This window comes from Tychonema sp. LEGE 07196 (assembly GCF_963890365.1).
Lineage (GTDB): Bacteria > Cyanobacteriota > Cyanobacteriia > Cyanobacteriales > Microcoleaceae > Microcoleus.
Window position 1 is genome coordinate 1 of the sequence record NZ_CAWPRX010000127.1, and the last position, 57,671, is coordinate 57,671.

The window sequence follows — 57,671 nt, forward strand, 5'->3', positions numbered from 1 at the left end:
CCGCAAGTCCCCCCTCCCGCGGGGAGGGAGCAAGATTATTCTTGTTTCTCCCCGCGGGAGGGGGGACTTGCGGGGGGTAAATTTGACTTTTGCAAGAGGTCTATTATACAACTTGTAAACAGTGGTTGTAAGATTTTTATTGTCTCAAAATTAGCACTAAGTCAAAATCACGATTAATCAGTTCCTATTTTATCTAAAAAGTCATTACAAAGCGTGTCTGTAGCTTCTAAGAATGGTGAATTCATCTCAAAATATACTCACCACTGATGAACAGTGTTCAATAAGATGCGTTCCCCTGGGGATTGGATAGGGGTTAGGAGCTTTCCGACAGTTGTATTTTTGTGGAAAAATGTAAGCTGTACTGCATTTTCATGGTAGATTTATTGAGCCATATCAAAGCTGGTGAAATCCTTTCTCCCTGTAATATCACTTTTTTAGCCTAGCAGATACTTGACTCTTGAGTTTTTTTTGAGCGACTCAATCTAACACAGTCTACAATAGTTTAGGTGAGACAAAACCTAAGTGTTTCCAAGCGGCTGCTGTGGCAATTCTGCCCCTACTTGTTCGCTGCAAAAATCCAATTTGCATTAAGTATGGTTCGTAGACATCCTCAATTGTTTGAGTGTCTTCTCCGGTGGAAGCGGCGAGGGTTTCTAAACCAACCGGGCCGCCGTTAAAGTTTTCGATCATTGCTGTCAAAAGAGACCTATCAGTCCAATCCAAGCCTAGGGGATCGACGTTGAACAATTCTAGGGCGATGGATGCAACTTCGGCATTGATTGGCTTTAAATTTTTGACTTCGCTGTAGTCTCTAACTCGGCGCAGCAAACGGTTAGCAATCCGGGGGGTTCCGCGAGCTCGGCGGGCAATTTCTTCGGCTCCTTCTGGGGTGATTTTAGTGTCGAGAACTTGGGCGGTTCTTTGGACAATTAGACTAAGTTCGTCTATTTCGTAGTAGCGCAATCTTTGGATTAAGCCGAAGCGATCGCGCAACGGAGATGTCAGCGATCCGACTTTGGTGGTTGCTCCTACTAAGGTAAAGGGTTTCAGGGGAATGCTGCGGATTTTGGCGCTTTTTCCTTGACCGATCGTAATATCTAAACGGCAGTCTTCCATCGCTGGATAGAGGATTTCTTCGGTAACTTTAGATAAGCGGTGAATTTCGTCGATAAACAGCACGTCGCCTGCTTTGAGGTTGACGAGCAATCCGACAATATCTCGGGGTTTTTCTAGGGCTGGGGCGGTGGTGATTTTGCATTCAACTTCCATTTCTGCTGCTAGAATTAGCGACATTGTGGTTTTCCCCAACCCTGGCGGCCCGTACAGTAACAGGTGATCCATCGGTTCGCCCCGCGATTTGGCTGCTGCAATTGCGATCGCCAAAACTTCTCTCAAGTCTTTTTGTCCGATGTATTCGGCTAACCGCTGGGGGCGGATTTTATCTTCTTGTTTGTTGTTGATTTCGTCTGGTAATTCTTGCGATTCTAGCAGCGATTCCGTTTGGGGTTTAGCGGCTCTTTTTCGGGGAGCCGGGGCTATGTCTTCAGGTAGATTTTGGTCTGGGGGTTGTTGTTTGGAGGAGATTATAGCCATATTTATTTGCGATCGGACAGCGAAAATTGTTTACAATTATTAGCAGAATCGTGAAAATTATTGAGGTCGTTATGAGTGTTCCATCTTCTTTATTAGCGTCGGAAAGTATAACTTTTGAGGAGGCGATCGCGCTGACTCAATCTTTACTGTCGCTGATTCAGAGCGATCGACTTTTAGAGGGAGATATCGAGCAAGCTGTTAAATCTCTAGTGAAAACTCCCAACGGTGCTAGGGGGTTTTTTGTCACTTATCTGACGGACGACCGACAGGCTGCAGACCGGCCGTCACCAGGAGTTATCGAGGCGCTGCGATCGGCTCCTGAGATCGTAGCAGAACTGCTGGTGAAAAATGTGGCGATGTCGGCGGCAATGGTGTTGCATCATTCGCGCCTTCAAAAGGAGGAAATGGCGGCGGGTTCTGCTAGAGTGCAGGAGCGATCGCGCAATTTAATTCAAATCCTGCAAATGCCCGCCTGTCAAGCTGTAGCGTCGCAAATGCTAGAAAGTTTACAAACTAAACAAGGTGAGTATGAGGAGTTTTTCCAACGCTGGGGCTACGACGACGAGCAAAGAGTCGCCATCGGTTCGGCAGTTGGGGAGGCGATCGGCTAAAATAACCTCCTAAGCCAAAAGCCAGAAGCCAGAAGCCAGAAGTCCAAGCCGGGGAGACAGATCCTTGATCAAAGCGGCCCGGCTGTGGAATAATTGCGGTTTAACAAAAGCTGCACAATTGTAGCTGGAGTTGATTTAGGTGTGAAGGTAGTCAACGAGGGCGAAAAAATTGCACAGATCGGTGAAAGGAGTTGTCCAAAAAGCCCGAAAGGGCCGCGGCCGGCGACCGACAAACAGCCAGCGCAGGGCAAAGCTGAGTCTGCTGGCTACATTGGTGCGTCGGGACTTGGAAGCTCAATACAAAGGCTCGATTCTGGGCAATTTGTGGCCGCTGCTGAATCAGCTATCGCAATTGGTGATTTACACCTACGTATTCTCGATCGTCCTCAAGGTAAAACTCAAACTTGCAGGCTTCCCGGAAAACAGCGACATCACATTTGGAGTCTGGCTATTTGCAGGTTTGTTACCTTGGAGTGCTTTCACCAGCGGTTTGATTAAATCGGGAGTATCCGTAGTAGGGCAGCCAAATTTAGTCAAAAAAGTAGTATTTCCCCTCGGTTTGCTGCCCCTCGTGCCGATTTTTACAGCTTTTATTGAAAGTTCTCTCGGTTTAGCAGCCTTGATTCTGATCGTAGCAGTATCCTCGCAAAAGCTCAACGCTACTTTATGCTTGCTGCCGCTGGTTTGGGTGCCTCAATTGCTGCTCACAGCCGGCTTGGGATATTTGACAGCGGGCTTAACCGTGTTTTTGCGAGACATTCCTCAGACATTAGGTGTTATTCTAAATTTTTGGTTTTATTTGACGCCGATCGTCTATCCAGCATCAATCATCCCCGAACAGTGGCGAGCCTGGATATTTTGGTTGAATCCAATGGCCACCATCTCCGAGGTTTATCGAGACCTCATCCTGCTGGGAGAAGTCAAACACTGGGGCGAATGGGGTGTCGCCACCCTAATCTCTGCTGCTATATTTTGTGGAGGTTTAGCGGTTTACCGGCGTTTGCGTCCCGCTTTTGCTGACGTGCTGTAATATGTTTTACGTTTAAATGCAATCTACCATCCAAAATCGCGATCGAGGTTCGTAGTGAGGAATGCGAGTCCGCATAAATCAGAGGACTCGCATTCCCAACGATCAAACCTATTTTTTGTTCTAAAAGACATAATATCAATCTAAAATCTCAAACTTGTTCGCTCGCGAAGTCGAAGAATCCAAAATCTCAAATCTAAAATCGGATGACTGAAAATGTAATTTCACTAAAAAATGTTTCTAAATGCTTTAAGCGGTACGATCGTCCAGGAGACCGCTTAAAAGAAATTATTTATCCCAATAAAAAATTTGCTGATGAATTTTGGGCACTCTCCGACATCAATCTGGAAATTCCTAAAGGACAAACTCTAGGAGTAGTCGGTCGCAACGGGTCGGGAAAAAGCACGCTTTTGCAAATCATTGTGGGGACGCTGACACCCACCGCAGGAAGCGTCCGAGTACAAGGGCGAATCTCCGCTTTGTTGGAACTCGGAAGCGGGTTTAACCCGGAATTTACCGGAAGACAAAACGTGTTTTTCAACGCTCAAATACTCGGATTCAATCAAAAAGAAACCGAAGAAAAATTTGACGAAATCGCGGCTTTTGCTGATATTGGAGATTTCATCGATCAGCCAGTCAAAACCTATTCTAGCGGTATGTTTGTCAGACTGGCTTTTGCCGTTGCGACTAGCGTAGAGCCAGATATTCTAGTGGTTGACGAGGCACTTTCGGTAGGCGACGAAGCTTTTCAGCGCAAGTGTTTTGCCCGCTTGCAAAGCATTCAGGAAGGTGGCGGAACGATTTTATTTGTTTCTCATGCTGCGAGTTCTGTGGTGCAACTTTGTACTTCGGCGATTTTAATGGATAGCGGAGAATTGCTGCTCGCTCACACGCCAAAGGTGGTAATTTCTAAATATCAAAAGCTGATCTATGCCGATCCAGATAAAGTCTTGGGGTTGAAGCAAGATATTCGAGTTCTGAACCAACTAACCAAGCAAGAAAGTCAAGAAAATCTTCAGAATCCTAATTTAGAAAGTACCAAAACGGAGGCTGTACCGGAGCAATATATCTCCCAACCCAAGGAACACTATGATGAATTTTACGAACCGGGGATGATCCCGTCGAATACGGTGCGCTATCCGTCTCGCGGCGCGGAAATTATTAACCCGCGCATCGAAACGCTGCAGGGAAATGTGGTAAATCACTTGCTCGGCCGTCAAGATTATGTTTACACTTACTCTGTCACTTTCTCGCGGTCAACTTCCAAGGTTAGGTTTGGAATGTTGATTAAAACGATTAGCGGTTTTGAGTTGGCTGGTGCTTCTTTGAAGGCTTCTACTCAGTCAGTTAAATATGTGGAAGCGGGAACGACAATTTTAGTTAAGTTTCAGTTTAAATGTTTGCTGAATCCGGGGGTTTACTTTTTGAATGCGGGGGTGGTGGGAACGGTAGATGAGGATTTAAGTTATCTGGATCGCTGCGTTGATGTGGCGATGTTCAAAGTTCAGTCTTGTACTGAGTCCTGCGGTAACGGCATTGTTGACTTGCTGATAGAACCGTGTTTAACTGTTGTAAATTATGATTGTCTGGTGCAAGAACAGTCAACGGAAGTCATCTAATAATTCTGTGAAAACTTTGTAAAAATAATGAGCAATCTCAATTTAGAATTATCCAAAAATCAAGTAATCCAAGCATTGATTCGAGACCGAGCTAAGTTTCCCGAAGATTTTAAACTAAATATTTGCGAAGACGATGAAATGTATTTGTTTAGCTTGAGCAACGTCAAGGAGGATGGAGACGATGGAGACGATGGAGACGATGACGATCGCGAGCGAGCTTTGGTGCGCTATTATGCGATCGGGCGACGCATCCGGGATGCGGTTCAACAAGTTGTAGATTGGCATTTTGGCGGCTTTGAAAATGTACCGTCTTTTCTAGATTTTGCCTGTGGTTACGGTAGATTTACCCGGTTTTTGATTCAGGAAATGCCGCCGGAGCAAATTTGGGTTTCTGATATTTATGCTAACGCGGTCAAGTTTCAAACTGAATACTTTGGCGTTAACGGTATTGTTTCGACGGGAAAACCGGAAAAATATTTAATTGACCGAAAATTTGACTGCATTCTGGCTAATTCTTTTTTCAGCCATATCCCGGAAAGAACTTTTACGAGTTGGCTCCAAAATTTGTATAATTTGTTGACCGAAAACGGGATTTTGATGTTTAGCGTTCACGGCGATTGTTTGCTACCTTCTCACATAGAAATGCCTGCTAACGGTATTTTGTTTAGTGCCGAAAGCGAAAGTCAGTCTTTGGATAAGGAGGAATACGGCACAACTTATGTAACTGAAAAGTTTGTGAGAGAAATTGTCGGTAAAGTTAGCGGTGGGAAAGCTTTTGTTCACCGGATCAAAAAAGGCATATGCAGGTTTCAGGATTTGTATGTTGTTACAAATAAGTTAACTAGAGATTTTTCGGAGTTAAATTTTTATCACCACCCTGGAGGATATATTGATGTTGCTGCTTTTACCAACAAGCAGAATTTGTATCTGGAGGGTTGGGCTGCTGATGTGAATTTGGGCGGCCGAATAGAGGAAGTTCAGGTTCTGGTAAACGGTGAGGTAGTGCAGAGGTGCGAGCCTTTTTACGATCGCCGGGATGTGGCTGATTATTTTCAAAAAGATGCAATTTTGCAGTCGGGTTGGAACTGTTATTTGCCCAAAAATACTGTGACACCGGAGGATGTGTTAACAGTTAAAGCAATCAATAACTACGGTTGGGAATGGATTCTGGAAATTTGCAGCGTGAAATCGCTGGTGGGCCAACGGCAATCGCAGTCTTTGTTGGGTTCTACTCACGAAAAACTCAAGTTGGTTGAAACTCAGTTAGAGGCGGCTAAAATAGCATGGGAGATCAGTCAAAGTAAGTTAATGATTACTGAACCACAATTAGAAGAATCTCAAATAAAGTTGCAAGAAACTCAAGCTCAATTAATGTCAGCTCACGCGCAGTTGGAACAAACTCAAAGTCAGTTAGTATCCGTGCAAATGCAGTTAGAACAAACAGAATCTCAGTTAATTAATGTCAAGCAAGAATTAGACCGATCGCACAATCGAGTTGAGGCAATGGAAAGCAGCAAGTTCTGGAAGCTGAGAAGCACCTGGTTTCAAGTCAAGCGGTTGCTGGGGGTAGCGGGAGAATAGGGCGGCATCTCCAGCTGTGAAAAAAGCATTTTGATAGCGCGAGCACTTGAAAAGCTCGCGTTAGGAGACTCTTAAATGCTTGGAGGCAGAGGTTTCCGAGAATAATAAGTAAAGTTGGTGTGGGAATTAGGGCGAGGGATAGAAATTGTGAGTACAAATGACAGCAAACCGTCGGTTTTTATTGTTACTGGAATGCACCGTTCCGGTACGTCTTTAACGGCTTCTTTGTTTCAGAAAGTCGGGGTTGATATTGGTAAAAAGTTGGTTGGCCCGGCGGTGGGAAATGTGAAAGGTCATTTCGAGAATGTTGATTTTGTGGAGTTTCACAAGAGTGTTTTACGATCGCACGGCATAGATGAACTCGGCTGTACGTTGGAAAAAACGATTCCGGTAGCAGCGGAATACGTGGAAATGGCCAAAAGGGCGATCGCTCAAAATCAACTTCCTGACAAGCATTGGGGCTGGAAAGACCCGCGAACCGCCCTATTTTGGGATTTTTGGTTAAAATTGCTCCCCGAAGCTAATTTTATCTGCGTTTATCGATCGCCCTGGGAAGTAGTCGATTCGCTGTACCGCCGGGGAACCGATGTCAGCTTGCTGCAACATCCCGAAATGGCAGTAAAAATGTGGCTGCACTACAACCAACAAGTCTTAGAATTGTTTGAAAGTTTTCCCGATCGCTGTCTGCTGGCCAACGTTTACCCGATCGGCAACACTCCCGAATTTTTTATCGATCGAGTCAACGAAAAATTTAACGTTAACTTAAGTGCGATCGCCGCCGACAACTTTGAAGAATCTTTATTAGTCAACGATATTGTTAAAAGTCACAGACCAAGTTTAATAGAACAATATTTTCCCGAAGCATTAGAACTATATCAAGTTTTAGAAACCAAAGCCGGCAATCTCAGCAGCAAATCTAAATTGTCGAATGACCAAATTATTCATTTTCCAGTATCTCCTGTCGGGCCTTTTGAAGATTGGCTCAAAATCCGCTTGCTGGAAAAACAACAAAAAACCAGCAATTTAGAAGTCAAACAGTGGCAAGAACAATTTCAACAAGCTCAAGCAAAAGTGTTGGAATTGGAAAGGAAGTTAGGAGAAACTCAAGTACAGCTTGACGGCAAAGAATCTCAATTTCAAGAAGCCCTAGCAAAACTGCTCGAATTAGAAACAGAATTAGGAGAAACTCAGGTACAGCTTGACGGTCAAGAATCGCAATTTCAAGAAGCCTTAACAAAAGTCTTGAAATTAGAAACAGAATTAGGAGAAACTCAAGTACAGCTTGACGGCAAAGAATCTCAATTTCAAGAAGCCTTAGCAAAACTGCTCGAATTAGAAGCAGAATTAGGGGAAACTCAGGTACAGCTTGCCGGTCAAGAATCGCAATTTAAAATAGCATTAACAAAAATCTTAGAATTAGAAGCAGAATTAGGAAAGACTCAGGTAAAGTTTGAAGAAAAAGAATTTAAATTAGATCAAAAATTAGCTGAATTATTGAGCTTGGAAACAGTCCAAAGTCAAACTCAGCAAGATTTGGAACAATCGCGGCAGGAAAATGCCAAAATTCAGGCTGAACTTTCTGCAATCAAGTCTTCTGACTGGTGGAAACTTAGAGAAAAGTGGTGGGAATTTAAGCACAAAATCCGCGATTTATTCCCAAAATTTATTTTTTCTTTAGACCAACCCACTACTTGGCAAGTTAGCGATTCCCACCTGCTAATTGTGGGCTGGGTGTTTAACACAAAAAAAGATATTAAAGCTGTCCGCGCCCGAATTGAAAATAAGAGTTTTGCCGCTGTTTACGGTCTGGAAAGAAGCGACATAGCTGGCTGGTATTCTAATATTGGGTCTGCAAAAAAATCTGGTTTTACAATTGAATTGCAAGCCCCCGCCGGACGGCACGAGGTGTTGTTGGAAGCGCAAGACGAGGGAGGAAAATGGCATTTTTTGGCAGCTTATCCGCTGTTAGTTTCAACGATTCAAGCGTCGTTAGATGTACCGGTGGTGTGGGAACAGCGTCAGGGTCAAGTTTTGTTTGCGGGTTGGTGTTGCCACCACGATCGCAAAATTGCTAAATTAAGTCTTTTGTGCGGCGATACTTCTGTAGAATGCGCCTACGGTTTGCGCCGAAAAGATGTCGGCCAAGTGTTTCCTGACTGGGTTAACAGTTCGGAAAGCGGCTTTGAGGCGCTTGTCAATTTGCCTCCGGGTGAATGGCACGTTTCTCTGCAAGCCGAGTTAGAAAACGGGGAAATTTTGTATTTTCAAGCACCGAAAATATTGACTGTGCGGCGCTACGATATTTGGCAGCGAAGTGCTGATAAATATGAGGAGTTTTCGAGTTTTGTAGAGGCAATCCGGCAGCGGGCGAGGGAGAGAAAACAGCGTCTCGGCAGAATTGTGCCGATGCCTTGGGAAATTGTGAAGGTGATGCGTCAGTTTGGGAAGATTTACAAGCAGCAAAAACAGTTTACTGCGCCGGGAGATTTGCTGCCACCTGCGGGTTTTGTGCTTGCTTCACCGATTGATAGGTATGATGCTTGGCTGCAGGTGAATCAGTGGAACGATCGCGCGCGCGATTACCTGATTTCTCGGCTAAAATCCTGTGGGGAAGCGCTGCCAAAAATCTCGGTGGTAATGCCAGTTTACAATCCGCAGATAGATTTTCTCGAAAGTGCGATCGACAGCGTAATCAATCAAGTTTATCAAAACTGGGAACTCTGCATCGCCGACGATCGCAGTACCGACGCTACGGTTGCTGAAACTTTGAAAAATTGGGCCGCAAAGGACGATCGTATCCGCATCACATTTCGCACAGAAAACGGCAACATCAGCGCCGCCACCAACAGCGCCGCCGCCCTCGCCACAGGCGACATCATCCTGTTTTTAGATAACGACGACGAACTAACTCCCGACGCATTAGGCGAAGTCGCCTTACATTTTGCCGCGCATCCAACCACCGATTTTCTCTACTCAGACGACGACAAAATCGACACCAAAGGTCGCAGATTCGCCCCGCAATTCAAACCAGAATGGTCGCCAGAACTGCTGCTTTCCTATATGTATCTCGGTCATTTGTGCGCCGTCAAAAAAGAAATTTTTGAACAAATAGGCGGATTGCGGCTAGGCTTTGAAGGCTCGCAGGATTACGATTTTGCCTTAAGAGCAACCGAAATTTCTCGCCGCGTCGCCCACCTGCCCCTAGTGCTGTATCACTGGCGAACTGCACCAGGTTCTACAGCAGTATCAGGCGCCGCGAAACCATCCAGTTTTTCCGCAGGTCAACAAGCCATTCAAGACGCACTAAACCGCAGAAAAATTAAGGGAACTGTCGCTCAGCACGCCTGGGCAATCAAAGAAAATTTGGGCATATTTGCCCAGGATTTCCCTGATGATGGCCCGTCAGTAACTTTGATTATTCCTACTAAAAATCAAGTTAAACTGCTGAAAGCCTGTATCGATTCTCTCGAAATTACAACATACAAAAATTATCAAATTGCTGTCATTGACAACGAAAGCGACGATCCAAAAACCCTGGAATATTTGAATCAGTTAACTTGTCAAGTTTTGCGAATCAAAAATCCTGGAGGAAAGTTTAGTTTTGCGGCAATTAACAACCGCGCTGTCGAACAAGTTGACAGCGAATACGTGTTGTTTTTGAACAACGATACTGAAGTAATCACCCCGCGATGGCTTAGTCAAATGGTCGGATACGCTCAAATTCCTGCGGTGGGTGCAGTCGGTGCGAGGCTGTTATATCCCGACGGCAGAATTCAACACGCGGGCATAATTCACGGCCTCCATCACGGTTTGGCCGGTCACGCTTTTAAGCTGATGAACAGCGACAATCGAGGCTATCTTTCTCAAGCGATGGTAACGCGAAATTACTCGGCGGTAACAGCCGCTTGCACGATTACTCCGCGTCAATTGTTCTTAGAATTGGGAGGCTTTGATGAGGAGAATTTTGCTGTTGCTTACAATGATGCAGATTACGGATACCGATTGTTAGAACTCGGTTATCGGTGCGTTTACTGTCCCGATGCGGAGTTGTTGCACAAGGAGGGAACTTCTAGGGGTTTTACTGACAATCCTCAAGAAGTTGCAGCTTTTAGGCGCAAGTATGCGGGAAAAAATGATGGTTTTTACAGTCCTCATTTGTCTTTGGAAGATGAGTATTTTCATATTCAACCGCGACGGGTTTTTATGAAGGAAGAGGGGAAGAAGGAAGAAGGAAGAGGGAAGAAGGAAGAAGGAAGAGGGAAGAAGGAAGAGAGAAGATTAGCAACGGATTTTGTAGCGGATGTAACGGATGTCATTGATGTCACGGATGTCACGGATGGAAGGGACAAGGGAGAGTTACAATTTGCTGATTCTGGTTTGTTGTCAGTAGCAAACAATTTTATTCATCCTATCAAAGTTTTGATGTGCAGCAATTCGCTGGATTTTACGGGTGCGCCGCTGCACCAGTACGAAATTGCGGTGAAATTGGCGGCTGAGGGTGCGATTTTGCCGATCGTACTTTGCACCACAGACGGCCCCCTGCGTCAAGCTTACGAACAGCAGGGAATTGAAGTCATTGTGCGCGACAATCCCCTCGAACACATTTATCAACGCGATGCTTACGATGAAGCTATCCGCAGTTTTAGCAAGGAAATTGAAAGTTTAAAAGTAGATGCAGTTTATGCCAATACTTTAGAAAATTTCTTTGTAGTTGATGCGGCCCAGGAAATCGGAATTCCGACGGTGTGGAACGTGCACGAAAGCGAACCTTGGCAAACTTATTTTAACAGGTTTGGTTCAGAGATTGCGGCGAGAGCTTTGGAATGTTTTCGCTTTCCTTACAAGGTGATTTTTGTGGCGGATGCAACGCGCGACAGATATTTACCTCTTAACAGCCACCACAATTTTACAGTGATTCATAACGGCTTAGATTTGAGCCAACTGGAAAATTCGGAGAATTCTGAATTGGCTAGAAAAAGTTTAGGTGTTGCGGCGGAAGATGTGGTAATTTTGCTGCTAGGAACGGTATGCGAACGCAAAGGCCAGCAGGATTTAGTTAAGGCACTTTCGCTTTTGCCTGACAAATGGCACAATAAAATTAGGTGTTTCATTGTGGGCGATCGCCCGAGTATTTACAGCAGTAAATTAGCTGATATGGTGGGCGAATTGCCGGAAGAGTTGCGGCAAAGGGTGACAGTAGTTCCAGAAACAGGGAAACCAGGAAAATATTACAAAGCGGCGGATATTTTTGTTTGCACTTCTAGGATAGAAAGTTTTCCGAGAGTGATTTTGGAGGCGATGGCCTGCAATTTACCAATTATTACATCGCCGGTTTTTGGGATTAAGGAACAAGTAAGACCGGGAATTAACGGTTTGTTTTATACACCGGATCGCCCGGAAGAATTAGTGGCAGCTTTGATTAGCTTATTGGAGGATAAATCATTGCGCCAGCAGTTAGCTGGAAATGCTAAATATGTCTTGGATTCACTCAATACTTTTGAGGAAATGACTCAAGCTTATGCAGACATTTTCTGCGAAGCATATTTTGCTAAAGAATAAACGTTTAATAAAATCCAATGGTCAAAAATATGCCGTCAAATTCCTCTAATAATACAGAAGATGAAAATCTCGATAAATCTACAGCTCAAAATTACTGTGAATCTAACCCAACAGGCGTAATCGCAAAAGACGGTTACTGGCTATCTAATCCGATTATTGAAAAAGCTGTAAATCATCGGCTATCAGGTGGGAAAACAGAAAATTACTGGCTATGCTGGTTAGTAAATAAATACTTCAAAAAGCGACGGTTTGATAATCTTTTGTCTATTGGTTGCGGAGTAGGCAATCACGAGATTCTGATGGCTAAATTAGGATTTGCTACTCAAATTGATGCCTTTGATTTTTCCGAAAGTTCTTTAGAAATAGCTAGAAAAGATGCCACAGCAGCGGGAGTAAATATTAATTTTTATCAAGATGACTTTAACTCATTTCTAATTGACAAGAACAAAAAATATGATATAGTTTTTTGCTCTGGTTCGCTGCATCATGTCAAAGAACTCGAACGATGTTTATCAACCATTCAAAAATGTTTAAAGCCCGATGGATATTTTATTGTCAATGAATACATAGGAGATTGCTATAAGGTATACAATGAAAATCAACTCGATTTGCTCGATCGCATTTACAAATGTTTTGACTACACGCTAAGGTTGGGAACAAGTGAAACGTTTTCTCGTCCTAGTATTGAGCAAGTATTTGCGAAATATCCTTCGGAAGCAGTCAGGTCAAAGCTGATACTTCCTTTCTTGAAGTTCTACTTTGATATGGAAGTTTTAAATCCCGCTGGTGGGGGTTTACTTTACGAAATGTACCCTTTGTTAGATCACTGTCAACTTTCTGATGGAGACCCAAAGAGTGAAACAATTGTCAAGTTATTGCTTGAGTTTGAGACAATCTTAATGGATTTGCCGACAGGACTATCAAGTGATTTTTGTTTGTGTATTTTGAGACATAAAAATCCGAAAATCTTAGAAAAATGGTTGCTGGGAATCTGGAGAAAAGCGAATCGTGGTAAACTTATTTTAACAAGTTTGGTTCGCCGATGGCGGCGAGAGCTTTAGAGAGTTTCCACTTTTGCGGGTGATTTGTGTGTTGTGTGCGACGCAGGAAGATATTTGCCGGCCCATAACTAGCAACCACAATTTTATAGCGATTCACTTCCCCTAAAATTTTTACAGAAGCTGATTTTACACATAATAGACTTTAAATCTAATAAGAGTTAAAAAAACTATGTTCTCAAATTCTGAAAACAGACAAAATGAAAATTTCCATAAATTAATAGCTCAAAAATACTGGCAATCTAACCCAACAGCCGGATTTACAAAGGAGGGTTACTGGTTATCCAATCCGATTATCTCTAAAACTGTAAATTATAGGTTGTCAGGGGGACAAACAGAAGGTTATTGGTTAACATGGCTAGTAAATAGCTTCTTCAAAAAAAAACGGTTTGATAATCTTTTGTCTGTTGGTTGCGGAGTGGGAAATCACGAGATTTTGATGGCTAAATTAGGATTGGCTACTCAAATTGATGCCTTTGATTTTTCTGAAACTTCTTTGGAAATTGCTAGGAAAGATGCAGCAGCAGCGGGAGTAAGTATTAATTTTTATCAAGATGATTTTAATTCATTTATAATTGACGAAAACAAAAAGTACGATATCGTTTTTTGCTCTGGTTCGCTGCATCACGTCAAAGAAATAGAACGATGTTTATCAACCATTCAGAAATGTTTAAAACCCGATGGATATTTTATTGTCAACGAATACATCGGAGATTGCTATAATATATACAATGAAAATCAACTCGATTTGATCAATCGCATTTACCGATGTTTTGACTCCCGGTTGAGGTCGGGAACAAGTGAAATATTTTTAAATCCCAGTATTGATAAAATATTTACGAAAGATCCTTCAGAAGCCGTCCGATCGAAGCTAATACTTCCTTTCTTAAAATTCTACTTTGATGTAGAAGTATTGAATCAAGCCGGCGGGGGTTTGCTTCACGAAATTTACCCTTTGTTAGATCACTGTCAACTTTCTGATGGATCTCCAAAGAGTGAAACTATTGTCAAATTATTACTGGAGATTGAGAAAATATTAATGGATTTGCCGGGAGGACTCTCAAGTGATTTTTGTTTGTGTATTCTGAGAAAAAAACCCCAAAAATAATGGAAATAATACCGCCTAAAGTAGATTATGAAACCGCATGGGACAGTTACGCCCAACAGTGGCAAAAAACTAATGCCGAACTTGCCCATATTGGCGACGAATGGATAGGTAAAGCCGCAGGTGCCGCCAACTCCTTAGCCGAATACGAAGCGCTGATCGAACAGCAATTTATTGCACCGTATATCAAAAAAGAACATACTGTTTTAGAAATTGGTATCGGTGGCGGAAAAACTGGTTCGCTGCTGCTGAAATATTGCGATCGCCTAATTTGCGCCGACATTTCCAGTCAAATGCTGCAAGCCGCCCGATCGCGCTTGGGAGACGATCGCGTTTCCTATGTCAAACTCGACGGTTTAACATTAGACGGCATCGCCCCCGGTGCAGCCGATGTCTGCTTTTGCTACGATACAATGGTACACGTAGAACCCGTAGACATATTCAACTACCTAACACGCATTCCCAAACTGCTGCGGGGCGATCGCCTTTGCGTCTTTCACCACGGCAATATTCTCACCGAATTGGGCTGGGAAAAATTCGCCAGCGAGTGGGATAAAAACTTATTGGGACGCAGAGATGGCACTGCATTCTCAATAATGACTGATACAATTATGGAAAAATTTCTCAACCATTTAAACTATGAAATTATCCTGAAAAACACCGAATCTGTCCCGCGAGATTGCGTCTGGATCTGCAAAGCACCAGTCAGTAGTTAGGAGTCAATAGTCATTAGTCATTAGTCATTAGTTAGGAGTCAGTTGGTAGGGGCGGTGGATGGTGCGTGTGGGCCCTCTTGGTAGTCATCAGTTAGGAGTCATTAGTTAGGAGTCATCAGTCATTAGTTAGTTGTTATTGGTAAGAGTTAACTAATCACCAACAGTCAACAGTCAACAGTCAACAGTTAACAGTCAACAGTCAACAGACAACAGTCAACAGACAAATGAAAGCATTATTTCTTCACCCAAACTTCCCCGCCCAGTACCGCCACATAATCACGGCTTTAGGCGCAGATCCCAAAAATCAGATTGTTTTCGGCACTAAAAACGAGCGTCCCGAATGGAACATTCCCGGCGTTCGCAAAGCAGCATTTACACCAAGCCGCGAACCTAACCCGCAGACTCACCAGTACGTCCGCCCTTTAGAAAGTGCCGTCATCTACGGACAAGCCGTATTTAGAATGGCAGAACAACTTAAAGCAGACGGTTTTGTACCCGATATTATTTGCGGACATTCCGGTTGGGGGCCGACACTGTTTGTCAAAGAAGCTTTTCCAAATACGCCGCTTTTGTGTTATTTCGAGTGGTTTTATCACTCGATCGGTTCCGACGCAGATTTCGATCCGGCGGAACCTTTAACAGTTGACGACATGGCGAGAATTAGAATCAAAAATGCGCCGATTTTGATCGATTTATACTCTTGCGATTGGGGTTTGTCGCCGACATACTGGCAGCGATCGCAATTTCCTCCAGAATTGCAGCAAAAATTGTCCGTACTCCACGACGGCGTAGACACCGATTACTTCAAACCAGATCCAGGCGCTAAACTAATTTTGCCCAACTTAGATTTGTCCGGCGTTGATGAAATTGTCACCTATGTATCGCGGGGAATGGAACCTTATCGGGGCTTTCCAGAGTTCATTGAGTCGATCGCCTATTTGCAAGAACGCCGCCCCAACTGTCACGTTGTAATTGTTGGTTCAGACAGAGTTTGTTACGGCCGTTCTTTACCAAACGGCGAGACTTACAAAGATTATATGCTCAAAAAAGTGCCGCTAGATATGTCGCGAGTTCACTTTGTCGGGCCGCTACCCTACGGACTGTATTTAAAAGTAATTCAAGCATCGGACGTACACGTTTATTTAACCAGACCTTTCGTGCTATCTTGGTCGATGATTGAATCTTTATCGACAGGATGTTTAGTAATCGGTTCCGACACCGGGCCAGTGAGAGAAGTTATCCGCGACGGAGAGAACGGTTTAATTGTCGATTACTTCTCGCCGAAACAAGTCGCCGATCGCATTGACGAAGTTTTAGACCATCCTACCCGCATGGCAGAAATTCGCGTCAGGGCCCGTCAAACCGCTCTAGAACGCTACAGTTTAGCTAAAATGTTGCCGCAGCAATTACAATTGATCGAACAGATAGCAAATCGTTCCATGCCGCCGACAGTTGGTATGCAGCCAGAACGGGAATTAGCCGCATCTTTTGGAGTGAGAATTTAGCATTACCCGAAATCAGGAGACGGCAATGCCGTGTCCCTACCTGATTATTTGGGGTAGGGAAACGGCATTGCCGTTTCCTCCAAATCAGGAGACGGCAATGCCGTGTCCCTACCTGATTATTTGGTATTACATAATCTTAGGCACTTTGAAAAACTCCCCATCGCGATCGGGAGCACCAGCCAAAATACTTTCTCCATCAGCAAAAGGTTGCAAATCGTCCGATCGCATAATATTGCTAACATCGATCGCCCGCGTTGTCGGTTTTACCTTACTCGTATCCAGTTCTTTCAACTGCTCAAAATAATCCAAAATACCGTTCAGTTGAACGGTAAACTGTTCTTCTTCTGCAGGCGTTAATTCCAATCGGGCTAAATTCGCTACTTTCCGAACTTCTTCTCTGTCAATCATAATATATTGGGAATTGGGAATTGGGAATTGGGAATTGGAAATTGGGAATTGGAAATTGGGAATTGGAAATTGGTTGTTTGTTGTTTGTTGTTTGTTATTTGTCATTTGTTGCTTGTTATTTGTAGTTTGTTGTTTGTTATTAGAGAAGCTACTAACCAATAACTACTAACCAATAACTACTAACCAATAACTACTAACTATGCCCAATTCCCAATTCCCCATTCCCAATCATAGTTAAAAATACACATCAATTTGCGATCGGCCTGTCGTCTTCAGCCAATTTTGCACCTCAATGTAATTGTTCGGCGCTAAGCGAATAGCCTCTTTCCAATAATCTGCAGCTTTATCAAACAACCCTTCCGCCGCTTCCACATTGCCAGATTCCTTTTCCTTTTCCCCTTGATAGTGGTAAATCACAGCAATGTTATTCAGCGCCTGCGGCATTCTCGGATTCAGTTCCAGCGCTTCGCTGTAATACTCCAAAGCTTGCTCGTGTTCGCCGTTGCTAGTATGGATCAGGCCCATATTGTACAACACGTAACTGCGATCGTAAGGATCTTCTTCCAGCTTCAGCGCTTCATGATAATTGTCCAGCGCTTCAGCATATTCGCCATCAGCTTGAGCCGACATACCATCTCGATAGTAAGCAAAAGCTTCCTTCGCCTGCTTTTTCGCCGGCATAATCTTCAAGATAATATCGGCCATTACCGTGAAACTTTTGTCAATAAAGTTATCGTTGCGTTGAGTTCTGGGCATAATTCGATTCTTTGGTTAACGGCCAATCAAAAATATTAGCCTGTAAAGTTTTCCTATTAAGAGTTTTGCGACTGTTTCGGTTCAGTGTGGCCGCCGACGCTTGCAAACGCTGGTGAGACACAACTGCAAACCTGAAAACACGCGCTTGCGAGGTGCAAAAGAGTGCAAATCCCATCCATTTTAGATAACTCTTGCCAGTATTGACAAAAAAAACCACATTTCTTTAACCTATTGACCGCACTCTACGGGCGATCGGGCAAAAATCTAGCAACATTTCGCCCCAAAGTCAAGAGCATCATCAAAAAAATTCATAAACCAGCGACTCAAAACCAGTTTGAATTCCCGCAATATATAATATAAACAACCGGGTAATTTTCACAGAGAGAAACCTATGGCTCCGAATCCCACCATTATGCAAGCCGTCGAGCAACTTGGCTACCGCGTTACGGTTGGAGACGTGGCGGCAAAAGCTGGATTAGACGTTAATTTTGCCCAGCGAGAACTATTAACCCTCGCCTCCGAAGCAGGCGGCCACCTGCAAGTAGCAGAATCCGGCGACATTGCCTACCTATTTCCCAACAACTTTCGAGATATTTTGCGAAACAAATTCTTTCGCTTGCAGTTGCAGGAATGGTGGCAAAAAATCTGGAAAATTCTATTTTACCTAATTAGAGTATCTTTTGGCATAGTGCTGGTAGCTTCCATCGTCTTAATTTTTGCAGCCATCACGATGTTACTCTCCAGCATGAACAGCGACAATAACGGCGGAGGCGGAGGCGGAGGCGGAAGCGACGGTAACAGAGGCGGCGGATTTTTCTTTTTTCCGTACTTCTGGAACGAGTTACCCTGGATATTTTACTGGAACCATAACGAACCTTACTACCAGCAGCAATCGCGCTTAAGCGGCCAAAAACCCCAGATGAGTTTTCTGGAAGCAGTTTTCTCCTTTCTATTTGGAGATGGCAATCCAAATTACAATTTAGAAGAGCGCAAGTGGAGCGATATTGCCGCCGCAATTCGCAACAACCGAGGTGCCGTCGTCGCCGAACAAATAGCGCCCTATCTCGACAATCTCGGACAAGGATACGCGAGAGAATACGAAGAATATATGCTACCGACTCTCGCGCGTTTTGACGGCCGCCCCGAAGTCAGTCCCGAAGGACAAATAGTCTACCATTTTCCGCAATTGCAAACCACAGCAGTTCAAAAAAATCCTCAACCAGTAGGAGCTTATTTGCGAGAAATGCTGTGGCGTTTCAGCCACGCCAGCTCCGGCCAAGTCATGCTCGCGGCGGGGTTAGGAGCCGTGAATCTTGTCGGTGCGTTAGTTTTGGGGAATTTATTAACTAAAAGTGCGATCGCCAGTGGATTTATCGGTTTCGTCAGCGGTATTTATCCACTACTGCTGATTTACGGCATCGGATTTCTGACAATTCCTTTAATTCGGTACTTCTGGATTCAGTGGAAAAATAGCAAGATAGAATCCCGGAATCAAGAGCGGCAGCAGCGAGCCGCGTTATTAAACCAACCAGATGCCAACTTGCAGCAAAAATTAAGCTACGCCCAGGAATTTGCAGCAGAAAACCTACTGACTGGAGAAGATTTAGCTTATACAACAGAAACCGATTTAACCCAACAAGAACTAGAACAGTCAGCAAAAATAGATGCCGAATGGCAGCGGCGAATCGATGGAGTTTAGATTTTCTATTTGACGATTTGAAATTAATTAATAATTTTGAGTCAACATCTAAAATCCGATGAATATTAGATTGAGCTAGGTCAAGTTTTCTGTGCCAGAGACTGTTTCGTATTCCTAGTTTTCTTAACAATTTTAGGACGTTTAAAAATCAAACAATTTTGGTCGTACTTCGAGTCGTGGCGCACAGCCACAAGTTCCCAACCCTCATCCCCCAACTGATTGATAAATAGATGCAGGGATCCTTGTTTCCAATCTCGCAATTCCTCACCATTTACATATAAACTAATCAGCTTATTGCCAAAAGGATACATATTTGCATCCACAAAAAAGTATTCCCACTTTTGCATAGTTATCCTTAATGTAGTTAGTCATTAGTCATTAGTCATTAGTCATTAGTCATCAGTCATTAGTCATCAGTCATTAGTCATTTACTCGTTACCAGGCTCTGCCTGGTAATGCAGATCCGGAGGCTCTGCCTCCATCTTCGCAGCCGACGACGAGGCTCTGCCTCGCTTACATGGGTTCCCAGGCTCTGCCTGGGAATCAGTGAAAAGAGCTTGGGAACCAGTTCAACCAGTAAAAAAAATGCGGCGTTGCAAAACACAGATTCTCCCCTCCCACTCTCCCTGCTTCCCAGCAGTTACTGAACAGCTATTCTAGCCAAAGCAGCGCCCTGATAATAGTGCAACAAAATCTGCTGGTAGCCGTATCCCTGCCTGGCCAAATTGTAAGCTCCCCACTGGCTCATGCCAACACCGTGACCGAAACCTTTACCAGAAACTTGAAAACTCGTAGGAGCTTGGCCGCTGTTCTTGGCGCTCCCGCCTGCATACTGAGGAATCACGGTAAACCGCGTGCTCCTCAAACTCAGAACCCGACGCAAATCTGCCCCAGTCATCACTCTAGAACCGCCATCTCCCACAACTTTCATCCTCAAAACGCTGCCGTAAGCGGTAGTGCGTTCTGGCTTCATCGAGATGACGTTACCGACACCGGAAATCTTGCTGCTGATTTGAGCGCGGGAAAAATTTTCTTTCCACTGATAAACCGGCGCGCCTTGGTCGAAGTCAGGAACACCGCGCAGGTAAGGCAGGGGTTCCGTCCAAACATCCTCAACATTTTCGGTATGTCCGCCAGATGCTGAGTGGAAAACGGCTAAAATAATCTGACCGTTGTAGGTGAGAACTTGACCTGCGGTGGCATCGACTGCGCTATAAGTACCCGAAGATTCTGTTTGCAGTCCTTTGTAAACCTGCGAAGACTGAGTGTCGTCCACATCGTAAAGGTCGGTTTCGCTTTTGAGGCGCTCGTGGATTGCGTAGGAACGGGCAGCGACTGCTTGGGCTTTCAAGGCCTCCAGAGGCCAATTGCCGCTCATTTCGGCACCGAGAACGCTGTAGAGATACTGTTCGATATCAACGTAGTTGACTGCTGTCAGGCCTCCTTTTTCGGGAATTACAAGGGTGCGTCCGCGATACCACCGATCGCCAATCCAAACATACCCGTTCCCGGTCGGCTCGATCCAAATTTGATTGGCGGCCCAGCGCCCGATCGCCACTTTGCCCGATCGAAATTGAGCCGATCCAGAACTGTTGGCAGACAGTTCGCCCAAATTGCGCCCGCTACCGTCGCGGATTGCAGCCTTAGTAGAACTGCCGACTTTGATCTGACTTGCGCCGTCTTGTACCGCCACTCGCAAGATCAGCGCCGCCTGCGCTGGGGCTACCATTACCAGCCAAAACAACAGAGAAATCCAAAAGTAGCGTTTTGTTAATCTTGAAAGAAGCGAAGCAAATAACACTCCTGGCTGCATTTAAAAAATTTCCTCCTGTGCTGTACGAGTTTGAGAATTTTTAAGGGGAAGGTTTGGTTCGGGAAAAAGGAAGGATAACGGCAGAAAGAAAACGTTAGAATTGGGTTTGGCACTTTGTGCGCCTGTCAAAAAAGATTGGAACGACTCGATGCTCGCAGCAACAGCGATTTATCCCGGTTCCTGCCTGCGACTATTTCATTTAGGTCGGATTTGCCGCACTCTGGATATATGTAACATATTTTTTAAGATTTAATTGAGGTGATTTGACTCTTGCAGATTACATTTCTCGGAACTAGCTCCGGCGTGCCGACGCGATCGCGCAACGTTTCCAGCATCGCCCTGCGTTTGCCTCAGCGAGCGGAACTCTGGCTGTTTGACTGCGGCGAAGGAACTCAGCATCAGTTTCTGCGAAGCGAGCTCAAAGTCAGCCAACTGAGCCGTATTTTCATTACTCACCTGCACGGCGACCACATTTTCGGCTTAATGGGTTTGCTGGCTAGCTGCGGTTTGGCGGGGAATGTCAAGCGCATCGATCTTTACGGGCCACCGGGACTAGAAGAATATTTGCAAGCTGGCGTTCGCTATTCTCAAACTCATTTTTCTTACCCGGTAAAGGTACACAAAAGTCACGAGGGAGTTGTTTATGAAGATGACGAATATATTGTTAGTTGCGCTCCTTTAAAGCACCGAGTAACTGCTTTTGGTTATCGAGTAACTGAGAAAAATCGTCCCGGACATTTTGATGTAGAAAAAGCCAAGGCTGCGGGTATTCCTTCCGGGCCAATTTACGGTCAATTAAAACAAGGAAAGACGGTAAAGTTATCGGACGGGCGACAGTTTCAAGGTAGCGATTTTTGCGGCCCGGATATAATTGGGCGGAAGTTTGTTTATTGTACAGACACGGTTTTTTGTGACGGGGCGGTGGAATTGGCGAAGGATGCCGATTTGTTGGTGCACGAAGCGACTTTTGCCCATCTTGATGCTCAAATGGCCTTCGATCGCCTGCATTCAACCTCAACAATGGCGGCTCAAGTTGCTTTGCTCGCTGGGGCAAAACAATTAATTATGACGCATTTTAGCCCGCGTTACGCTCCAGGAAATGCGATCGTCCTAGATGATTTGCTCAAGGAAGCCCAGGCCATTTTTCCGAATACGAAAATGGCTTATGACTTCCTGACTTACGAAGTGCCCAGGCCTGTTGAAGAGTAGGGTTAATCTCACATCTTACACTATTCTCAAGAACAGGCTCTCCGGCCTGTTCCACAATCAAATTCATTCTTTGTGGAACAGGCCGGAGAGCCTGTTCAGGAATTAGAGATTGATACTACTGTTTTGGAGTGGTTTAAATCTCAAGGTCGTGGTAAAATGAAAAAACCAATTCAATGGCGTTTTATGTCAAATCTTGAATTATTAAGCCAACTTCAGCAATTGTCCCGTACTGAAAAATTTCAAATAATGCTGTTTTTAATAGCAGAATTGGCGAAAGAAGAAGGAATTGTAATGGGCAACCAATCTGCTGAAATCATGTATTCCGTGCATACTTCTAATAGTGCAGCAGAGCAATTAATGCAGTTACTAGAAACCGAACAAAAACAAACTCAAAATGTTTAAGGGTAGGCGATATTCTTTTCAACCTAAACGAGATGAGTCAGGTGTTTTAGCTGATGTTCCGTATCTGCCTTTAACACTAACTTATCAAAATCGTTCTGTTGAGGTTATGGGTTTACTGGATACAGGAGCTAGCGTAAATGTTTTGCCCTATAATGTTGGGGTGCAATTAGGGGCAATTTGGGAAGATCAAAGATTTTCTGTTACTTTAGCGGGAAATTTAGCGAGTGCTGAAACGAAAGGGTTATTAGTCTTAGCAAAAGTAGGAGACTTCGATCCAGTTCAGTTAGTTTTTGCCTGGACTAGGGTGAATAATATTCCGATTCTTTTAGGGCGAACTAATTTTTTAAATGAGTTTGATGTTTGTTTTTATGGATCGCAATTAGCGTTTGAAGTGTGTCCTAAATTTAGAGATACATGAAAGTAAATACACTCCAAAATGTAGTGCAAATAACTTGTATATGTGCTTTGGTTCTTGTGTTTAAGATGAAGGATATGTCGAGAAATTATAGATACTGTAAAATATATAATTTTCTTCAGTAGAACTTGACAAGATACAAAATATGCCGTAGCTTGGGCTTAGTTCAGGTATTTATCCTGCATTTGTGGGTTAACGCTTAGTTATTCCGGTGCGCGTATTTTGTAGAAAGAAACTTGCAATACTTCTGAGATGATTACTTCTATTCGATCTAGCGACGGACAAAAAGTTGTGGCGCGAGATTCACAAAAGCAGGATGGTTCGTTCTTCTGTCCCAAATGCCAGAGTGAAACTATTCTTCGCAAAGGTCGGGTCAAGGTGCATCATTTTGCTCACAAGCCTCCGGTGGTTTGTCAGTATGGGCAAGGTGAATCTGAGTTTCATCGGGTATGCAAGCAGACTATTTTCGACTGCTTGAATCAAGATAAAAGCGTGAGTGCTTGCGAGTTGGAAAAAGATTTAGGCAAGGTTGTTCCTGACATTTACTTTGAGAACTACACGGTCAAGGTTGCTATCGAGGTTCAGGTTAGCAGCTTGACCATGAGCAAAATAATTTATCGGACGAAAGAATATAATCGCTTAGGCATCAATGTTCTTTGGCTGCCAGTTTTCGGCGAGGCTCTCGAAGCTGAAAGGTATGCACCAAAGCAGTGGGAAAAATGGTTACATGCTGCGTATTATGGTCGGGTTTACTACTGGCTTCATGGTCTGAACGTAGCGGCTGTTCACTTTGACGAGTATCAACTCTGGGTGGAGGAATCAAACTGGTATAGTTCAGATGGTGAGGAAATGTCCGCAGGTGGTTACTTCAAAAGGTCAAAAAGGTATCGCACGCCTAATCATGGTCTTACTCTAAATATCTTGCAAGAGTTTCAAGCAGTGAGCCGACAAGGTTGGGAAGGGGGAGATATTTCTGTCCCTAACTGCAAAATCTTGACTGATAAGCACGCTGCTTGGTGGAAATGATGATCCGGCAACTCCATAACACAGGCACATTGTCGCCTAAATGCTTCGCCCTAGGAAAATCTAGGCTCGATCGGGAGGGGGCAAGAGGAATCAATTCTTCAATCCAAAATCTAAAATCCAAAAAGGGCGATCGACCGCAGCGACGGCCCAGGGCGACCAATGGTTGCTACAATCGGGAAAGGTAAATGTTGTGGCTAACACTACAGCCCGTAACCCTGAAAGCTAATAGCTAAATTATTAAAAATCTGCCTCTCCTGCCATGTTTAAAAATCTGTTAGGCGATCCCAACGCGCGCAAACTGAGAAAATTTCAGCCTTGGGTAGCTGATATCAATATCTTGGAAGAAGACTTCCGTACCCTCTCAGACGACGGCCTCAGAGGGAAAACTGCCGAGTTTCAAGAACGTCTGGCAAAAGCTAAATCTCTCAACGAAGAGAAAGAGATCCTAGACGAAATCTTGCCAGAAGCTTTTGCAGTGGTGCGGGAAGCGGGACAGCGGGTTTTGGGAATGCGCCACTTTGATGTCCAACTCCTCGGCGGCATCATCCTCCACAAAGGCCAAATTGCCGAAATGAAAACCGGTGAAGGCAAAACTCTGGTGGCGACGCTGCCGGCTTACCTAAACGCCCTCAACGGTAAAGGCGTACACATCATCACCGTCAACGATTATCTCGCAAGGCGGGACGCGGAATGGATGGGGCAGGTGCACCGCTTCTTGGGATTGACGGTGGGGCTGATCCAGCAGGGCATGGATCAGGCGGAACGCAAGAAAAATTATAACTGCGATATTACCTACGCGACGAACAGCGAGGTTGGTTTTGATTATTTGCGGGACAACATGGCTACTGTGATGGAAGATGTAGTCCAGCGTCCTTTTAATTTCTGCGTGATTGATGAGGTTGACTCGGTGCTGATCGATGAAGCTCGGACACCTCTGATTATTTCGGGCCAGGTGGAACGCCCCAGCGAGAAATACATCCGGGCGGCGGAGGTGGCTGCTGCTCTGAGAAAGGAAAATGAGGAACATTACGAGGTTGACGAAAAGGCGCGGAACGTGCTGTTGACCGATGAAGGGTTTGGGGAAGCTGAGCGGTTGTTGGGCGTTACGGATTTGTACGACCCGGCTGACCCTTGGGCGCATTACATTTTTAATGCGATTAAGGCGAAGGAATTGTTTATTAAGGATATTAACTACATTGTCAATCCCGATCGCGAAGTGGTGATTGTCGATGAGTTTACGGGCAGGGTGATGCCCGGAAGGCGCTGGAGCGACGGTTTGCACCAGGCGATCGAAGCGAAGGAACGGGCGGAAATTCAGCCGGAAACTCAGACGCTGGCGACAATTACCTATCAGAATTTCTTTTTGCTTTATCCGAAACTGTCGGGAATGACTGGGACGGCGAAGACTGAAGAAACCGAGTTTGAGAAGATTTACAATCTGGAAGTGACGCTAATTCCCACAAACCGGGTGACGAGCCGCGCTGACCTTTCGGATATGGTTTACAAGGCGGAGGCCGGGAAGTGGAAGGCGATCGCCCAAGAATGTGCTGAAATGCACGAAATCGGTCGCCCGGTGCTGGTGGGCACTACGAGCGTAGAAAAATCCGAGTTGCTGTCGCGGCTGCTCCAAGAACTCAAGATTCCTCACAATTTGCTCAACGCGAAACCGGAAAACGTGGAACGGGAGTCGGAAATTATCGCTCAAGCCGGACGTAAAGGCGCTGTGACGATCGCCACTAACATGGCCGGACGCGGTACAGACATCATTTTGGGCGGTAATTCTGAGTACATGGGCCGGCTCAAGTTGCGGGAATACTTGATGCCCCGGATCGTCCAGCCGGAGGATGAAGAAGGGTTTTCGCTGGTGCAAGTTCCCGGTATTGGCGGCCGCCCCGCAGCTCAAGGTTTTGGTCAAACTGCCAAAAAGGTCAAGTCTTGGAAAGCTTCGGCGCAGATTTTCCCCACGCAGCTATCGAAAGATGCTGAGCAAATGCTCAAGGCGGCGGTGGAATTGGCGGTGAAGGAGTACGGGGAGCGATCGCTCTCGGAATTGAAAGCCGATGACATTGTGGCTGTAGCCTCGGAAAAAGCCCCTACCAAGGACATCGTAATTCAAAAATTGCGCGAAGCTTACAATTTAACTCGCAGCGAGTACGATGCTTTTACCAGCAGCGAACACGATGAAGTTGTACAGTTGGGAGGCTTGCACGTCATCGGTACTGAACGCCACGAATCGCGCCGGATTGACAATCAGTTGCGGGGCCGGGCGGGACGGCAAGGAGACCCCGGTTCTACGCGGTTTTTCTTGAGTTTGGAAGACAATTTGCTCAGGATTTTCGGCGGCGAACGGGTGGCCGGTTTGATGAAGGCTTTCGGTGTTGAGGAAGATATGCCGATCGAATCTGGAATGCTTACCCGTTCCCTCGAAGGCGCTCAGAAAAAAGTCGAAACCTACTATTACGACATCCGCAAGCAGGTATTTGAATACGACGAAGTGATGAACAATCAGCGTCGAGCAATCTATGCGGAACGCCGCCGAGTATTGGAAGGTTTGGACTCGAAGGAACAGGTAATTAAATATGCGGAACAAACGATGGACGATATCGTGGGAGCATACATCAATCCCGAGTTGCCTTCGGAAGAATGGGAACTAGAAAAACTTGTCAGTAAAGTGAAGGAATTTGTTTATCTCCTAGCTGACATGACTCCGGATCAATTAGAGGATTTGTCGGTTGAGGAGATTAAAACTTTCCTCCACGAACAAGTTCGCAACGCTTACGACATGAAAGAAGCGGAAGTTAATATCATCCGAGCAGAATTGATGCGCGATGCGGAACGGTTCTTTATCTTGCAGCAAATTGATACTTTGTGGCGGGAACACTTGCAGCAAATGGATGCTTTGCGCGAGTCTGTCGGGTTGCGCGGTTACGGACAAAAAGACCCGTTAATCGAGTACAAAACTGAAGGTTACGAGCTGTTTTTGGACATGATGACGGATATCCGCCGCAACGTGGTTTATTCGCTGTTCCAATTCCAGCCGCAGCCTGCAATGCCTGTTTCGGCTGAGATGGTTTAAAAATAGTTAACAGTTGACTGTTAACTGTTGACTGTTGACTGTTTACTGGTTCCCTGGCTCTGGCTGGGAACCAGTTGAAATATAAAACCTGTGTCATAGAATAATAATAAAAAAATACAGAGATTCCCGTTGAAATATTGTATAGCTTGGAAATATGCCAACTATTTTACGAATAGGCTCTTACCAACTTTACTTTTACAGCCATGAACCAAATTAACCACCTCATGTTTATATTGACAGAGACAAATCATCGGTTAAATTTTGGTTGGAGCCAGTCAATCGATTTTAGATTTTAGATTTTAGATTTTAGAGGCGACCCCACGAGTAAATGCGGGGGCTTGAGGATTGAAGAATTTTAGATTTTGGATTGATTCCACGGATAAATCCGGGGGCTTGTACCACCAAGAAATTCTTGGTCAGTTTAGGAAATAACCTTGGTTTTAGTGCCGCATAACTTCGTAAAAGAGAGTCGGTAGTACAAGAAAATAAACAAACGCTACTGGAGGCTTGGTATGGGTATTTTGGCGATTCGAGCGGACGAGAGAGTTAAGCACATTCATTTTACAGAAGAAACCATTAGTGTTGATTTGATGGATGGACGAATCATTACCGTGCCTTTAATTTGGTATCCAAGATTGTTTAATGCAGCGCCCCACCAAAGGGAAAAATGGGAAGTATGTGGAGGAGGCTATGGCATTCACTGGGAAGAAATTGATGAAGACTTGAGTACAGAAGGAATGCTGCGAGGCGCACAGGCTCCGAGGCCTAAAATTACTCATTAATTTCGATCGCTACTTCACTTCTAAGCTTTGGTATTAAGCCCAATCTTCTTGATCGTTTTTTAGTCGGCGATAAACTTCGCCCGTAGCGTGAATTTTACGGGTTTGTTCGTAAAGAGTTTCTTCGGTATGATTCCATTGTTGCAGGACTTGTTTTAAGTCTCTTTGAATGTCTCTAGCGCCGGGAAATCCTCGATACCGAATGATTAATCTTGCTAATTCTGATAAATTGTGTTCGTTTGGTTGTTTTCCTAATAAACTATCGACGGTAGCTCGATCGCGCTTGTATTGCGGGTGCTGTTGGTCTTGATTTTTGGCTTCTAAATCCATATTTTTTTGCGATAAAACGGTTTGTAGTGAAGACTGTATTTCTATGATTTATGCGGACTAAAGTCCTCAACTTAGATTTTAGATTTTAGATTAGAGGATTGGAGGATTCGGGGATTGCGGGATTGGGGAACTATTAAATGAATTGGTGAATACCTCATCTTTCCGAGAACAGCTATAAGTGTGCAAAAAAAGTGTTGTTGTTTTTCACTCAAATTCTAAGCACAGGTGCGTCGCTGTGAGAATTTCGAGCTTGGTTTAGGGAGTTATCGCAGGCGACACACCCTACAACTACTTTGCTAATTCTGGCTCTAATTTTAAAGCTTTTTCTTGATATATTAAGCCTTCATTAATTCGCCCTTGCTGTTCTAATACTTTGCCTAAGTTCCAGTAAGCGGCGGCTAAGTCTGGCTGCTGGGCGATCGCCTTTTGGTAATAAGTTATTGCTTCGTCTAGCAAGCCTTGTTTGTAACACATACTGCCTAGGTTAACATAGGCTGCAACTAATTTTGGGTCAAATTCGATCGCCTTTGAGTAGGCGCGCACCGCCGCTTCTATTTTGCCTTGGGCTTGCAGAATATTCCCTAGGGTTTTGTAGGCTGGGGCAAAATTTGGTTGCTGGCGCAGTGTTTGGTAACAGGATGCGATCGCCTCTACATATTTCTGTTGCGTATAATAAACTTCTGCTATCTTGCTGCACGCAACCGCCGCATCCGGTTTGAGTGCTAATATTTGTTGGTATTGGGCGATCGCCTCCTCAAATTTTCCCAATTTCTGCAGGTTCTCGCCCGCTGACAAATACTGCTGTGTTAACTCGGAATTTGCGGTCATAAATTTTACTTTAACAGGCGACACTACTTTACCATAGAGGGAATATCAACGCTAATTGCGGAGTAACTATCATGACATCACTAGCTGGAAAAGTAGCAATTGTGACTGGTGCATCGCGGGGAATTGGACGCGCGATCGCCCTCCGATTATCTCAAGAAGGCGCATCGGTTGTCATCAACTACGTCCAAGCAGCAGAAGCAGCAAAAGAGGTTGTGTCAGCGATTGAAGCAGCAGGCGGCAAAGCATTAGCCGTCCAAGCCGATGTCAGCAAAACCGCAGAAATTTGCAATTTGTTCGATCGCGCGACCGACACCTATTCACAAGTCGATATTTTAGTCAATAATGCTGGCGTAATTCTTTACAAACCAGTGGCGGAAGTTACCGAAGCCGAGTTTGACAATCTATTTGCAATTAACGTCAAAGGCACGTTTTTTGCTTGTCAAGAAGCTGCTAAACGCATGGCAGATGGAGGCAGAATTGTCAACTTTTCTAGTTCGACAACTGCTATGCTGCTGCCAACCTACGGGGCCTACGTGGCGACAAAAGGTGCGGTGGAACAGCTAACTCGATCGCTAGCGAAGGAATTGGGCGATCGCCAAATTACAGTCAATGCCATTTCTCCGGGTCCAACAGACACAGAGCTTTTCACTGTCGGAAAAACCGCCGAACAAATCCAAAGATTCACTCAAATGACTGCTTTGGGAAGACTCGGAAAAGTTGAAGATATTGCCGATGTGACGGCTTTTTTGTGCAGCGAACAAGCCCGCTGGATTACCGGACAAAATATCCGCGTTAACGGCGGAATTGCCTAACTCGGCGGACATGGACGAAAGCTTGACTCTTAAGCAATTTCAATCGCCGAGTTTTGAACAATCCCCAACCAAATCAAAGATTATGGTTAAAGATTGTTCCAAGAAAGAATAGAAAAATCAAGGAGACAGTCGCCACACCTTAATCGTGTCGTCATAACTGCCGCTGATCAAGGTTTTGTCTTGAGGATTAAAAGCCAGTTCCACCCAAGTCGAATGACCTTTGAGCGTACCCTGTTCCCCGCTATCCATCGCCCACAGCTTGATAGTACCGCTCAAATCGCCGCTCGCTAACGTCTCGCTGTCGGGACTGAAAGCTAAAGACTGAATGCGATCGGCATGACCGGTAAAAGTCACCTCGCCCGAGGGCTGCGGCCCGTGATTCGTGGTGATATCCCAAATCCTCACCGTGTTGTCCCAACCGCCGCTGCCCAAAATATTACCATCCGGGCTGACAACCAAAGCCGAAACAGCATCGACATGACCCCTGAGAGTCGCTTGGAATTCCCCAGTCTTCCAATTCCACATCTCGATCGTACCGTCGCCCTTGCCAGCAAACAAAGTATCTTTGTTGGGACTGAAAGCCACTGAATACACTTCGTCGGTAATCCCCTTGAGGGTTTGCAACTCGGCACCGCCTTCGACTTGCCACAGTTTCAATGTATTGTCTTTACCGACGCTGGCGAGGACTCGGCCGTCGGGACTGAAAACCACTGAGAACACGCCGTCTTTGTCTCCGTCCAACGTCCGAATTAACTTGCCGGAATAGAAATTCCACAATTTAATCGTACCGTCTGCACCACCGCTGGCGATCGTCCTGCCGTCGGGACTGACAGCCACCGACCACACGGGTCCCAAATGTGCTGAGATAACTTTGAGTATTTTGCCGTGACGCTTGTGCAGCAGGCGAATTGTCCCGTCATTGTTGCCGCTGACTATGACGCGGCCGTTGGGACTGACTGCTACAGCCCACACCGGGTTTTTGTCTTGCTCTGCGAGAGTGCGAACTGCAGGGCCTGACTGCAATGGCTCACTGCTGAAATTCTGCATCGGGGGCGGATCGAACCGAATTTCGGGAATGCTGGAAACCGGTTCGGAAGAAGTGAAAGCCTCCGGTACTGTCGATGACAAGCCAGAACCCAGCAGCACTGAAATTAGGGCAACGGCGGCTCCTCCCCACAAAGCCAAAGTCACCCTGGGTTTGTTGACAATCGCGTCTATCGGTGTCGGGCCGTATTTTATGTCTCTGAGAATTGCTTCGGTCGATCGATAGCGTTTTGATGCTTCTCGTTCTACCATTTTATCCAGGATGCGGCCGAGTCTGCTCGAAACAGGTATTTTCAAATAGTGCCTCCAGGCCCAAGTGTCCCCTTTGATATCAAACAAATCAAAGGGCGACATTCCCGTTAACAAATGAATGCAAGTCACGCCCAAACTGTAGATGTCGCTGCTCAAAATAGCTTGACCTTTGATTTGTTCGGGAGCGGCGAATTCGGCAGAACCAGTCACTGTTTCTGTTTTCAGCGGCCCGCTGTTGGCAGGAATTGCCGCGCCGAAATCGACTAAAACCAGTCCCGATTCCTCCTCCCAGGGTATAGTACCTACATCCTCTTTGCCCGCCGTTATTAAGCCATTTTGGCTCGTTTTGCGGTGAATAATATTGGAGGGTTTGATGTCTCGGTGAATTAGTTGATGGTCGTGAACCAGTTGCAGGACAGGCAACAATTCGCTCAGCAAATACCAAATGTGAATTTCTTTCAGTACGCCTTTTTGCGACAGTCGATCGGCCAAATTGCGACCGGGGATGTATTCTTGCACTAAATACTGGCAGCCTTCGACTTCAAAAAATGCCAGCAGTTTCGGTATTTGGGGATGTTTACCCAACTCTTCGAGGACGCTGGCGTCGCTGCGAAATGTCTGGTTTAGCTGTGCGCCATTGTCGGCGACTGAGGGCACTGAGCCACAAAACTGTTGAATGACGCAGCGGGGTTGGGTTGGTTGGTCTTCATCGACTGCTAAGAAGGTGCGGCAACCGAGACTTTGACCGAGGGGGTGAAATACTCGGTAGCGACCTTTTAGCAGCAAGTTTGACTCGCAGCTTTTGCAGGCTGTGGCGCGATCGAGATTTTCTGGATTCTGGCAATTGGGATTGATGCAGTAACTCATTTCTCTTTCCGCTGGAGACCCCCGTCCGACTTAAAGCCAGGAGTGGGGGAGGAAAGCGGGGCGGTGCGTGCCGCTTCCTTTGGACAAATTAAATAATTTGAATCATTGCTTTGCTTCATGATAATTGTTTCCAAGATTTTAGTGACAATTCCTGCGGTCGATCGCGCGTTAATTATTACTGACTTTCCTGCGATGGAGGTTTAATACCATTTTTCTAAAGCTGTGTTATGGATCAAGTCCTAGCCCCCCTTACTAAGCTACCGTTGGGGGGCTAATATCTAGCACTACTTATATGAAATTGGTATAATAGGTCGATCGCCCGCGTGCCGTGACATTGTTCGGCAGAACTCGCTTTCAACGAATTAGGCTATACTGTCATTGCAGATACAATAATTTTGCTCGCAGCGCCAAGTCAAGCCATCGCGAGGCATTGCCAAAACTCCCCTATCCTCCGTTCGCCCTGAGTAAATCTCAAATTTCAAATAAACTAAAAAATTGAAATTTGGGCAAATTTTGCCCGACGAACTACTAACTTTTAACTATTACTTATGCCCTTTATTCGCATTCCTAAATCTTGGGAAATTCTCGATCCCCAAATTACCTCAGAAACAGCCTTTCTCAACCGCCGCCGCTTCATGACAAATTTAATCGGCGCTGGCGTGACTGCTTCGCTGCTGCCGCTGACCGGCTGTCAAAGCAGCGATAGCTCAAAAACCGCTCTGGACAAAAGCTCAACCCAAGCATATTCGGGATTGACCCGGAATTCTAACTTCGCAAAAGTCGATCGAGCAATTACCGACGAAGCCTTAGCTACAAAATATAACAACTTTTACGAATACGGCGGCACAAAATCTATTTGGGAAGCCGCTCAAGCTTTGCCAACAGAAAACTGGAAAGTAGAAGTAGCAGGTTTAGTCAAAAATCCCCGCACTTACGACATTGACGACATCTACAAAAAATTTCCCATCGAAGAACGAGTTTATCGATTTCGCTGTGTAGAAGCATGGGCAATGGTAGTTCCTTGGGTCGGATTTCCCATGAAATTGCTCCTGGCTGATGTCGAACCACAATCAAATGCTAAATTCGTTCGCTTCACCTCGTTTTATGACAAAAAAATTACTCCAGGCCCCGGTTTGATGTCACAATTTTATCCTTGGCCTTACACCGAAGGTCTGCGGATTGAGGAAATGGCAAACGATTTAGCATTTTTTGCTACGGGCTTGTACGGGCGGCAGCTACCAAAACAAAACGGTGCGCCACTGCGAGAAGTGATTCCTTGGAAGTACGGTTTTAAGGGCGCAAAGTCGATCGTCAAAATTGAATTTGTCGAAAAACAACCCGCTACTTTTTGGAATACAGTCGGCCCCACCGAATACGCTTTTGAAGCCAATGTTAACCCCGACCAACCTCACCCCAGATGGTCTCAAGCCAGCGAAAGAGTCGTCGGCCCCGGTAACAGTTGGTCGTGGGAAACTCGCCCGACTTTGCCCTATAACGGTTACGGCGAATATGTGGCGAGTCTTTACAGTTAAAAATAGATTCGGCTCGTTACCAGGCAGAGCCTGGTAACGAGCAACAAGTAACAGTTATTAAAATTTCATTGCTAAAATTCGATCGCGCGTGTGGAATGCGAGTCTGCTCTTTTGCGGACTCGCATTCCGCACGCGCGAACCGCTTTTGGGTACTATCTTATATCAAATCCTCTCTTCATCGGAATGATTCAGATATATATTCTCGGACTCTGTGTACTCTGTGTTCTAGCGCCGGTTAAATCACCTGACGATCCAAGCGGAAACGATATTACCTGAAAACTGCTATAAGTCCCAACGCTTATCGCTTTTGAGCAAAGCCTCAAACTCAGCCGCTGGTAAAGCCTGACTGAAAAAATAGCCTTGAATTTCGTCGCAATCGCGCGCGCACAAAAACGCAAGTTCCCGCTCATTTTCTACCCCCTCAGCAATCACAGTCATATTCAGAGAGTGCGCCATTTGAATAATCGCTACTGTAATCGCTGCATTTTGGCGATCGTCCGCAATATCCCGAATAAAACTCTTGTCAATCTTGAGCGCATCAAATACAAAGCGTTTCGGATAACTCAAAGAAGAATACCCAATCCCAAAATCATCAATCGCTATCCTAATCCCCATATCTCTCCATACCTGAAAAGCTCCCGCCGCAGCCGTTTCATCTTGCAAAATCAGACCTTCCGTCAATTCTAATTCCAGACATTTAGGATCGAGATTAGTTTCTCTCAATATCTGGCTGACTCTCTCCGTCAAATTTTTGCCTTCAAACTGGCGGGCTGACACATTGACTGCTACCCGCAGCGGAGGTAAACCCTCAATTTGCCACGCTTTAGTTTGCCTGCAAGCAGTCTCTAAAACCCATTCGCCCAGCGGTGCAATTAAGCCCATTTCTTCAGCCATTGGAATGAATTCCCCAGGGGAAACTCGACCTCTTTTTGGATGATTCCAGCGCACTAATGCTTCAGCACCAACAATTTTTCCGGTTTCAATTTGTATTTTTGGTTCATAATAAACTTCAAATTCCGAGCGTTTCAAAGCATGGCGCAGACAATTTTCTTGACTAAGTTTATTAATGGAAATAATTGCATTTTTAGCGGTATAAAATTGATAGTTATTTCCTCCTTTCTCCTGAGAATTATACATGGCTGTATAAGCATTTTTCAGTAGTTCGTCTCCATTGCTGCCGTCGTTTGGAGATAAACAAATGCCGATACTCGCCGTGACGTACAGTTCGGAGCCTCTGGCCATTATAGGTTGGGCTACAATATCTAAAATATTTTGAGCAATTTTGACAGCATCCTGTTTTTTGGCAACTGGTTCGATAACAATTGCAAATTCAGCAGCTTCCAAACGAGCCACTATATTAATTTTATCCGTGCAGTTACTCAGCCGTTCGGCAATTTTACAAAGTACAAAGTCGCCAATATCGTGTCCAAATGTACTGTTAATCCTGTTGATTTTATCTAAACTAAGAGTCATAACCGGAATCATTGCTGGCAAGTTTTTGTGTTTGTCTAATATCTGACTTAGCTGCTCTCGCAACAGCGAACGATTTGGCAAGTTTGTCAAGCAGTCGTGCTGATGTCGGTGCAGAGCTATTTGAATAGTTGTGTGCAAGTTTTTTTCTTCAAATGGTTTAACAATATAGCCGAATGGTTTGGTTGAATTGACCCGTCGCAAAGTATTTTCGTCAGCATAGGCTGTTAGATAAATTACCGGAATTGCCAAGCGCGATCGAATTACTTCTGCTGCTGTAATACCGTCGATTTCTCCTTGCAGGTTAACATCCATTAAAACTAAATCTGGTCGAGATTCTGTTGCCGATTGAATTGCTTCTTCTCCTGAATAGACAATATCAGTGATTCTATAACCCAGAGATATTAAGCTGTCGGAAATGTCTTCGGCAATAATGCTTTCGTCTTCAACTATCAGAATTTTTTTATTAGGCATATTTTTTTCTCTCCGAAGATGGCTATTGTTGTTGAGAAAATGTTATTTTAAAAGTCGTGCCTGTTGTTTCTAGTAGCTCTATTTTCCCCCTAATTTGCTTAACTAAAGATCCGACAAGTCGCAAACCCAATGTGCGGGCATTTCGATAATCTAAGTCTTGAGGAAAACCAACACCACTGTCGCTTACAGTTAGCACGCAAACCCTGTCATTTTCTAAACTAAAGTCTATGTTGATTGTACCTGCGATTTCTCCTTCAAAAGCATATTTTAGTGCATTGGTCACAAGTTCGTTGATAATTAATCCGCAAGGAACGGCCTCGTCAATATTCATATAACACGGCGCAATATTTGTTTGCAATTTGACGCTTTCTGCATGAGTTTCATAAGCTTGAAATAAATTGTGGGCAAGATTTTGGATATATTCAGCAAAGTCAATGTTTGAAAAATCTTTGGATTGATACAATTGTTCGTGAACCAGGGCCATTGACATGACTCTGTTTTGACTTTCTTTTAACATTTCAGTAACCCTGCTGTCTTTGATGTAGCGGGACTGAAGTTTGAGCAAACTGGAAATTACTTGCAGGTTATTTTTGACGCGGTGGTGAATTTCTTTGAAGAGGACTTCTTTTTCTGCGAGGGATGCTTTGATCCGATCTTCGTCGCGCTTCCGGTCTGTAATGTCTCGCACTACTGCTTGAATTACTTTGCGGCCGTTAATTTCCATTGCATTTAACAGCACTTCGGCTGGAAATTCTGAACCGTCTAGCCGTTTGTGTACCCAGTCAAAGCGACAGCTACCTGTTTGCATTGCTGTTGATATTTTCTGGGCGGCTAACCTGCGGGAGTCTTGTCCGTTGGGCTGAAATTGCGGGGAAAATTCGCTTGGTTTTTTCCCGTAGAACTGTTCTTGATTGCTACAACCAAATATTCTGAGGGTGGCGACGTTACAGTCAAAAAATGCTTGTTCGTCTAGTAGCATTACTGCGTCGCTGGTGGCTTCGTAAAGGCTGCGTAATTTGCGCTCAGATTCTTGTAAAGAAGTGATTAGTTCGGTTTTTTGAGCTTCGGCGCGCTTGCGGTCGGTAATGTCTATTCCTACCGAAACTGCTGCAGTTCCTTGATGATATTTCTGAGCTACTATCAGATAATTGCAGGTGCTGCCGTTAATTTTTATGTCTATTTCTTGCCAGGTTTGTTGAGATGAACTGTCAAAAAAATTTCGGATCATTTCTCCAAAAGCCGATCCTTTGTCGAGAAAGTTGATTTCTTGACCGACAAAGCTTTCTGGAGACAGTTGGAAGGAGGTGGCTAAATGCTGGTTGACTCCTATATACCGCAAATCTGAACCGATCCAAGAAATGAGTCCGGGCACTGCATCCAAGACGGCGCGAAGTTGGTCTGTGGCTTCTTGGAGTGCTGCTTCCGATCGCTTGCGATCGCTAATATCTGTTGCGGTTCCGCACAGACCTAAAATAGCGCCGTTTTCACCTTGGTTGATGATGCTGTTGACGCGCAGGTGGACGGGGCTACCGTCTTTGCGAACTTGTTCTATTTCGTAAGGAGAATTGGGGGTTTGTTGCTGAAGGCTGGTTCTAGCTAAAAGTTGTGCAAATATTTCTATTTGTTGTTTTTTTTGTTGGGGAATCAAAAATTCAGTAAAGCGGCGGCCGATCATTTCTGGGGGGTCGTAACCGTAGATGCGTTTGGCGGCGGTATTGACAAAAGTTAAGATGCCTTGAATATCGATCGACCAAATAAGTTCTTGGGATGTTTCTACGAGGTTGCGATATTTTTTTTCGCTGGCGGCAAGTGCTGCATTCAAGACTGCTGCTTGCTGCTGAAGTTTGTGCTCTAATTCTTGATTTGCTGTTTGGAGAGTTGCGATCGACTTTTGGCGATCGGTAATATCGGTAGCAACACCGACAGCCCCGACAATTTCCCCCCTTGCATCTCGCAGCGCTGTCGATCGAATTTCGTGAATAAAATCCCCCTCTCGGGCATTCCAAGTGCGATCTTTTCCTGCTATTACCTCGGCAATATTTTCTAAGATATCTGGCTGGCTGCCGTAAACTTCAAAAATCGACAGTCCGACAGTTACAGGTTGTTTGAACCCCAAATTTTCTATGTTTTTGCCGGAAGCAAGGGTTAACCTGCCGTCTTTGTCAGTTGCCCACAGGAAAATTGGGGAACAACTGAGGGCGGCGTGGAGGGTTTCGTTTTCTTGTTTTAGCCGATCGATTTCGGCATCAAGCTTCGCGCGCGTGTTGCTCAATTCTACCGTTAGTCGATCGGCTATAAGCTGCCAACTCGCAGCAGTGTCGCACATTTCAGCAGGATTCGGCGATCGACAGATGGATTGGTTGCAGTATGACATGGTTACTCAGGGATGTACTGTATATTTAATCCCGGGCTATCTTTTAAGCATAAACTTTTTAAGTGAAATATTACAGTTTTTTGGGATACTCATCCGAGCCAGATGCGATAGTTTAAATCTTGTTTAAACATTCAGCAATTGCTTCCCTGTCTGTCTTTCTGGCGACTTTTTAAAGGTTGATAACAAGCTGAATCATGCCTGCAAATACGTATTTTCACGGTAAGTACCTGTAGTATTTTGAAAATGAGTTTCGCAATATTAGCCTTGTACAAGACATACAATTATAAAATTTTTATATTGTTTGCGTATATTCACGGACTCAAGAATCGGAAATCGGGATTTTTGAAATATAGTCACGGCTAACAAAAGTGCGATCGGGGCGATCGCAAGGGAACAGCGATTTAAATCTCAAACCTAAAACCTAAGATGCTGTAACGCCCTGTCGGGTAGATTACCCTAATAAAAACGGTTTGTAGTGCGGACTTCAGTCAGCGACCTATTGCCGACACTAGGGCGATCGCGCGATCGAATCCGATATCCGTTAACTTTAGATTTTATACCAATGAAATAAAGTAGCGCTAGACATTACCCCCCCAACCCCCCCGATGCTTTGGGGGGGCTAAGACTTCATCTATACCACATATGAAAGAAAAATGGTATTAGACACTTCAAGTTACCCGTACAAGTTTTAGATCGTAGGATTAAAACACGGATGAATAATGATTAAGCTATGGTTAAACTTTCGTTTTTAAAGTTGATTCTTTATCCTTATAGTATCTATTAAAAAATCGAAATTTGGGAATAACAAGGCGCGGTAGACAAAAGCGCCACTCAAGCGGGTTGATGTGCAGGTGTAACTCTGCAAAGCTCTATATTTATCGTAAAAGTCGAGTTAAATAGCGCAAGTCGTAAGTTATTGACGGTGGTTGTTGATGCTATGATAATCAAATCAGCGTTTCACAAAAAAATCTGAAAGTGATATGTCACACTTCACAACGATCGAGGTTCAAATAACCAATGGCGAACTGCTGCATCAAGTGTTGGAAGAGTTGGGTTATAACGTAGAGTCCAACGTGCAGGTGCGGGGTTATCAGGGCGACAAAACTAATGCGGAGTATGTGATTCGGCAATCCAACGGTTACGATTTGGGTTTTCGTCGCAACGGAGAGAATTACGAATTGGTTGCGGATTTTTGGGGCGCTAGAATTAACAAGCAAGAATTTGTTAATTCAATTAGTCAAAAATACGCGCGCCGCCAGTTGATGGCGGCGGTGCAGTCCGAGGGTTTTCATGTTGAAAAAGAGGAAACGTTGGCGGACGGAACGGTGAGGGTTGTTGTGGGTCGATGGGTTTAAGACTTGCGCTTGAATAACTCATTTTTATATACCAAGTAGGCGGGTACAAATCAATAAATATTCGATTGGTCAAGCGGGTTTTGCTTGGGAGCATCTGGTGTTTTGCGTTTATAGTGCGATCGTCCCCGAAGAGCGAGTACAATATGCGAGCGGGCACGATCGCACGCTAAATAAAAAAATGCGTTTTGCAAAACACCAGATGCTCCCTTTTGCTTTCATCTTCTGGCTGTGATTTCGTGATTCTTCGCTCGCGCCCGCTTCTAGGTTTTTGGGGATTCGGTAGGGGCTCGCTTGACTGACATCTTTGATAGCAACAAAAAATTCAGGTAAACCGTCACGCACACAACTAAAATTTTAGACTATTGTTCCTGCTCCCTGATTTATCTGTGGAGTAAATCTCAAACTTGTAGGGCGAAGTCGAAGTATCTAAAATCTCAAATCGACTGACTGGCGCGGGCTTTCGCAAACTAAGATTTAGGGGTTGTTGGAGTTGGAGTTGGAGTTGGAAACTTGCCTGCATTGGCATTTTTGCTTAAATACAGTACAATCTGCCGATTTTTGCCTCCGGGCCAGTTTTGCGCGCTGGTGTCTCAAGTTCCTCAGACTGTGGGAATCCGGGCCGTCGAACTCTCGAAGGATGTCAGTATATTTATCGATAACGGGCGATCGCACTCCAATTTTTTATCAACAGAGAAAAACCTCTCACAGATTGCACTAATCTATTGATAGATTTTTAAGATTTTTCGGAAAACACGCGATCGCAGGGTATATCATGGTAAAAAGTTTACAGCAGAGTTCCGTAAGTTCCACAAAAGCTTCGATCGTTTAACATTGATTTAGAAACAAAATCCTTAGCAGACCATGCTATTGCGATCGGGTTTTGCCGTTGGGTGCTGTTGAAATTTGACAAACTAGCAATTACCCGCAGGCCATTACCCGTTACCCATTAATAGCAACTTAACTTATCCATCAATACAAAATTTAACAGGGGTTTCATCTATGTTTGCTGTGCATGAGACTAGCTCGGAGTTATCCGTTTTGCATATCAATGAAATTTGTAGTTGGGATATATCCTTAGAATCAACTCTCCTAGATTTGCCTCTCTACAACTGTCAAATTGACTTAACCCAACAGGCCAAAGAAGTAGCCCAGGCTTTTGAAGGAAATTCCATGCTTCCCGGCGTAATTTTGACCGAGCGGGGTAATTTTGTCGGCATGATATCCAGGCGTTATTTTTATGAAAAAATTAACAGGCGCTACGGGTTAGAAATGTTTTTTAAGCGACCGATAGAGGTATTGTACAGGTTTTCCAAGCAAGAGCTGCTGGTGCTTCCCGGTAGTAAATTAATAGTAGAAGCAGCCTCGGAATCTCTTTACAGGTTAGCAGAATTAGTCTACGAACCCATAGTAGTAGAAGTAGCACCCCAGATTTACAAATTGTTAGACTCACACCAATTAATGGTGGCTCAATCCCGCATTCACGAACTAACAAATAAGCTGCTCAAAAAACAAACCCAAGCGAAACTCATTCAAACCGAAAAAATGGCGAGTCTGGGGAGAATTGTCGCAGAAGTAGCCCACGAAATTAGAAATCCGCTGAACAGTATTTGGGGAAATTTGACTTTTCTGCTGTCCTATTTTGAAAATTTGCTGCAACTAATGTCAGCTTATGAAGAAGAATATTCGGAACCGTCTCCCCGGATTAATGCCCTCAAAGAAGAAATTGAGTTTGATTTTTTACAAGAAGATTTGCCGATCACCTTAGAAGGGATGGAGTTGGGAGCCTCGCAATTGCTAAAAATAGTGAACGGGCTGCACCACTTCTCTCATATGGACGAGACAAAGCCAATGGATACAGACATTCACGAATGCGTGGATATGACGCTGTTAATTCTCAAAAACCGCTTGAAGAATAGCATAAGAGTGGTAAAAATTTATGGCGAACTGCCCCTAGTTAGCGGCTACTCCGGTCAGTTGAGTCAGGTGTTTTTGAATTTGTTAGTTAATGCTATAGATGCCCTGACAGAGTACGCAGCAAAGAGAGAAATACAGACCGAGTGCGCGGATAACTGGCAGCCCCAAATCGAAATTACCACTAATGTCAGAGAAACTGAACAGGGCCAGCGGGTAGCAATTGAGATTGCTGATAACGGGCCCGGCATTGCCCCAGAACATCATCAGCAAATATTTGATACCTTTTTTACCACAAAACCGGCAGGGAAAGGCAGCGGTATGGGGTTGGCTATCTGCCATCAAATCGTCACAGAAAAGCACGGCGGCCAACTTTTTTTGCGCTCGCAACCAGGCCAGAACACCAAATTTGAAATTCTCCTGCCAATAGTTCGCAAAACATGATTAACTCAAAAACAGTTTTCTGGTTTGCTGCTGCGGTGAAATGATAGGCTACCTTAGTAGTGGGTTCTCATTTTACTTTTCCAGCATTTCGGCAATTATAAAGTTCCAGTGGCAAATACATTCAGTTCCAAACTACAAAGCCCTTCACTTTCCGAAGGCAGCCATCAAGACCTTTCACTAGAGTCTACCCTCTGGGATTTGCCCCTGTATGAATTTCAGGTAAAATCGAGCTGCTTGGCCGTGGCCGTTGCCGAAATTTTTGAACAGCATCCCCTGGTGCCGGGAGTCGTCTTGATTGAAGCAGGAGAGTTTGCGGGCATGATCTCGCGCAGACAACTGCTGGAATATCTGCTCAAACCCCAAGGCCCTGAGCTATTTTTGCACCTGCCGCTGAAAGTGCTCTACAGTTACGCTCGCGTCGAAATATTATTGCTCGCAGAGAGTACAACCATTTTGGCGGGAGCTCCACAAGCTTTGCGCCGATCGCCCGAATTGCAGTCAGAACCAATCGTCGTCCAAATAGACTCCCAATCTTACCGACTCTTAAACCCTCACGCACTAAACATCGCCTACTGGCAAATTCGCGGCATAGAAACTCAAGTCCGCTACGAAAGAGCCCAAACTCAAATGATTCAAAGCGAAAAAATGGCTAGTTTAGGCCGTTTAGTCAACGGAGTAGCCCACGAAATTTTAGATCCGGTGGGCTTTATTTGGGGGAATTTAACCTACGTCAGCGACTACAGCAAAAACTTGATGGAGTTGCTCTCAGTTTACGACGCGCACTGTACCGATCAACCGCCGGAAATAGCACAGCTCAAAGAAAAGATAGACTATGACTTTTTGCAAAATGATTTCCTGCGAACTGTGGCCAGCATCAAAGCCGGAGCCGAACGTTTGAGTAAGTTAGCAACCAGTTTGCAAAATTTTTGCCACATCGACGATATTTATCCCAAACCGACCGACTTGCACGCCAATATAGACAGCATACTCTTGCTGCTCAAAAGTCGTTTGACCAGGGAAATAAAAGTAGTGAAAAACTACGGCTACCTGCCGCCCGTTCCGTGCTATGCAGGACAGCTAAACCAAGTATTTATGAATATCTTGACCAATGCTATTCATACATTAATTAACGAAGCAGTCGGTCAAGAATTGGCGAAGGAGTTCAAGGGTGGAGGAATCAGAGAGGGCGATCACCAGCCTCAAATTGAAATTACAACTGAAGTGTGCTGTCCCGAACCTGCGAGCGACTTGAACAAACTTCACGATCGCTGGGTTTCGATTCGCATAGCAGATAACGGGCCGGGAATGTCACCTCACAAATACAAAAGAATCATAGAATCATTCTCTGCCGAAAAACGCGCCCTCAAAGAAACCAGCTTAGCAGTTAGCTATCAAATCGTGACGGGCAAACACGGCGGCGCATTCAGAATGCGATCGCAATTAGGAACAGGTACCGAATTTGAAATCTTGTTACCTTTAGCTTAAAGTAGTTATTGGTTATTGGTTATTGGTTATTCGTTGTTAGTTATTGGTTATTGGTTATTAGTTATTGGTTGTTGGTTGTTTGTTATTAGTTATTGGTTGTTAGTTGCAGTCAACAGCCAACAGCCAACAGCCAACAGTCAACAGCCAACAGTCAACAGTCAACAGCCAACAGTCAACAGTCAACAGCCAACAGCCAACATTCAACCATTATCCAACTGAGTGCCACACATTTTACAGAATTTAGCATTAGCATCATGTACTAACCAACCGCAACCCTTACAAACAATCTCTACTTGATTAGCACTTTTAACTAACTGTTTAATCAAATCCCCCAACTGCCAAGGAATCAGAGCAATTCCCGTCAAAATCATCAAAATAGTTAAAAAACGGCCGGATTCTGAAATCGGAGTGACATCGCCAAATCCCACTGTAGTCATCGTGACAACCGAAAAATAAACAGCATCCAAAAAAGTCCCAAAAGCTGCGGGATTTTCTGAATGTTCGACTTGATAAATCAAACCAGAATAAACAAAAATTATCGCCAGCAAAGTAAACACAATCCGGGAAAAAATCACCCCATCTTCGGTGCTGATGCGAAAAACCGAATTTTTTAATTCCAGAAAGCGGATAAGTCGGAGAATTCTAAACCAGCGAAAAATCCGAATAAAACTGACATTGACAAAACCCAATAAAAATGGTAAGATTGCCAGCAAATCGACTATCGAAAAAAAACTAAAAATAAACTTAAATTTATGATCGGCGCACCACAGCCGCACTAAATATTCAATACTAAAAACGACTAAAAGAGCGGTGTTGAGAGTTGCTAATCGAGTTCTAACTAATTCGGAAATCGGGTAAGTTTCCGCGATAAAGCTGGCAGTAGATAGGAGAATGAGTCCGGTAATAATTAAACTGACAGTTCTCCCTGCGGGCGTTTCAATGTCTTCTAAATAAAATGCAATTTGTTTGCGATTTAACATAAGTAATCTGTATTGTAGCAGGACTCGGCGATTGAAATCGTCAGCGTCAAAGGATGTGCGCGCCGGAGGGCGACTGAAAAGGAAACGGGGTATTAAAGCCGGCTTTAGGATAATTCCCCTAGGGGCTAGTTCACGAATGTATGCAGCAATACAAACGAGAAATCCTGTAAACCCGCCGCCCCAACCCGCCGCCCCAACCTACGCCCTTAAAAATCGAAAGGCGACGGAAATCGCCTCTGCGTCAAAGGATGTCCGCCGGAGGGCGACTGAAGAATCAACGGGGTATTGCAGCCTGATTTAATATAATTGCCGTAGGGGCTGGTTCATAAACAATATATAATTCAGACACACAATCTATATACCAATACACTTGGGTGAGTGCTGTTTCTTACCAGGAGAGATCCTTGCATCTCCCTGGTTGTAGGGAATTAGGGGTTGGCGCAAGAGCAATTTCTTGTCCCCTCGGTAGGGGGGCGGTGGGCGATCGGGCTACATCAACCCGCCCCAACACGGCACAGAGTTCGATCGCTGGCAATTAGATGCACATGATATAACTGGTATGCTGAAAAAAATATTTAGGCGAATTTCTAGGTTTGACAGCGATCAAAATTTTCTGCATTTTACAGAAAATGTAGAAGTAATAATATCGAAAATTCTCTCGCTGGCGATGATTGTGGTAATTATCGTTAGCGTTTGCGATTTGCTGATTTATTTAGGAAAAGAGTTGTTTAACGACGACCACACTTTGCTTAAAGACACGTTGTTTGTCATGTTTGGGTTGTTTTTAAATGTTTTAATTGCTCTGGAAATATTGGAAAATATTACAGCTTATCTCAAGAAACACGTAATTCAAGTAGAGCTAGTTATTGTAACTTCTTTAATAGCCGTATCTCGAAAAATAATTATTCTGGATTTAGAGAAAAAAACAGCAGCAGATTTGATAGGTCTATCGACGGCAATTTTGGCCCTTTCAATTAGTTATTTAATCGTGCGATATACCAACAATAGACACGATACTTAATATCTAGATAGAGAGTGTTCGAGCTCTCGAACAGTTTTAACAATCGCCTATTGAATTTTAGTTCTCCAGCCAACTGAAGATTTGGTAGACGGTGAACTCAATGGCAGTGGCGAAGTCTGGAACGGGAAGTTTGTCTTGGAGTCGATCAAATACGGCAATAGTGCGATCGCTTCGGTACACAAAGATCAATTCTTTGTCGGGGTCAATCAGCCAGCCCATGTGGTTTGGTGCGTCGCTTCTCGCCAATCAAATAGTGGTGAAAATTTCGTTAACGACGCACCCAAATATTTTGATATTAGTCTAACAAACCAGCGGGAGGCACAATTTCAATTCGGCCTTTTTCTAAGTCAACAATTGGCACAATCTCTTGCACGAAAGGAATCAAGATTTTTGTTGATTTCGGCTGTTTCTCGCGGATTTTCCGTGGTTTGCGGGTATTTCTGGGGTCAGGGTTTGTTTTGGGAGTTTCAGCTTTTTTGGGCTTTTCTAGTTCTGGGACGACAATTTCTGGCGGCGTTAGATTTGTTTCTACTTCTAACAGGTCGTTACCTGCAGCAAGAATATCACTTACTTTGCCTAAAATTTCCCCGGTTAATTGGTTAAAAACTTCCATACCGATCAAATCTTGCACGTAAAACTCATCAGGTTCCAGGTAAGGTCGATCGGTCTTTTCTACAAACAACTTACAGCCCCGCAGCGCCTCGGCACCATCGCGGTCTTCCACGCCCTCCACCTCTACAGCATACAAGCCTTTGCCCGGTATGTAGCGACCTCCCAAAAACTCGATCGGTTCCGGTTCACTTTTGTTAGGGCGCAAAAGCCACCGCTTCCCCGGTTCGATAAATCTCTCCGGGAAATCTGAATCGGGATAGACTCGCACTTCCCCGTCCAAACCTTGAGCTGCTACAATTGTACCGATTTCTATCCACTCTGACATAAACTTTTTGGGAATTAGGAATTAATTGGGAATTAGGAATTGGGAGTTGGGAATTAAGAATGAGACCAACAGCATTGGTAGCAAACAAAAAATAACTAATGACTGCTGACTAATGACGGATGACTGCTGACTTCTTTAAACCAACCCGGTTCTCAGGGCTACAACTGCCGCTTGCACGCGGTCATCCACAGCCAACTTATTCATAATACCGCGAACGTGAGTTTTAATAGTATTTGGACTCAAGTAAAGCGCCGCTGCTATCTCTGGATTGCTGTTACCTTCCACCATTAACTTTAATACCTCCAACTCCCGCTGCGACAACTGACCAAAAGTAGCTGTAGAGGCTGGTGCTGGCGGTTTGAGATGCTCGATCACAGTGCGGGCAATTTGAGGGTCAAGGTATGTAGCCCCCTCTGCTGCCGCTGCGATCGCCGCTAACAGCCTGTCTACGGAAGCACCTTTAATACAATAAGCATCAGCACCGCTAGAAAGTGCTGCAATAATTTCAATTTCTGCCGTGTGAGAAGTTAACATTACCACTCGAACTTCCGGCATTTGTGATTTAATTTTTTGAGTGGCTGCTATGCCGTCTAGCCTGGGCAAACCGATATCCATAACGATAATATCAGGCTTGAGTTTCAGTGCAGCAGCTACTCCTAAATACCCGTCTTCTGCTTGCCCTACTATTTCTATTTCTGGCGAATCTGCTAATACTTGCTCTAATCCCAGTTGCATCATCGGATCGTCTTCAACAATTAAAATTCTCATAATATGAATTAGGAAGGAAGAAGGAAGAAGGAAGATGGAAGATGGAAGATGGAAGATGGAAGATGGAAGATGGAAGATGGAAGATGGAAGATTAATAACTACCAATTACTAACTAACAACTAACAACTAATAACTAATAACTACTAACTACTAACTAATGACTAACTTTTAAAACTTCAACAAATTCGCCTGGGGAAATCCAGGTTTCTGCTGCTGGCAAAACTGCTAAACCAGTTGTATTAGCGAGGTTAATTAAGTTGGCTGAATTTTGGCTGCCGCTAGCTGGTTCAAATTCCCAGACTCCCGCCACTAAATGTAGTTTACCCCAAACATAAGTTTCGCGCTTGCCGATCGATCGCAATTCCACATTACACCTAGCCTTGACAAACTCCGGCCCCCAAGCATCCGCACCCAGCCCCGACATCTTTCTCAAAGCAGGCACAACAAACCGCCAACAGCAGACTAAAGCTGAAACCGGATTTCCGGGCAAACCAAAATAGAGACAATCCAAACTCGAAATCGGCGCATCAGATTTTGTTTCACCTCGTTTAAACGCAGCAACGGTTAAGGGTTTTCCCGGTTTAATCGCCACAGCCTGAATGTGAATTTTACCTCCTAAATCTGCCAAAATTTTCTCTACATAATCGTAGTCTCCTACCGAGACACCGCCCGTAGAAAGCACTACATCCGCTGTCGAAACAGCTTGGGCGATCGCCTTTTGTAGCGCATCTTCGCGATCGGGAATTATCCCCAATCCGATCGGCTCACATCCCATTTGCGCCAACAAAACAGACAAAGCATACTGATTCGAGTCTACCAGTTTCCCAGGACTCAAAGGTTTGTCCGGCGATACCAATTCGTCACCAGTAGAAAAAATAGCGACGCGCACGCGCTTGTAAACGGGAACTTTAATGCACTGTGCAGTTGCTAACACTGCTATTTCTGGCGCATTGATAGCAGTACCGCGATCCATCAAAGTTGTTTCTGCTTGATAAAAAGCGCCTTTGTGCCTGACAAAAGCTTGCGGTTTTTCAGGAGCAACTAAGACAAAAATACGATCGCCCTCACGCCTCGTTTCTTCCTGCATTACCACCGTATCAGCACCATCCGGCATCATAGCCCCGGTAAAAATTCGCGCCGCTGAACCCGGCTGCACCGTAATTTGAGGCAGATATCCCGCTGGAATCTCCTCAACTACTTCGAGCACCGCTGGTTTTTCGGCGCTGCAATTTTCCACATCGGCAAACCGCACGGCATATCCATCCATTGCCGAATTGTCCCAATAAGGAAAATCGAGGGAACTTGTCACAGGTGCAGCCAAGATTCGCCCCGATGCTGCCAGCAAGTCTACTGTTTCTACATCCCGCTGACTGTCGGGAGATTGCGCCAAATTTAGAACGATCGATTCTGCTTCTTTTACTGACAGCATCAGTGTCACCACTTTGACAATACTAAATTATTTTAACAAAAAGCAGAAATAACGGCCATCTAATTTTTGGGTGCTTCAGCATTGAAGCTGCATTTTCGTGCCAATCACTTATGAATATTTATCGATCGGCTCTTGTTGCCAATTGTTTATCTTTTGTGGCCGTCGCAGTATTGATATTTTTTACTCACTTCTTGGGCTTAAAAAACAGCAATCTATATCAATTTCGGTTGCACTCCTCATGATGTTAACAGTTAACAGTTAACAGTCTACGCCTGAATTTACTATTTCGATGAAGAGAGAATTTTATATTATTCTTTAACGCTTATCTTTCACCCAATTCCAGCGTAGCATTTTTAACTCGGATATTCCAGATTCTATGTTCCGTACCAGTAATTGTTTGTACTTTCACTTATGGATTAGAAAGTAGCATTCAAGCGCCCCCTTTTTAAAATCGCTTTATTTTACTTTCGGTTCTTTTAACAGGTGGATTTCTGAGTAACGAAATTTACAGAGTTCACATATACATCACGTCTCAGAAAGATGAGGTGCTGTCGGGCATAGGGAATAGGACATAGGGAATAGGGCATAGGGCATAGGGCATAGGGCATAGGGCATAGGGCATAGGGCATAGGACATACCTGATTTTCTTGAGAACCGCTATAGCATTTTATTATTGGTATGTTTGTCAGTGTTGTGTAAAAAAAAAATTACCAAAAATTTAGGGAACCTAATTATCAATTATTGCTAAAAAGCAGCAATAATCTGTATAATTGTACGACCATAACCTGAAATTTACAGGGGCTTTAAATTAGCTTAAAGCCCGCTAACTAAAGCTGTAGAAACAGCTTTTTTCGATCGCAAAACTAGGGACGCGGAGTCTTAGGAATGTACTTAACAGCATTCTTGTCCGAAAGCGGTTCGATCTGCTTTTGATTAACCAAAGCTTGATGAATTAGCGCCGTAGCACTCCCCCGACTGAGTAACTCGTTGGGATTGAGAACTCTCGCATCTGGATAGTTAACCACTATATTTGCCTGTGTCGCTGCTGCTACTGCGTCAACCGCATTTTTAGGAATCAGATCGGCATCTTTATAGTATGATTTAAGAAACTGTAATGCCGAAATTTTAGAAGTTGCAACGGGACTTTTTGTCGTCGTTGCCGGAACCGTTTTAGCAGGTTTGGGTTGCTGCTGCTGTTTTGTTGATATTACAGGCAATAGCGGCTGCATTAAAACAGTTGATGCTAAGGGAAATACCAAACGATTCCTAGTAGTTTTTCGGCGTTGATTTGCAGGTGCTACACGTGCGGCGCCTTGACTCGCTGCTACAGGGCGATCGTAATTCAAGTCTAAACCCTTCATTAAGGCAACTAATGCTTGTGTCTTAGTCATTGGCTGCTGCGGATGAAACTCGTTTCCCGGAAAGTCTTTCATAAATCCCGTTTCATAAGCTTCTTCAACCGGAGGTGCTGCCCAATTGTCTTGCGGCACATCCTTAAAGCCACTTCCACTGGGTATATTTCTAATTTTTGCTTTATCAAAAGCTTGGCGAATCATCGCTGCAAACTCGTCGCGATCGACCTTTTGTTTGGGTTTAAACATTCCGTTGGGATATCCCGTAACAATGTCTTTTTCAGCTAGGGATTGAATAAACGGACGCGCCCAGTAATTTTGCGGTACATCAGGAAATGTCGATTTGGCTTGTTGTTGAGCAGCAGCTTGCTGGGAATTTAGCACAAAACCAGCGCCGCTTACACTAACAATCAAAGCTAAAAACGAACCCTTGACTAGCGGTAAATGCCTGCGATTACACATAATAAAATATCCTCTTGTTGTTTGACAATTGCAGTGATTTATGGGGCTAATAATTTTGATTTAACACTAATTCCAGCGCGAAAGCAGAACTACAAACCATCTTTAAATTTATCTGCACTCTAACGGTCTTCTGCAGACAAATCTAATTTTTCGCGTCGCAGCTCTTCTGTTGACTCAACAGTCTCCTTGTCAACTTCTTTCCTGATGTTAACTTCCTCGCGCAGGAAAGTTTGTTTTTTGATATCGGCAGTTTCTTCGTGCAGTTCCATACGCACCGTCTCTTGTTCTCCGAAGGCCGCCTCTGGACTGACTGGAGTGCCTGCATTTTCGGGAGTTACGTGTTCAATTACAGCGCGCTCTTTTGCTACAGGAACTGAAACTTTTGCTGTCTCAGTTTCTACTCGCTTGCTAATTATTACTTCGCCAGTTTTGTGGCGGGTTTTGCTTGCAATCAATCGTTCTTCGTAAAGTCGGAATTTTTGATGGTCTTGCTCGTTCATCTGGTACAGTTCAGGATCTCGATCGTAACTATAAGTGTTGCGGTCATAACCAGCAGCCGTAGGTTGGTTAGATACAGGAGGAGGCACAGAAACAGGAGCGGATGGGGTGACAATTCGTGATGCTTCTAAAGGCAGTGAGGCTTCTACAGGTGCAGATGCTCCGGCGGTGGGAGTGCGATAAACTTTCCGCACTTGTTCTTCGTAATCGTAATCAACGACCATCCCGTTTTCATATCTGACTAGGTTTTCGACTTGCTGTTTGTTCTGCAAACCTCTGGCGTAAACGCGCCTGGTATTGAAATCTACCCGACAAATACCGATGGGAACTAATACTTTTTTCCCAAAAATCCAAACACCGGTTTCAACGGCAAAATATCGAAAACGTCCTGTTTCATCAACTAGCACGGTATCGATCGTGCCAATTTTTTCATCGGTATTTCCTGCACAGACATCGAACCCTTTGATATCTTCACCATCAAATGCTACTTCGCGGTAGCTGGGATTAAAATCTTCTATTTTGTAAAGTAACATTTCTATTCTACTCACTATGTTGCGTAAATTTTAGCTCGGAATCGTTTTCGGTACATCCTACTTATGAAAGATTGTGTAGTTATAAAAAAAATAGATAATCTTATAACTAAGGGTAGATATGTTAGTAATAAATTTAAAGTAAAATACGGTTTAAACGATAAGGATTAATTTTTTATGGCATACGATCCAGAACCACTGAGCAGTGAAGTTGCTGAGCCTACAATTGTTAATACGGCGGTGAATTACCACGATCGAGTTCGGTGGGGGCCTGTTCTGGCAGGAATTGCGATCGCCCTGACAGGTCAACTTTTGTTAAGCGCTTTGGGAGCCGCGATCGGGTTGAGCGCAGGTGCAACTGGTGCTAATGCAGGTTCTGTTGGTCTGGCGGTGGGAATTTGGTCGATTGTTAGTTTGCTAATTTCCTTATTTTTGGGCGGTTGGGTAATGGCTCAAAGCTGCGGCCCCATGACTAAGAAAACAGCTATTTTGAATGCAGCAATTCTTTGGGGAACTACATTAGCACTTAGTTCTTGGCTGTTAGCAAGCGGGATATCTGGTGCTGCTGAGGCTGTGGCGGCTAATGCTGGAGAAATTGCCGATCGAGTACAGCAACAGGGTGGCGTTAATATACCGAATGTAGACCCAAATCAAGTTCGCGACATTGCTGGCAATACAGCTAAAGCTACTTGGTCATTTCTAGTCGGCTCTTTGCTGAGTTTGGCAGCGGCAATGATTGGTGCTGTTGTTGGCGCTCGCAAACCCCGCGTTTATATTTGATTGAGCGGCCGCGATCGACCTGGAAAATCTGACCGGCACGGCAGCAAATATAACTTTTTTTTATGTCTTGCGAGTGATTCTTTATTCATGCTTTAAGCAGATGAGCGAAATCAAAATTTGAGATAGGCTGTTGACATAAAGAGTTAAAATGAGATAAAGTGATGAAACAGAATGGAAGCTGGAAAAAATATACAAGTTTAACAAGTTCGTTATTGTTGAGTGCAACGGTTTTAGTTGCTCCGGCGTTTGCTAGCGAGACCAATCAAACTCAAAACGTTAAACTTCAAAATACAAGTCAATATTTACTAGCACAAATACCCAATAGCTGTCGCCAGGTAATTGCTAGTAGCGGTCTTAACGTGCGGCAAGAAGCGAACAGTAACAGCCAAGCAGTCGGCATCATCGGCTCCGGCAGAACTGTGACAATTCAAAGTCTGGGCGAGAATGGTTGGGTGCCAATTACAGCACCGCTAAAAGGCTACGTATACGGTGGTTTTCTCGGAGAGTGCGAAACGGCAAATTCTCCGCCTCCTACTGACTGCCGCTTAGTTGCAGCCGTCAGAGGAATTAACGTACATCAAACACCTTCGAGCGAGGGGGAAACGGCTGGTTTCATTGCGAACGGACGAAGAGTGACGATTGAAAGTTTAGGAAGCGATGGTTGGGTGCCCATTACAGTACCTCTGAAAGGCTACGTCCAATCTGAAAACCTGGCATATTGTCGTTAATTGAAAAAACAGTGATGAATGACCGATCGAGCCCAGAAGAAGAAACTAATTCACAGCAAAAGTCTGGTTTGTTAAATGTGGTTGCGGAGACAGCAGAATCTGCACTGGATGCAGGCAAAGCAGTTGTTAACACAGCAGTTGATGTGGGAGAAGCTACTGCTAAACAAACTTATCGATTGATTGGAAAAGCAACTCAGGAAACCGGAGAAGCTGTTAATTATGTTAGCAATCTTCCTTTGATCAAACAAGTTGTAGGTGTACTCAGGCTTGATTGGTTAGCTGGAGCCAGCTCGGGCGTCGATGTCACCAAAGCTGAAGCTGAAGTCAAGCAAATCCAACAACAGTATCCCAAGGAAACTCCCAGCGAAATTGCCCATCGCATTATGGTGAAAAAAGCCATCCAAGCCGGTGGTGTCGGAGTTGCTAGCAGCATTTTACCCGGTGTCGCAGCAGCTCTTTTAGCGATCGATTTAGTCGCGACTAATGCGATTCAAACCGAAATGGTTTATGAAATTGCCGCCGCTTACGGGATGGATTTGGAAGCTCCAGCCCGAAAAGGCGAGGTTTTGGCAATTTTTGGGTTAGCGCTCGGCGGTAGCAACGCCATGAAAGCAGGTTTGGGCTTTTTACGCAACGTACCGCTGGCCGGTGCGATGATTGGTGCGAGTACAAATGCTACGATGCTGTACGCGCTGGGATATGCGGCGCGCGAGTTTTATGAAGCCAAATTGAGGGAAGATGCTGAAGAACCTGCAACCGAAACGCTACAAGCGATTCAGCAACAAAGCGAAGAATATCTCGATGTGGCGATCGCCCAACAAGCAGTTATGGATCGAATTATGGTTCACATTATTCGGGCAAGTTATCCCAACAAAAACTGGGAAGATATTTTGCCTGAATTGGAGCCATTGCAATTAAATACCCCTTCTCTAAATACAATTGCGGCTAACATTAAATCACCTGAACCTTTGGATAGCTTGTTAGAGCAACTTAACCCCGATTTTGCCGCAATGCTATTAGCTCAATGCCGTAGCATTGCCGAAAGTAGCGGGGAAGTTTCCGAAGCAGAACAGAGGGTACTCGATACGATCGCCGATCGCGAAAGCCGATCGCAAAAAATCGAAGCTCTGGAGCGCTGAACTAACCTATGAGCGACCCAAATCTTGCAGAAAAACCAGCCCTAGAACAAGAGCGCAACGAGATTTTACAGCAGCTAGAAGATTGGCTGGAAACTCCCATGCTGGTGCTGTCATTTGTGTGGCTAGCTCTATTTATAGTTGAATTAATTTGGGAATTAAACCCATTTTTAGAAGTCGCCAGCAACACGATTTGGGCGATTTTTATTGCAGATTTTCTACTTAAACTCGCCATTGCGCCGCGCAAAATTTCCTATATAAAAAGCAATTGGATCGCAGCTTTTTCTCTGCTGTTACCTGCTTTGCGTACCTTTCGATTTATCCGAATTTTGCGAGCATTTAAGACAGTACGGGCTGTCCGAAGTTTGCAGTTGTTGCGAGTCATGACTCGTACCAATCGAGGGATGCGGGCATTAGCTGCAAGTGTTAAACGCAGGGGATTTGGTTATGTTGTAGGACTAACGATAATTATTACCTTGGTAGGCGCAGCGGGAATGTATGCGTTTGAAAAAGATGTCGGCGATAGTTCCTCCGGTTTAAATAATTACGCCACTGCTTTGTGGTGGACGGCAATGTTGATGATGACATTGGGTTCGGAATATTGGCCAAAAACGCCTGAAGGCCGCATACTTTGCCTTGTTTTGGCACTTTATGCTTTTGCAGTTTTTGGTTATGTAACTGCGACCATTGCCACATTTTTTATCGGTCGCGATGCAGAGGATGAGGAAGCCGAATTAGCAGGAGCACAATCAATTGCAGCCCTGAGCGCTGAAATTGCTGCCTTGCGGACGGAGATTCAGCAATTACTGCATCAAAACTCAAATTCTTGAATCAGATATAGCAGTCCTTGCAGGAGTCGTAAAGTTTTTTACCCCACCCCAACCCTCCCCTTATTAAGGGGAGGGAGTAAGATAATTCGGCGGTTGAAACCGCGTCTACAAAAACGATGTTGGCCCCAAGGCCGACTGGTTCGCAAGGTGTATCTAAAACCCGGATTTGGTATAACATGACATCATTTCATGGTTTCCGCGAGGGAGCGGTTTCCCAGCGATCTAATATATCTTTGATTACAACTTCTTTAACCCAAGTTTGAGCAACAATTAGGATTGGAAGCGCTAGCAATAATCCTAAAAACCCCAATAAAGAACCAAATGCTCCCAACAAAGCTAAGGTGTATGCCGGGAGCAGGGACACTTGCTTTTCCATGATCACAGGTGTAAGAAAATTGCCTTCTATTTGTTGAATTGCAAAATAAAGTAACAATACAGCACCTGCTTTTCCTGGAGAATCCAACAAAGCCAGCAGCATTGGTGGAACTACACTCAAAATCGCGCCAACATAAGGAATTAAAGCTAATAAAAATGCTAAAAATCCGTTAACAAAAGGCAGTTGCACTTGCAAGATAAACAGACCCACAGTGCTCGCAATCCCAATAAAACTCATGCTGAATGCAATTCCCGCCAACCAGCCCATTAAATTTTTTTCACATTCAGTCAGAATTCCATCGACTCGCTGGCGGTAAAAAGCGGGAAACAGCCTGATTATTACTTGGCGGTACGGCACTGGATTTACCACAAGCATAATTGTCAAAACGGTAATTAACAAGAAATTAATTACTAAACTGAGGGAGTTGGATAAAAATAGATAGATATGGGAAATTATCCACTGAGAAAGGGTTTGGAGTTGTCTGCTTAAATCATCAAGATTGGGAATATTATTTAATGCCGGTTCCGGCACTTTTGCTTGCAACCAGTCGATCCACAATCGCAGTTTTTCTATCCCTAGCGGGATAAGTTGAGTTAGCTGTTCAAATTGAGAGCTGAGGCGCGTGAATATCAGGAAAATAAAAACAGATGAGAGCACCAGTACAATGCCAACTGTTAAAGCGATCGCCAGTTCGCGCCTAGCACCAGACTGCTGCAATCTTCGCACTAAACGGTTGAGAGCGATCGCTAAAATTACGGCAGTAAAAAACAATAAAATGACCGCTCTAATTTTCCACAAAATATAGAGCGAGACTATCAAAGCAAAAAAACCGATCCACTCTCCTAAACCCACAACATAAATCCCTCCTACAGGTTATACAGGAATCGTGCAATATCTGAGATTAAACCAAAGACAACTGCGATCGCGATCGGGCTTAACCTGGTTCTCAAGTTGGACAGCGCAATTTTCATGAAACTTCTCTGATAACTCTTGTGGGATAGCCGTCCCGTCTGTCTTGGAAAATATTTTTGGGAGAAATCTATTTTCTACAGCATACCTACCTATGGGAAAGATTGTGCAGAATTCCAGCAGATTTCCTCAAATCTTACTTAAGATATATTCCCCGTACATTCAATTTAAAAATTCTCGTACCTAAGATAGATTGTGTGCATAATTCGACTAACTAAAAAGCACGGGGCGATCGCCGGTACCGAGCCAATCCCATCCTGGGCTAATCCTCCACAGAGGCTATTTGATGGCGATCGCCCTGACAAGCGAATTTCAAAGGTGGTACAAGCCCCGGGATTGATCCGTGGGGTCAATCCAAAATCTCAAATCTCAAATCTAAAATCTAAAATCGAATGACTGATTTACCTACCTGGAGGGATGCCAAAAGTCTCTGAGCAGGAGAAAATCATAGTGAAATAGATACAAATACTATATCGGCCTTAAAAAAAACCTTTTTTACTCAGAATTTCCCTTTTTTGCTTGTCCTCTTACCAACCAAAAATAGGCGCTCGATCTGCCTCCGGCACGCTGCGCGATCGCACTAAATTTATGAATAGGCGGCTGGAATACCCAACTAATTCCAAATTGTAGAAAAATATGACACGGCGCAACTCACCCACCGATAGCATCACAGAACCTGTCCGACGCGCAAGTTCTCATCCCTGGTTCGAGCGACTAGCAAGACTCGGATATGCCGCCAAAGGCTTAGTTTACTTTATCATCGGTTTTCTTGCCGCACAAGCTGCTTTTGGATCTGGCGGTAAAACAACCGATACTAAGGGTGCATTAGCAACAATTGTCTCCCAACCCTTCGGAAAATTCCTGCTATTTTTGGTGACAATTGGTATTATTGGGTACGTCCTTTTGCGGATTGCTCAAACCGTTCTCGATCCAGAACACGCTGGCGAAAAAATCGATGCCAAGCGAATTGCGACGCGCATTGGCTATGCTTTTAGTGGGTTAGCTTATGCAGGTTTGGCCGTGACTGCTGTCAAATTAATTATCGGTTCTGGTGGTGGTAGCAGCGGCAATTCAACTCAAGATTGGACAGCTTTGTTTTTATCTCAACCTTTTGGTCAATGGCTGGTAGGGCTGGGAGGAGCAGTCACGATCGGTGTGGGTTTCTCTTACCTTTATAAAGCATTTAAGGGGAAATTCCGCCAGCAATTCAAACTCACTCAAATGAGTAACAACGAGCAAACTTGGGCCGTGCGACTGGGTAGACTTGGGATTGCGGCTCGTGGCATTGTCTTCACTATCATCGGCTTTTTCTTAATTCAAGCTGCGAAGCAATCAGATGCCAGTGAAGCTAAAGGATTTAGTGAGGTGCTGGCATCCCTGGAACAACATCCGTTTGGCCCGTGGATTCTCGGTTTAGTGGCTTTGGGTTTGATTTCCTATGGCATCTACTCATTAGTTCAAGCTCGTTACCGACAAATTATGCAGTGATCAACTGCTCGCTCCCAACACGATTCGTAAAAAAAAATCTCTGGAGATGAAAGGACGGTAATGATGAGTACAAACTGGCGCGGCTATCGAGTTGCAGCTTGGGTGGGGCAGGCGTTATTAACTATAGCAGTAATAGTTGCTGTCAGTCAAGGAAAGTGGGAAAATGCCTTGGGGTTAGGCTTATTTTTAGCAGCATCTGTGGTGTTTGTCGTCATGGAAAATCGCCTGCCAGCGCTGTTTGATTTTCTGTTT

At 44.5% G+C, this 57,671-nt stretch carries 47 protein-coding genes (1 of these 47 running past the window's edge); 29 read left to right on the forward strand and 18 right to left on the reverse strand.

Features of this window, described 5'->3' with window-relative positions; genetic code table 11:
* Positions 1–492: 492 nt before the first annotated feature.
* Positions 493–1,593 carry a Holliday junction branch migration DNA helicase RuvB gene (gene ruvB, locus AACV78_RS15080; protein ID WP_194010242.1) on the reverse strand — a complete coding sequence of 367 codons (1,101 nt, stop codon included), beginning with the start codon at positions 1,591–1,593 and terminating at the stop codon, positions 493–495.
* A 71-nt stretch (positions 1,594–1,664) separates the two neighbouring features.
* Here ruvB and AACV78_RS15085 point away from each other — a divergent pair, with 71 nt between their 5' ends.
* The 9 genes from AACV78_RS15085 (at position 1,665) to AACV78_RS15125 (ending at position 16,374) form a co-directional block, all read left to right on the forward strand.
* Positions 1,665–2,204, forward strand: coding sequence for a hypothetical protein (locus AACV78_RS15085; protein WP_194010243.1), 540 nt, complete (start codon positions 1,665–1,667; stop codon positions 2,202–2,204).
* Positions 2,205–2,385: 181 nt separating this feature from the next.
* Positions 2,386–3,234, forward strand: a complete 849-nt coding sequence (locus AACV78_RS15090) for an ABC transporter permease (RefSeq protein WP_194010244.1) — start codon at positions 2,386–2,388, stop codon at positions 3,232–3,234.
* Positions 3,235–3,437: 203 nt separating this feature from the next.
* On the forward strand, positions 3,438–4,850 hold the full coding sequence (locus AACV78_RS15095) for an ABC transporter ATP-binding protein (RefSeq protein WP_194010245.1): 1,413 nt from the start codon (positions 3,438–3,440) through the stop codon (positions 4,848–4,850).
* Positions 4,851–4,877: 27 nt separating this feature from the next.
* On the forward strand, positions 4,878–6,431 hold the full coding sequence (locus tag AACV78_RS15100) for a methyltransferase (protein WP_194010246.1): 1,554 nt from the start codon (positions 4,878–4,880) through the stop codon (positions 6,429–6,431).
* A 147-nt stretch (positions 6,432–6,578) separates the two neighbouring features.
* Positions 6,579–11,990, forward strand: coding sequence for a glycosyltransferase (locus AACV78_RS15105; protein ID WP_194010247.1), 5,412 nt, complete (start codon positions 6,579–6,581; stop codon positions 11,988–11,990).
* A gap of 17 nt (positions 11,991–12,007) precedes the next feature.
* Positions 12,008–13,051, forward strand: coding sequence for a class I SAM-dependent methyltransferase (locus AACV78_RS15110; protein ID WP_194010248.1), 1,044 nt, complete (start codon positions 12,008–12,010; stop codon positions 13,049–13,051).
* 169 nt (positions 13,052–13,220) lie between these two features.
* Positions 13,221–14,156 carry a class I SAM-dependent methyltransferase gene (locus AACV78_RS15115; RefSeq protein WP_194010249.1) on the forward strand — a complete coding sequence of 312 codons (936 nt, stop codon included), beginning with the start codon at positions 13,221–13,223 and terminating at the stop codon, positions 14,154–14,156.
* On the forward strand, positions 14,156–14,869 hold the full coding sequence (locus AACV78_RS15120) for a class I SAM-dependent methyltransferase (protein ID WP_194010250.1): 714 nt from the start codon (positions 14,156–14,158) through the stop codon (positions 14,867–14,869). The genes AACV78_RS15115 and AACV78_RS15120 overlap by 1 nt, the downstream gene beginning before the upstream one ends.
* Before the next feature lie 224 nt (positions 14,870–15,093).
* On the forward strand, positions 15,094–16,374 hold the full coding sequence (locus tag AACV78_RS15125) for a glycosyltransferase family 4 protein (RefSeq protein WP_194010251.1): 1,281 nt from the start codon (positions 15,094–15,096) through the stop codon (positions 16,372–16,374).
* A 126-nt stretch (positions 16,375–16,500) separates the two neighbouring features.
* Here AACV78_RS15125 and gatC read toward each other — a convergent pair whose 3' ends face one another.
* Positions 16,501–16,782 carry an Asp-tRNA(Asn)/Glu-tRNA(Gln) amidotransferase subunit GatC gene (gene gatC, locus AACV78_RS15130; protein WP_194010269.1) on the reverse strand — a complete coding sequence of 94 codons (282 nt, stop codon included), beginning with the start codon at positions 16,780–16,782 and terminating at the stop codon, positions 16,501–16,503.
* Positions 16,783–17,016: 234 nt separating this feature from the next.
* Complete coding sequence (locus tag AACV78_RS15135; protein WP_194010252.1) at positions 17,017–17,538, reverse strand: photosystem I assembly protein Ycf3; 522 nt, start codon at positions 17,536–17,538, stop codon at positions 17,017–17,019.
* Between the two features lie 391 nt (positions 17,539–17,929).
* Here AACV78_RS15135 and AACV78_RS15140 point away from each other — a divergent pair, with 391 nt between their 5' ends.
* Positions 17,930–19,237 (forward strand): hypothetical protein, encoded by a 1,308-nt coding sequence (locus tag AACV78_RS15140; protein WP_194010253.1) that lies wholly within the window; start codon positions 17,930–17,932, stop codon positions 19,235–19,237.
* 80 nt (positions 19,238–19,317) lie between these two features.
* Here AACV78_RS15140 and AACV78_RS15145 read toward each other — a convergent pair whose 3' ends face one another.
* Both AACV78_RS15145 and AACV78_RS15150 read right to left on the reverse strand, forming a co-directional pair.
* Entirely contained in the window at positions 19,318–19,584 is a 267-nt protein-coding gene (locus tag AACV78_RS15145; protein ID WP_194010254.1) for a hypothetical protein, read from the reverse strand.
* A gap of 293 nt (positions 19,585–19,877) precedes the next feature.
* The gene (locus tag AACV78_RS15150) at positions 19,878–21,050 is read right to left on the reverse strand and encodes a SpoIID/LytB domain-containing protein (RefSeq protein WP_194010255.1); all 1,173 of its coding nucleotides are present in this window, start codon (positions 21,048–21,050) and stop codon (positions 19,878–19,880) included.
* Between the two features lie 270 nt (positions 21,051–21,320).
* Between AACV78_RS15150 and AACV78_RS15155 the strand changes: the two genes are divergently transcribed.
* The 6 genes from AACV78_RS15155 to AACV78_RS15180 all read left to right on the forward strand — a co-directional run bounded on the left by AACV78_RS15155 (position 21,321) and on the right by AACV78_RS15180 (position 27,960).
* Entirely contained in the window at positions 21,321–22,259 is a 939-nt protein-coding gene (locus AACV78_RS15155; protein WP_194010256.1) for a ribonuclease Z, read from the forward strand.
* Positions 22,260–22,331: 72 nt separating this feature from the next.
* On the forward strand, positions 22,332–22,661 hold the full coding sequence (locus AACV78_RS15160; RefSeq protein WP_194010257.1) for a hypothetical protein: 330 nt from the start codon (positions 22,332–22,334) through the stop codon (positions 22,659–22,661).
* A complete protein-coding gene (locus tag AACV78_RS15165) occupies positions 22,654–23,079 on the forward strand; it encodes a pepsin/retropepsin-like aspartic protease family protein (RefSeq protein WP_194010258.1) in 426 nt (141 codons plus the stop codon). Before AACV78_RS15160 ends, AACV78_RS15165 begins: the two co-directional genes overlap by 8 nt.
* Positions 23,080–23,328: 249 nt before the next feature.
* On the forward strand, positions 23,329–24,102 hold the full coding sequence (locus tag AACV78_RS15170) for a competence protein CoiA (RefSeq protein ID WP_194010259.1): 774 nt from the start codon (positions 23,329–23,331) through the stop codon (positions 24,100–24,102).
* A 259-nt stretch (positions 24,103–24,361) separates the two neighbouring features.
* Positions 24,362–27,178: a preprotein translocase subunit SecA gene (gene secA / locus AACV78_RS15175; RefSeq protein WP_194010260.1), complete on the forward strand. Its 2,817-nt coding sequence runs from the start codon at positions 24,362–24,364 to the stop codon at positions 27,176–27,178.
* A gap of 512 nt (positions 27,179–27,690) precedes the next feature.
* Positions 27,691–27,960: a DUF2442 domain-containing protein gene (locus AACV78_RS15180; protein WP_194010261.1), complete on the forward strand. Its 270-nt coding sequence runs from the start codon at positions 27,691–27,693 to the stop codon at positions 27,958–27,960.
* 33 nt (positions 27,961–27,993) lie between these two features.
* Here AACV78_RS15180 and AACV78_RS15185 read toward each other — a convergent pair whose 3' ends face one another.
* Both AACV78_RS15185 and AACV78_RS15190 read right to left on the reverse strand, forming a co-directional pair.
* Positions 27,994–28,287 (reverse strand): DUF3288 family protein, encoded by a 294-nt coding sequence (locus tag AACV78_RS15185; protein ID WP_194010262.1) that lies wholly within the window; start codon positions 28,285–28,287, stop codon positions 27,994–27,996.
* A gap of 288 nt (positions 28,288–28,575) precedes the next feature.
* Positions 28,576–29,115: a tetratricopeptide repeat protein gene (locus AACV78_RS15190; protein WP_194010263.1), complete on the reverse strand. Its 540-nt coding sequence runs from the start codon at positions 29,113–29,115 to the stop codon at positions 28,576–28,578.
* Positions 29,116–29,186: 71 nt separating this feature from the next.
* Between AACV78_RS15190 and AACV78_RS15195 the strand changes: the two genes are divergently transcribed.
* A complete protein-coding gene (locus tag AACV78_RS15195; RefSeq protein WP_194010264.1) occupies positions 29,187–29,927 on the forward strand; it encodes an SDR family oxidoreductase in 741 nt (246 codons plus the stop codon).
* 117 nt (positions 29,928–30,044) lie between these two features.
* Here the strand turns inward: AACV78_RS15195 and AACV78_RS15200 are convergent, their stop codons facing one another.
* Positions 30,045–32,090 (reverse strand): serine/threonine-protein kinase, encoded by a 2,046-nt coding sequence (locus tag AACV78_RS15200; RefSeq protein ID WP_194010265.1) that lies wholly within the window; start codon positions 32,088–32,090, stop codon positions 30,045–30,047.
* A 548-nt stretch (positions 32,091–32,638) separates the two neighbouring features.
* Here AACV78_RS15200 and msrP point away from each other — a divergent pair.
* Positions 32,639–33,622, forward strand: coding sequence for a protein-methionine-sulfoxide reductase catalytic subunit MsrP (msrP, locus tag AACV78_RS15205; protein ID WP_194010266.1), 984 nt, complete (start codon positions 32,639–32,641; stop codon positions 33,620–33,622).
* Positions 33,623–33,904: 282 nt separating this feature from the next.
* On the opposite strand, the gene AACV78_RS15210 is transcribed toward msrP, so the two are convergent.
* Positions 33,905–35,566, reverse strand: a complete 1,662-nt coding sequence (locus AACV78_RS15210) for a putative bifunctional diguanylate cyclase/phosphodiesterase (protein ID WP_194074308.1) — start codon at positions 35,564–35,566, stop codon at positions 33,905–33,907.
* Positions 35,567–35,588: 22 nt separating this feature from the next.
* A complete protein-coding gene (locus AACV78_RS15215; protein ID WP_194074309.1) occupies positions 35,589–37,940 on the reverse strand; it encodes a PAS domain S-box protein in 2,352 nt (783 codons plus the stop codon).
* Positions 37,941–38,920: 980 nt separating this feature from the next.
* Between AACV78_RS15215 and AACV78_RS15220 the strand changes: the two genes are divergently transcribed.
* The 4 genes from AACV78_RS15220 to AACV78_RS15235 all read left to right on the forward strand — a co-directional run bounded on the left by AACV78_RS15220 (position 38,921) and on the right by AACV78_RS15235 (position 43,354).
* On the forward strand, positions 38,921–39,295 hold the full coding sequence (locus tag AACV78_RS15220; RefSeq protein WP_194013147.1) for a DUF1257 domain-containing protein: 375 nt from the start codon (positions 38,921–38,923) through the stop codon (positions 39,293–39,295).
* A gap of 999 nt (positions 39,296–40,294) precedes the next feature.
* Positions 40,295–41,650, forward strand: a complete 1,356-nt coding sequence (locus AACV78_RS15225) for a sensor histidine kinase (protein WP_194012762.1) — start codon at positions 40,295–40,297, stop codon at positions 41,648–41,650.
* A 108-nt stretch (positions 41,651–41,758) separates the two neighbouring features.
* Positions 41,759–43,135 (forward strand): ATP-binding protein, encoded by a 1,377-nt coding sequence (locus tag AACV78_RS15230; protein WP_194012763.1) that lies wholly within the window; start codon positions 41,759–41,761, stop codon positions 43,133–43,135.
* A gap of 15 nt (positions 43,136–43,150) precedes the next feature.
* Positions 43,151–43,354, forward strand: a complete 204-nt coding sequence (locus AACV78_RS15235) for a hypothetical protein (RefSeq protein WP_228042274.1) — start codon at positions 43,151–43,153, stop codon at positions 43,352–43,354.
* Here AACV78_RS15235 and AACV78_RS15240 read toward each other — a convergent pair.
* On the reverse strand, positions 43,336–44,115 hold the full coding sequence (locus AACV78_RS15240) for an ion transporter (protein WP_194012764.1): 780 nt from the start codon (positions 44,113–44,115) through the stop codon (positions 43,336–43,338). The two genes, AACV78_RS15235 and AACV78_RS15240, sit on opposite strands and share 19 nt — an antisense overlap.
* Positions 44,116–44,674: 559 nt before the next feature.
* Here AACV78_RS15240 and AACV78_RS15245 point away from each other — a divergent pair.
* The gene (locus tag AACV78_RS15245) at positions 44,675–45,136 is read left to right on the forward strand and encodes a phosphate-starvation-inducible PsiE family protein (protein WP_194012765.1); all 462 of its coding nucleotides are present in this window, start codon (positions 44,675–44,677) and stop codon (positions 45,134–45,136) included.
* A 57-nt stretch (positions 45,137–45,193) separates the two neighbouring features.
* On the opposite strand, the gene AACV78_RS15250 is transcribed toward AACV78_RS15245, so the two are convergent.
* The 6 genes from AACV78_RS15250 to AACV78_RS15275 form a co-directional block, all read right to left on the reverse strand.
* Positions 45,194–45,382, reverse strand: coding sequence for a hypothetical protein (locus AACV78_RS15250; RefSeq protein ID WP_228042275.1), 189 nt, complete (start codon positions 45,380–45,382; stop codon positions 45,194–45,196).
* Between the two features lie 49 nt (positions 45,383–45,431).
* Positions 45,432–46,073, reverse strand: coding sequence for a ribosome maturation factor RimM (rimM, locus tag AACV78_RS15255; protein ID WP_194012766.1), 642 nt, complete (start codon positions 46,071–46,073; stop codon positions 45,432–45,434).
* Between the two features lie 135 nt (positions 46,074–46,208).
* Positions 46,209–46,841 (reverse strand): response regulator, encoded by a 633-nt coding sequence (locus tag AACV78_RS15260; protein ID WP_194012767.1) that lies wholly within the window; start codon positions 46,839–46,841, stop codon positions 46,209–46,211.
* A 154-nt stretch (positions 46,842–46,995) separates the two neighbouring features.
* Entirely contained in the window at positions 46,996–48,270 is a 1,275-nt protein-coding gene (locus AACV78_RS15265; RefSeq protein ID WP_194012768.1) for a molybdopterin molybdotransferase MoeA, read from the reverse strand.
* A gap of 863 nt (positions 48,271–49,133) precedes the next feature.
* Positions 49,134–50,084, reverse strand: coding sequence for an S-layer homology domain-containing protein (locus tag AACV78_RS15270; protein WP_194012989.1), 951 nt, complete (start codon positions 50,082–50,084; stop codon positions 49,134–49,136).
* 119 nt (positions 50,085–50,203) lie between these two features.
* Positions 50,204–51,115, reverse strand: coding sequence for a DUF2382 domain-containing protein (locus tag AACV78_RS15275; protein ID WP_194012990.1), 912 nt, complete (start codon positions 51,113–51,115; stop codon positions 50,204–50,206).
* Between the two features lie 174 nt (positions 51,116–51,289).
* On the opposite strand from AACV78_RS15275, the gene AACV78_RS15280 reads away from it, so the two are divergent.
* The 4 genes from AACV78_RS15280 (at position 51,290) to AACV78_RS15295 (ending at position 54,586) form a co-directional block, all read left to right on the forward strand.
* Entirely contained in the window at positions 51,290–51,892 is a 603-nt protein-coding gene (locus AACV78_RS15280; RefSeq protein WP_194012991.1) for a hypothetical protein, read from the forward strand.
* A 161-nt stretch (positions 51,893–52,053) separates the two neighbouring features.
* Positions 52,054–52,620, forward strand: a complete 567-nt coding sequence (locus AACV78_RS15285) for an SH3 domain-containing protein (protein WP_194012992.1) — start codon at positions 52,054–52,056, stop codon at positions 52,618–52,620.
* A gap of 14 nt (positions 52,621–52,634) precedes the next feature.
* Positions 52,635–53,759 (forward strand): hypothetical protein, encoded by a 1,125-nt coding sequence (locus AACV78_RS15290; RefSeq protein WP_194012993.1) that lies wholly within the window; start codon positions 52,635–52,637, stop codon positions 53,757–53,759.
* A gap of 8 nt (positions 53,760–53,767) precedes the next feature.
* Positions 53,768–54,586: an ion transporter gene (locus AACV78_RS15295; protein ID WP_194012994.1), complete on the forward strand. Its 819-nt coding sequence runs from the start codon at positions 53,768–53,770 to the stop codon at positions 54,584–54,586.
* A gap of 187 nt (positions 54,587–54,773) precedes the next feature.
* On the opposite strand, the gene AACV78_RS15300 is transcribed toward AACV78_RS15295, so the two are convergent.
* Positions 54,774–55,814 carry an AI-2E family transporter gene (locus tag AACV78_RS15300; protein WP_194012121.1) on the reverse strand — a complete coding sequence of 347 codons (1,041 nt, stop codon included), beginning with the start codon at positions 55,812–55,814 and terminating at the stop codon, positions 54,774–54,776.
* A 753-nt stretch (positions 55,815–56,567) separates the two neighbouring features.
* Here AACV78_RS15300 and AACV78_RS15305 point away from each other — a divergent pair.
* Positions 56,568–57,419, forward strand: a complete 852-nt coding sequence (locus AACV78_RS15305) for a DUF1206 domain-containing protein (RefSeq protein WP_194012122.1) — start codon at positions 56,568–56,570, stop codon at positions 57,417–57,419.
* Between the two features lie 60 nt (positions 57,420–57,479).
* Positions 57,480–57,671: the start of a DUF2238 domain-containing protein gene (locus tag AACV78_RS15310; protein ID WP_194012123.1), read on the forward strand. It continues 423 nt past the right edge of the window; 192 of the gene's 615 nt are visible here — the first part of the coding sequence; it begins with the start codon at positions 57,480–57,482; its stop codon lies beyond the right edge, outside the window.

Excerpts from the sequence above, each read along its gene's own strand:
- secA (WP_194010260.1), top strand. The coding sequence starts at position 24,362 with ATGTTTAAAAATCTGTTAGGCGATCCCAACGCGCGCAAACTGAGAAAA.
- AACV78_RS15115 (WP_194010249.1), top strand. The coding sequence starts at position 13,221 with ATGTTCTCAAATTCTGAAAACAGACAAAATGAAAATTTCCATAAATTA.
- AACV78_RS15180 (WP_194010261.1), top strand. The coding sequence starts at position 27,691 with ATGGGTATTTTGGCGATTCGAGCGGACGAGAGAGTTAAGCACATTCAT.
- AACV78_RS15260 (WP_194012767.1), bottom strand. The coding sequence starts at position 46,841 with ATGAGAATTTTAATTGTTGAAGACGATCCGATGATGCAACTGGGATTA.
- AACV78_RS15195 (WP_194010264.1), top strand. The coding sequence starts at position 29,187 with ATGACATCACTAGCTGGAAAAGTAGCAATTGTGACTGGTGCATCGCGG.
- rimM (WP_194012766.1), bottom strand. The coding sequence starts at position 46,073 with ATGTCAGAGTGGATAGAAATCGGTACAATTGTAGCAGCTCAAGGTTTG.
- AACV78_RS15265 (WP_194012768.1), bottom strand. The coding sequence starts at position 48,270 with ATGCTGTCAGTAAAAGAAGCAGAATCGATCGTTCTAAATTTGGCGCAA.
- AACV78_RS15190 (WP_194010263.1), bottom strand. The coding sequence starts at position 29,115 with ATGACCGCAAATTCCGAGTTAACACAGCAGTATTTGTCAGCGGGCGAG.
- AACV78_RS15285 (WP_194012992.1), top strand. The coding sequence starts at position 52,054 with ATGAAACAGAATGGAAGCTGGAAAAAATATACAAGTTTAACAAGTTCG.
- AACV78_RS15200 (WP_194010265.1), bottom strand. The coding sequence starts at position 32,090 with ATGAGTTACTGCATCAATCCCAATTGCCAGAATCCAGAAAATCTCGAT.
- AACV78_RS15100 (WP_194010246.1), top strand. The coding sequence starts at position 4,878 with ATGAGCAATCTCAATTTAGAATTATCCAAAAATCAAGTAATCCAAGCA.
- msrP (WP_194010266.1), top strand. The coding sequence starts at position 32,639 with ATGCCCTTTATTCGCATTCCTAAATCTTGGGAAATTCTCGATCCCCAA.
- AACV78_RS15210 (WP_194074308.1), bottom strand. The coding sequence starts at position 35,566 with ATGCCTAATAAAAAAATTCTGATAGTTGAAGACGAAAGCATTATTGCC.
- AACV78_RS15280 (WP_194012991.1), top strand. The coding sequence starts at position 51,290 with ATGGCATACGATCCAGAACCACTGAGCAGTGAAGTTGCTGAGCCTACA.
- AACV78_RS15095 (WP_194010245.1), top strand. The coding sequence starts at position 3,438 with ATGACTGAAAATGTAATTTCACTAAAAAATGTTTCTAAATGCTTTAAG.
- AACV78_RS15165 (WP_194010258.1), top strand. The coding sequence starts at position 22,654 with ATGTTTAAGGGTAGGCGATATTCTTTTCAACCTAAACGAGATGAGTCA.
- AACV78_RS15305 (WP_194012122.1), top strand. The coding sequence starts at position 56,568 with ATGACACGGCGCAACTCACCCACCGATAGCATCACAGAACCTGTCCGA.
- AACV78_RS15275 (WP_194012990.1), bottom strand. The coding sequence starts at position 51,115 with ATGTTACTTTACAAAATAGAAGATTTTAATCCCAGCTACCGCGAAGTA.
- AACV78_RS15290 (WP_194012993.1), top strand. The coding sequence starts at position 52,635 with ATGAATGACCGATCGAGCCCAGAAGAAGAAACTAATTCACAGCAAAAG.
- AACV78_RS15120 (WP_194010250.1), top strand. The coding sequence starts at position 14,156 with ATGGAAATAATACCGCCTAAAGTAGATTATGAAACCGCATGGGACAGT.
- AACV78_RS15295 (WP_194012994.1), top strand. The coding sequence starts at position 53,768 with ATGAGCGACCCAAATCTTGCAGAAAAACCAGCCCTAGAACAAGAGCGC.
- AACV78_RS15170 (WP_194010259.1), top strand. The coding sequence starts at position 23,329 with ATGATTACTTCTATTCGATCTAGCGACGGACAAAAAGTTGTGGCGCGA.
- AACV78_RS15215 (WP_194074309.1), bottom strand. The coding sequence starts at position 37,940 with ATGTCATACTGCAACCAATCCATCTGTCGATCGCCGAATCCTGCTGAA.
- AACV78_RS15270 (WP_194012989.1), bottom strand. The coding sequence starts at position 50,084 with ATGTGTAATCGCAGGCATTTACCGCTAGTCAAGGGTTCGTTTTTAGCT.
- AACV78_RS15140 (WP_194010253.1), top strand. The coding sequence starts at position 17,930 with ATGGCTCCGAATCCCACCATTATGCAAGCCGTCGAGCAACTTGGCTAC.
- AACV78_RS15125 (WP_194010251.1), top strand. The coding sequence starts at position 15,094 with ATGAAAGCATTATTTCTTCACCCAAACTTCCCCGCCCAGTACCGCCAC.
- ruvB (WP_194010242.1), bottom strand. The coding sequence starts at position 1,593 with ATGGCTATAATCTCCTCCAAACAACAACCCCCAGACCAAAATCTACCT.
- gatC (WP_194010269.1), bottom strand. The coding sequence starts at position 16,782 with ATGATTGACAGAGAAGAAGTTCGGAAAGTAGCGAATTTAGCCCGATTG.
- AACV78_RS15225 (WP_194012762.1), top strand. The coding sequence starts at position 40,295 with ATGTTTGCTGTGCATGAGACTAGCTCGGAGTTATCCGTTTTGCATATC.
- AACV78_RS15245 (WP_194012765.1), top strand. The coding sequence starts at position 44,675 with ATGCTGAAAAAAATATTTAGGCGAATTTCTAGGTTTGACAGCGATCAA.
- AACV78_RS15145 (WP_194010254.1), bottom strand. The coding sequence starts at position 19,584 with ATGCAAAAGTGGGAATACTTTTTTGTGGATGCAAATATGTATCCTTTT.
- AACV78_RS15110 (WP_194010248.1), top strand. The coding sequence starts at position 12,008 with ATGGTCAAAAATATGCCGTCAAATTCCTCTAATAATACAGAAGATGAA.
- AACV78_RS15135 (WP_194010252.1), bottom strand. The coding sequence starts at position 17,538 with ATGCCCAGAACTCAACGCAACGATAACTTTATTGACAAAAGTTTCACG.
- AACV78_RS15085 (WP_194010243.1), top strand. The coding sequence starts at position 1,665 with ATGAGTGTTCCATCTTCTTTATTAGCGTCGGAAAGTATAACTTTTGAG.
- AACV78_RS15185 (WP_194010262.1), bottom strand. The coding sequence starts at position 28,287 with ATGGATTTAGAAGCCAAAAATCAAGACCAACAGCACCCGCAATACAAG.
- AACV78_RS15220 (WP_194013147.1), top strand. The coding sequence starts at position 38,921 with ATGTCACACTTCACAACGATCGAGGTTCAAATAACCAATGGCGAACTG.
- AACV78_RS15150 (WP_194010255.1), bottom strand. The coding sequence starts at position 21,050 with ATGCAGCCAGGAGTGTTATTTGCTTCGCTTCTTTCAAGATTAACAAAA.
- AACV78_RS15240 (WP_194012764.1), bottom strand. The coding sequence starts at position 44,115 with ATGTTAAATCGCAAACAAATTGCATTTTATTTAGAAGACATTGAAACG.